Here is a 48,215-nt window from a genome sequence, read left to right as displayed (position 1 = left end):
CGAACTCAGTAGTGAAACGATGCATCGCCGATGGTAGTGTGGGGTTTCCCCATGTGAGAGTAGGTCATCGTCAAGATTCATTTCGCAAAACCCCTATCTGCGCGAGCAGGTAGGGGTTTTGTCTTTCAAGGCGAAAAACACCTTGCTTGTGGCCATTCCAGGCTGCCCTTTTCCTATGCAAGCTCACTACCCCTAGCTATCATGCCAGCCTTATTCCAAGTCGAGACTGGCATGCTGAAGTTGTTGAATCTCCTCAAGGATGGCCGGTTCCATTCCGGCGAAGCCTTGGGGGCAGCCCTTGGGGTGAGTCGCAGTGCCGTTTGGAAGCAGCTGCAGCACCTGGAAAGTGAACTGAACCTCACTATTCACAAGGTTCGCGGGCGCGGTTACCAGCTAGCGGCGCCGCTTGCCCTGCTCGAGGCACAGGCTATTGCCGAGTTTGCCGCGGGCGAGCAGTGGCCCGTATTCATCCATGAAGCGATTGATTCGACTAACGCTGAAGGGCTCCGCCTTGTGGCCGAGGGGCAGGTCGCTCCATTTCTGGTCCTGGCCGAGCGCCAGAGTGCTGGGCGCGGACGGCGCGGCCGCCAGTGGGTGAGCCCGTTCGCAGAAAATCTCTATTACAGCCTGGTATTGCGGGTCGACGGTGGCATGCGGCAGCTCGAAGGGCTGAGCCTTGTGGTCGGGTTGGCTGTAATGCGTGCACTGCAAAGTTTCGGTGTCAAGGATGTGGGTCTCAAGTGGCCAAACGATGTGCTTGTCCGCGGTCAGAAGATAACCGGCATTCTCCTCGAGCTTGTGGGTGATCCGGCGGACGTATGTCACGTCGTTCTGGGTATCGGCATTAACGTAAATATGCAGACCAACGATCAGGTAGACCAGCAATGGACCTCGATACGGCGTGAGCTTGGTTGCACAATTGACCGTAATCGCCTGGTCGCGGTGCTTAGCCAGCAGCTGCAGCATGAGTTGGCTCGTCATCGCCGCTATGGTTTTGCTGCTTTCCAGGAGGAGTGGGAGCAGGCGCACCTGTGGCAAGGGCAAAACGTTTCGCTCATCGCCGGCAGTACCCAGATCCAGGGCGTAGTGCTGGGTGTGGACGGGCAGGGTGGTTTGCGACTTGAGGTCGACGGTGTGGAAAAGAGCTTCAGCGGTGGTGAGCTCAGTTTGAGGTTGCGTGATGATTCTTGAGCTCGATTGCGGTAACAGCTTTATCAAATGGCGTGTAATTCATGCTGCCGACGCGACGATCGTGGGTGGCGGGATCGTGGATTCGGACCAGGCTCTGGTGGCCGAGGTGAGTGCTTTGGCTTCACTGCGCATTGGCGGTTGCCGTATTGTCAGTGTGCGCAGCGAGGAAGAGACGGCAGCGCTTTGCCAATTGATTGCCCAGGCGTTCTCCGTAGAAGCGCGCGTCGCGCAGCCTGCCCAGGAAATGGCCGGGGTTCGCAACGGTTACGAAGACTACCAACGACTGGGCATGGACCGTTGGCTCGCTGCGCTAGGTGCGTATCACCTGGCAAAGCGGGCGTGCCTGGTGATCGATCTGGGCACTGCCGCGAAGGCAGATTTCGTGTCGGCGAATGGCGAGCATCTTGGCGGGTATATTTGCCCGGGTATGCCGCTGATGCGCAGCCAGCTGCGCACGCATACGCGCCGTATCCGCTATGACGATGCCTCCGCCGAGCGAGCATTGACCAGCTTGGCCCCGGGGCGCTCCACCGTCGAGGCGGTCGAGCGGGGTTGTGTCCTGATGCTACAAGGTTTTGCTCGCACTCAACTCGAGCAGGCGCGCGCTTTGTGGGGCGAGGACTTCACGGTGTTCCTAACCGGCGGTGATGCTCCCCTGGTACGTGAAGCTGCGCCGCAAGCGCGTGTAGTTCCTGACCTGGTATTCGTTGGTTTGGCAATGGCTTGCCCATTGGGCTGAGGTGCTTATGCGTTGGTTGTTTCTGCTATTGCTGGTGCTTAACGTCTTCTACTACGTATGGCACCAACAGGAAGCCCCGCTGAAAGCCAAGGATGTCGCTCCACTGTCGCTATACAAAGGTAATCAACAGGAAATCCGCCTGTTGCGTGAGGCGGGCGTCTCGGCGCCGCCCCGGCGTCGTGATGAATGCCTTGTAGTAGGTGGCTTTGCTGGTCAAGAGCAGTTGGGCGCACTGCGCCAGCGCTTGCTGAGCCTGGATATCAACGCGCTACCGGTAGCCGGCCAACTGCCGGGTGCCGATGGTTTCTGGCTCAAGATAACCCCCGAAAGCGAGCGTTTGCTGGACGAAGCGGTACTCGCCAGTCTTTCCAACGATTTCAAAGACTTAAAACACAAAATTATTTTCTGCCAGGGTATTGCAACTGGTGAATAGCTTGATAGAATGGCGCCCGCTTCACAGGGAACACCACTCAGGTGGTGGCGCTGGAAGCGGTTGTCAAAGTAGCTAACTTCAAGATTTAATTGAAAAAAAGCTTGACAACAGGACGGCAAGAGTTGAGAATGCCGCCCACAAAGCAGGAGGGATTCCCGAGCGGCCAAAGGGGACGGACTGTAAATCCGTTGCGAGAGCTTCGAAGGTTCGAATCCTTCTCCCTCCACCAGTTTTAGCGAGAGCTGCAGGCTCCGCGGGTATAGTTTAGTGGTAGAACCTCAGCCTTCCAAGCTGATGATGCGGGTTCGATTCCCGCTACCCGCTCCAAGTTTGCTGGTTTTTGCAAAAAGTGTTTCGCTCTTGTAGCTCAGTTGGTAGAGCACACCCTTGGTAAGGGTGAGGTCAGCGGTTCAAGTCCGCTCAAGAGCTCCATATAAACAAGGCAGATATGAAAATATCTGCCTTTGTTTTATCAGTGCAAGACTATTTCTTCTGCGGAGGATTGTATCGATGGCTAAGGAAAAGTTTGATCGTTCCCTTCCCCACGTTAACGTCGGCACTATCGGCCACGTTGACCACGGTAAGACCACTCTGACCGCAGCTCTGACTCGCGTCTGCTCCGAAGTTTTCGGTTCGGCAGTCGTTGAGTTCGACAAGATCGACTCGGCTCCGGAAGAAAAAGCGCGCGGTATCACCATCAACACCGCTCACGTCGAGTACAACTCGAACATTCGTCACTACGCTCACGTCGACTGCCCAGGTCACGCTGACTACGTGAAGAACATGATCACCGGTGCTGCCCAGATGGACGGCGCGATCCTGGTTTGCTCGGCCGCCGATGGTCCGATGCCACAAACCCGTGAGCACATCCTGCTGTCCCGTCAGGTTGGCGTTCCGTACATCGTGGTCTTCCTGAACAAGGCTGACCTGGTAGACGACGCTGAGCTGCTGGAACTGGTCGAGATGGAAGTTCGCGACCTGCTGTCCACCTACGACTTCCCAGGCGACGACACCCCGATCATCATCGGTTCGGCTCGTATGGCGCTGGAAGGCAAAGACGACAACGAAATGGGCACTACCGCTGTTAAGAAGCTGGTAGAAACTCTGGATGCCTACATCCCTGAGCCAGTTCGTGCCGTTGACCAGCCGTTCCTGATGCCGATCGAAGACGTATTCTCGATCTCGGGTCGTGGTACCGTTGTTACCGGTCGTATCGAGCGTGGTATCGTCCGCGTTCAGGATCCGCTGGAAATCGTTGGTCTGCGTGACACCACCACCACCACCTGCACCGGTGTTGAGATGTTCCGCAAGCTGCTGGACGAAGGCCGTGCTGGCGAGAACTGCGGCGTTCTGCTGCGTGGTACCAAGCGTGACGACGTTGAGCGTGGCCAGGTTCTGGTCAAGCCAGGTTCGGTCAAGCCGCACACCAAGTTCACCGCAGAAGTCTACGTTCTGTCGAAAGAAGAAGGCGGTCGTCACACTCCGTTCTTCAAAGGCTACCGTCCTCAGTTCTACTTCCGTACCACTGACGTGACCGGTAACTGCGAACTGCCGGAAGGCGTTGAAATGGTAATGCCAGGTGACAACATTCAGATGACTGTTACCCTGATCAAGACCATCGCAATGGAAGACGGTCTGCGCTTCGCTATCCGTGAAGGCGGTCGTACCGTCGGCGCCGGTGTTGTCGCAAAAATTATTGAATAAGTAGTTGATTTACTTGATCAGGCCGGTATAATGGCCGGCCTGATACAGCGTTAAAGGTCAGTAGCTCAATTGGCAGAGCGACGGTCTCCAAAACCGTAGGTTGGGGGTTCGATTCCCTCCTGACCTGCCATTCACCTCGGTGTGATTGGCTTTCTTCTTACAGGATCCTCCCCGATGACTCCCAAAACTGAAGCCCAAGAATCGCGTTTTGATCTGTTCAAGTGGCTGGCTGTAGTGGCTTTGGTTGTTGTTGGTGTTGTGGGTAATCAGTATTACTCCGCCTCTCCAATCCTGTATCGCGTCCTTGCACTTCTCGCCCTGGCTGCAGTCGCAGGCTTTGTTGCCCTGCAGACCGCGAAGGGTAAGTCGTTCTTTGCGTTGGCGAAGGAAGCTCGTGCCGAGATTCGTAAAGTCGTGTGGCCGACCCGCCAGGAAACCACCCAGACCACTCTGATTGTCGTGGCTGTCGTGTTGGTTATGGCACTGCTGCTGTGGGGTCTTGATTCCCTGCTCGGCTGGGCGGTCTCCCTGATCGTTGGCTAAAGGTGTCCCGTGGCTAAGCGTTGGTATGTTGTGCATGCTTACTCGGGTTACGAGAAGCATGTAATGCGCTCCCTGATCGAGCGCGTCAAGCTGGCTGGCATGGAAGACGGTTTCGGCGAGATCTTGGTTCCGACCGAAGAAGTCGTCGAAATGCGCAACGGCCAGAAGCGCAAGAGTGAGCGTAAATTCTTCCCTGGCTATGTTCTGGTCCAGATGGAGATGAACGAAGGGACTTGGCACTTGGTCAAGGATACCCCTCGTGTGATGGGCTTTATTGGTGGTACCGCAGACAAGCCTGCGCCGATTACCGATAAAGAAGCTGAGGCTATCCTGCGTCGCGTTGCCGACGGTAGCGACAAGCCGAAGCCGAAGACGCTGTTCGAGCCGGGTGAAGTGGTTCGAGTCATTGATGGTCCGTTCGCTGACTTCAATGGTAGTGTCGAAGAGGTTAACTACGAAAAGAGTCGCCTCCAGGTGGCGGTACTCATTTTCGGTCGCTCTACTCCGGTGGAGCTCGAGTTCAGCCAGGTCGAAAAGGTCTAGGCGGACGAAGCATCCCATACCCCGCAGCCCTGTGTGCTGCGGGGTTTTGTCGTCACTGGGATAAAACGCAAGTCATCCGGGGAGCCATCTGGCGTTCGTACCCGATTTTGGAGTAGCTCATGGCTAAGAAGATTCAGGCTTACATCAAGCTGCAAGTTAAGGCCGGCCAGGCCAACCCAAGCCCACCCGTTGGTCCAGCACTGGGCCAACACGGTGTGAACATCATGGAGTTCTGCAAGGCCTTCAACGCCCGTACTCAGGGTCAAGAAGCCGGTCTGCCGACTCCAGTTATCATCACTGTTTACAGTGACCGTAGCTTCACCTTCGAAACCAAGAGCACCCCTGCCTCGGTTCTGCTGAAGAAAGCTGCTGGCCTGACCAGTGGTTCGGCCCGTCCGAACACCGTTAAAGTCGGTACCGTGACCCGCGCTCAGCTGGAAGATATCGCCAAGGCTAAACAGGCTGATCTGACCGCTGCTGACCTGGACGCTGCTGTACGCACCATCGCTGGCTCTGCCCGCAGCATGGGCCTGAACGTGGAGGGTGTGTAATGGCTAAGCTGACCAAGCGCCAAAAGGCCATTGCTTCGAAAATCGAAGCTGGCAAAGTTTACAACTTCGAAGAAGCAGCCGTGCTGCTGGCCGAACTGTCCACCGTGAAGTTCAGCGAATCCTTCGACGTTGCCGTCAACCTCGGCGTTGACCCACGTAAATCCGACCAGGTCGTCCGTAGCGCTACCGTGCTGCCACACGGCACTGGCAAAACCGTTCGCGTTGCCGTCTTCACCCAGGGCCCGGCTGCTGAAGCCGCTCTGGCCGCCGGCGCTGACCGCGTAGGTATGGACGATCTGGCTGCCGAAATGAAAGCCGGCGACCTGAACTATGACGTCGTCATCGCATCGCCTGATGCCATGCGCGTTGTGGGTCAGCTGGGTCAGGTTCTGGGTCCTCGCGGCCTGATGCCTAACCCGAAAGTTGGTACTGTGACTCCAGACGTCGCTGGCGCTGTCAAAAACGCCAAAGCGGGTCAGGTTCGCTATCGTACCGACAAAAACGGTATCATCCACACCTCCGTTGGCAAGGTCGGCTTCGAAGCTGGCAAGCTGAAGGAAAACGTTGAAGCCCTGATCGCTGATCTGAAGCGTATCAAGCCGGCTTCCTCGAAAGGTATCTACGTCAAGCGCGTTACCCTGAGCACCACCATGGGCCCAGGTCTGGTCATCGATCAGAGCTCGCTGAACGCGTAAGACCATGGCAGCGCGACTTGTCGCGTTGCCAGCAAAAATTGGGGTCCCTGCCTGGCGGGGGCTATCCAAGACCGTAGGCGGCGCAAGCCTTAAACCACAAGCCTACGCAGATGGTGCTCCCGATTCGTTACCGAATCAGACACCAAAACGACATCCGGCTTCGGCCAGATGAAACGGTAAAAACCAGGAGTAAACCCGTGGCAATTAAACTCGAAGACAAGAAGGCCATCGTCGCTGAAGTCAACGAGGCTGCCAAAGTCGCTCTGTCCGCTGTCGTGGCCGATGCCCGTGGTGTGACTGTAAGCGCAATGACCGGACTCCGTAAAGAGGCCCGCGAAGCTGGCGTTTACGTACGTGTCGTACGTAACACCCTGCTCAAGCGCGCAGTTGAAGGCACCGAGTATTCGATCCTCAACGACGCGTTCAAAGGCCCGACCCTGATCGCTTTCTCCAACGAACACCCGGGCGCTGCTGCTCGTCTGTTCAAAGAGTTCGCCAAGGGTCAGGACAAGTTCGAGATCAAGGCAGCTGCGTTTGACGGCAATTTCATTGCAGCGAACCAGATCGACGTGTTGGCTACCCTGCCGACCCGCGACGAAGCTATTGCGAAACTGATGAGCGTGATCCAAGGCGCTACCAGCAAGCTGGCTCGTACTCTGGCAGCCATTCGCGACCAGAAAGAAGCGACCGCTGCCTAAGGCACGCGGAACTCTTTCAAAATCATACGTTTAATTTGATGGCTGCGTAGGCTGTCACCCCAATACAGGATTTAAGTCATGTCTCTGACTAACGAACAAATCATCGAAGCAATCGGCCAGAAAACCGTTCTGGAAGTTGTTGAGCTGATCAAAGCAATGGAAGAAACCTTCGGCGTTACCGCTGCTGTTGCCGCTGCTGGCCCAGCTGCTGCTGCTGCCGTTGTTGAAGAGCAGACCGAGTTCAACGTTGTTCTGGTTGAAGCCGGCGACAAGAAAGTGAACGTGATCAAAGCCGTTCGCGAACTGACCGGTCTGGGCCTGAAAGAAGCCAAAGAGAAAGTCGATGGCGCTCCTCAGGTCGTAGCTGAAGGCGTTTCGAAAGAAGCCGCTGAAGACGCTAAGAAGAAGCTGGAAGAAGCTGGCGCTAAAGTCGAGCTGAAGTAATTTCGACTTTGCGACTCCAGCCGGAGCGTTGAGCGAAGGCTGATGGCTGGTGGCTTATGCCACCGGCCTTTTTCCGTTATTGGTGGTCGATCAGGTCGGCCCCGATAACAAGCTGCAAGACACCCATGTGGGTGGCGCAAACCAAGGGGTTTGCACGATTTTCTGGCTGCTCCCGCCGGGAGAAGCCAAACAAGCAGGTGACCAAGCTGGGGAACGCTGATGGCTTACTCATACACTGAGAAAAAACGTATCCGCAAGGACTTTAGCAAGTTGCCGGACGTCATGGATGTGCCTTACCTCCTGGCCATCCAGCTGGATTCGTATCGCGAATTCCTGCAAGCGGGAGCATCCAAGGATCAGTTCCGCGACGTCGGCCTGCACGCGGCCTTCAAATCGGTATTCCCGATCATCAGCTACTCCGGCAATGCTGCCCTGGAGTACGTAGGCTATCGCCTGGGCGAGCCCGCCTTCGATGTGAAGGAATGTGTCCTGCGTGGCGTGACCTTCGCGGTCCCACTGCGGGTCAAGGTGCGCCTGATCATCTTCGACAAGGAATCGTCGAACAAAGCGATCAAGGACATCAAAGAGCAAGAAGTCTACATGGGTGAAATCCCCCTGATGACTGAGAACGGTACCTTCGTTATCAACGGTACCGAGCGTGTGATCGTTTCCCAGCTGCACCGTTCGCCTGGTGTGTTCTTCGACCACGACCGTGGCAAGACGCACAGCTCCGGCAAGCTGCTGTACTCCGCTCGCATCATTCCTTACCGCGGCTCCTGGCTGGACTTCGAGTTCGACCCGAAGGACTGCGTGTTCGTGCGTATCGACCGTCGCCGCAAACTGCCGGCCTCGGTACTGCTGCGCGCGCTGGGTTACAGCACCGAAGAGGTCCTGAACACCTTCTACACCACCAACGTGTTCCACATTTCCGGCGAAAAACTGAGCCTGGAACTGGTGCCTCAGCGTCTGCGTGGTGAAGTTGCGGTCATGGACATCCATGACGGCAGCGGCAAGGTCATCGTCGAGCAAGGCCGCCGTATTACCGCGCGCCATGTCAACCAGCTCGAGAAGGCCGGTGTCAACCAGCTGGACGTTCCAATGGAATATGTCCTGGGTCGCACCACTGCCAAGGCCATCGTGCATCCAGCTACCGGCGAGATCCTGGCCGAGTGCAACACCGAGCTGACCACCGAGCTGCTGATCAAGATCGCCAAGGCTCAGGTCGTCCGCATCGAGACCCTGTACACCAACGATATCGACTGCGGTCCGTTCATCTCGGATACCCTGAAGATCGACACCACCAGCAACCAACTGGAAGCGCTGGTCGAGATCTACCGGATGATGCGTCCAGGCGAGCCACCAACCAAGGACGCCGCCGAGACCCTGTTCAACAACCTGTTCTTCAGCGCCGAGCGTTACGACCTGTCCGCCGTTGGCCGCATGAAGTTCAACCGTCGTATCGGTCGCACCGAGATCGAAGGTTCGGGCGTGCTGAGCAAGGAAGATATCGTCGAGGTCCTCAAGACCCTGGTCGACATCCGTAACGGCAAAGGCATCGTCGACGACATCGACCACCTCGGTAACCGTCGCGTACGTTGCGTCGGTGAGATGGCCGAGAACCAGTTCCGCGTTGGCCTGGTGCGTGTCGAGCGTGCGGTCAAAGAGCGTCTGTCGATGGCCGAAAGCGAAGGCTTGATGCCGCAGGACCTGATCAACGCCAAGCCGGTTGCGGCGGCGGTGAAAGAGTTCTTCGGTTCCAGCCAGCTCTCGCAGTTCATGGACCAGAACAACCCGCTCTCCGAGATTACCCACAAGCGCCGTGTCTCCGCGCTTGGCCCAGGTGGTCTGACCCGTGAGCGCGCAGGCTTCGAAGTCCGTGACGTACACCCGACCCACTACGGCCGTGTGTGCCCGATCGAGACCCCTGAAGGTCCGAACATCGGTCTGATCAACTCCCTGGCAGCCTATGCCCGCACCAACCAGTACGGTTTCCTGGAAAGCCCGTACCGTGTGGTGAAGGAAGGCGTGGTCAGCGACGACATCGTGTTCCTGTCGGCGATCGAAGAAGCCGATCACGTCATTGCTCAGGCTTCGGCCGCGATGAACGAGAAGAAGCAGCTGATCGATGAGCTGGTAGCGGTCCGTCACCTGAACGAATTCACCGTCAAGGCGCCGGAAGACGTCACCCTGATGGACGTTTCGCCGAAGCAGGTTGTTTCCGTTGCTGCCTCGCTGATTCCGTTCCTTGAGCACGACGACGCCAACCGTGCACTCATGGGTTCGAACATGCAGCGTCAGGCTGTACCTACCCTGCGCGCTGACAAGCCGCTGGTCGGTACCGGCATGGAGCGCAACGTCGCCCGTGACTCTGGTGTCTGCGTGGTTGCTCGCCGTGGTGGTGTGATCGATTCGGTCGACGCCAGCCGCATCGTCGTGCGCGTTGCCGACGACGAAGTCGAAACCGGTGAAGCAGGTGTAGATATCTACAACCTGACCAAGTACACCCGCTCGAACCAGAACACCTGCATCAACCAGCGTCCGCTGGTGAGCAAAGGTGACAAGGTGCAGCGTGGCGACATCATGGCCGACGGCCCGTCCACCGACATGGGTGAACTGGCGCTGGGTCAGAACATGCGCATCGCGTTCATGGCGTGGAACGGCTTCAACTTCGAAGACTCCATCTGCCTGTCCGAGCGTGTGGTCCAGGAAGACCGCTTCACCACCATCCACATTCAGGAACTGACCTGTGTGGCGCGTGACACCAAGCTTGGCCCAGAGGAAATCACTGCGGACATCCCGAACGTGGGTGAAGCCGCACTGAACAAGCTGGACGAAGCGGGTATCGTCTACGTAGGTGCCGAAGTGGGCGCTGGCGACATCCTGGTCGGCAAGGTAACGCCAAAAGGCGAAACCCAGCTGACGCCGGAAGAAAAACTGCTGCGCGCGATCTTCGGCGAGAAGGCCAGCGACGTTAAGGACACCTCCCTGCGCGTGCCGACCGGCACCAAGGGTACCGTCATCGACGTACAGGTCTTCACCCGTGATGGCGTTGAGCGCGACAGCCGCGCCCTGGCCATCGAGAAGATGCAGCTGGATGAGATCCGCAAGGACCTCAACGAAGAGTTCCGCATCGTCGAAGGTGCTACCTTCGAACGTCTGCGTGCAGCCCTGAACGGCCAGGTGGTCGACGGTGGTGCGGGCCTGAAGAAAGGCACCGTGGTCTCCGACGAAGTACTGGACGGTCTGGAGCACGGCCAGTGGTTCAAGCTGCGTATGGCTGAAGATGCACTGAACGAGCAGCTGGAAAAGGCTCAGCAGTACATCGTCGATCGCCGTCGCCTGCTGGACGACAAGTTCGAAGACAAGAAGCGCAAGCTGCAGCAGGGCGATGACCTGGCTCCGGGCGTACTGAAGATCGTCAAGGTCTACCTGGCAATCCGCCGTCGCATCCAGCCGGGTGACAAGATGGCCGGTCGTCACGGTAACAAGGGTGTCGTCTCGGTGATCATGCCGGTCGAAGACATGCCGCACGACGCCAACGGTACGCCGGTCGACGTCGTACTGAACCCGTTGGGCGTACCTTCGCGTATGAACGTCGGTCAGATCCTTGAAACCCACCTGGGCCTCGCGGCCAAGGGCCTGGGCGAGAAGATCGACCGGATGATCGAAGAGCAGCGCAAGGCAGCTGAGCTGCGTGGCTTCCTCACCGAAATCTACAACGAAATCGGTGGTCGTCAGGAGAACCTGGAAGAGTTCACCGACGAAGAGATCCTCGCCCTGGCGAACAACCTGAAGAAAGGTGTGCCTATGGCTACCCCGGTCTTCGACGGTGCCAAGGAGCGTGAGATCAAGGCCATGCTGAAGCTGGCGGACCTGCCAGAGAGCGGCCAGATGGTGCTGTTCGACGGTCGCACCGGCAACAAGTTCGAGCGTCCTGTGACCGTTGGTTACATGTACATGCTCAAGCTGAACCACTTGGTGGACGACAAGATGCACGCGCGTTCCACTGGTTCCTACAGCCTGGTTACCCAGCAGCCGCTGGGTGGTAAGGCGCAGTTCGGTGGTCAGCGTTTCGGGGAGATGGAAGTGTGGGCGCTGGAAGCATACGGCGCGGCATACACCCTGCAAGAAATGCTCACAGTGAAGTCGGACGACGTGAACGGCCGTACCAAGATGTACAAGAACATCGTGGATGGCGATCACCGTATGGAGCCGGGCATGCCCGAGTCCTTCAACGTGTTGATCAAAGAGATCCGTTCGCTCGGTATCGATATCGATCTGGAAACCGAATAACACGTGACGCGAAGGGGAGCGGGGCAGGTATTGCCCGCTTCCTGCTCCGCCAGGAGGAAAGGCCTTGAAAGACCTACTGAATCTGCTGAAAAACCAGGGTCAAGTCGAAGAGTTCGACGCCATCCGCATCGGTCTGGCGTCGCCTGAAATGATCCGTTCGTGGTCGTTCGGTGAAGTTAAGAAGCCGGAAACCATCAACTACCGTACGTTCAAACCTGAGCGTGACGGCCTGTTCTGCGCCAAGATCTTTGGCCCAGTCAAGGACTACGAGTGCCTGTGCGGCAAGTACAAGCGCCTCAAGCACCGCGGCGTAATCTGCGAGAAGTGCGGCGTTGAAGTTGCCCTGGCCAAGGTTCGTCGTGAGCGCATGGCGCACATCGAACTGGCCTCGCCGGTTGCTCACATCTGGTTCCTGAAGTCGCTGCCGTCCCGTATCGGCCTGCTGATGGACATGACCCTGCGTGACATCGAGCGCGTGCTCTACTTCGAGAGCTACGTCGTGATCGATCCGGGCATGACCACCCTCGAGAAGGGTCAGCTGCTCAACGACGAGCAGTACTTCGAAGCGCTGGAAGAGTTCGGTGACGACTTCGACGCCCGCATGGGTGCCGAGGCTGTCCGCGAGCTGCTGCACGCTATCGACCTGGAGCACGAGATCGGCCGCCTGCGTGAAGAAATTCCGCAGACCAACTCGGAAACCAAGATCAAGAAGCTGTCCAAGCGCCTGAAGCTGATGGAAGCTTTCCAGGGCTCGGGCAACCTGCCTGAGTGGATGGTTCTGACCGTCCTGCCAGTACTGCCGCCGGACCTGCGTCCGCTGGTGCCGCTGGATGGCGGCCGCTTCGCGACCTCTGACCTGAACGATCTGTATCGTCGGGTGATCAACCGTAACAACCGTCTGAAGCGCCTGCTCGATCTGTCGGCGCCGGACATCATCGTGCGCAACGAAAAGCGCATGCTGCAGGAAGCGGTCGACGCCCTGCTGGACAACGGCCGTCGCGGTCGCGCCATCACTGGCTCGAACAAGCGTCCGCTGAAGTCCCTGGCCGACATGATCAAAGGTAAGCAAGGTCGCTTCCGTCAGAACCTGCTCGGTAAGCGTGTGGACTACTCCGGCCGTTCGGTAATTACTGTAGGCCCGACCCTGCGTCTGCACCAGTGCGGTCTGCCGAAAAAGATGGCCCTGGAGCTGTTCAAGCCGTTCATTTTCGGCAAGCTGGAAATGCGTGGTCTGGCGACCACCATCAAGGCTGCCAAGAAGATGGTCGAGCGCGAGCTGCCAGAGGTGTGGGACGTTCTCGCTGAAGTGATTCGCGAACACCCCGTACTGCTCAACCGTGCACCGACCCTTCACCGTCTGGGTATCCAGGCGTTCGAGCCTGTGCTCATCGAAGGTAAGGCAATCCAGCTGCACCCGCTGGTCTGTGCCGCGTACAACGCCGACTTCGACGGTGACCAGATGGCCGTTCACGTGCCGCTGACGCTGGAAGCCCAGCTCGAAGCGCGTGCGCTGATGATGTCGACCAACAACATTCTGTCGCCAGCCAACGGTGAGCCAATCATCGTTCCGTCGCAGGACGTTGTACTGGGTCTGTACTACATGACCCGTGAAGCCATCAACGCCAAGGGCGAAGGTCGCGTATTCGCTGACCTGCAGGAAGTCGACCGCGTATTCCGCGCCGGCGAAGCTGCCCTGCACGCGAAAATCAAGGTCCGTATCAACGAGACCGTGAAGGATCGCGATGGCAGCGTCACCAAGAATACCCGCATCGTCGACACCACCGTTGGCCGTGCGCTGCTGTTCCAGGTAGTACCGGCAGGCCTGCCGTACGACGTGGTCAACCAGCCGATGAAGAAAAAGGCGATCTCCAAGCTGATCAACCAGTGCTACCGCGTGGTTGGTCTGAAAGAGACCGTCATCTTCGCCGACCAGTTGATGTACACCGGCTTTGCCTACTCGACCATTTCCGGCGTTTCCATCGGTGTGAACGACTTCGTCATTCCGGATGAAAAAGCCCGCATCATTGGCAATGCCACGGATGAAGTGAAGGAAATCGAGAGCCAGTACGCCTCCGGCCTGGTAACCCAGGGCGAGAAGTACAACAAAGTCATCGACTTGTGGTCGAAGGCGAACGACGAAGTGTCCAAGGCGATGATGGCCAACCTCTCGAAAGAGAAGGTCATCGACCGCGAGGGCAAGGAAGTCGAGCAAGAGTCCTTCAACTCGATGTACATGATGGCTGACTCGGGTGCGCGGGGTTCCGCAGCCCAGATCCGTCAGCTGGCCGGTATGCGTGGCCTGATGGCCAAGCCGGACGGCTCGATCATCGAGACGCCGATCACCGCGAACTTCCGTGAAGGTCTGAGCGTACTGCAGTACTTCATTTCGACTCACGGTGCGCGTAAAGGTCTGGCGGATACCGCACTGAAGACTGCGAACTCCGGTTACCTGACCCGTCGTCTGGTAGACGTTGCGCAGGATCTGGTCGTGACCGAGATCGACTGTGGTACCGACCACGGCCTGCTGATGACCCCGCATATCGAAGGCGGCGACGTTGTAGAGCCGCTGGGTGAGCGCGTACTGGGCCGTGTAATCGCCCGTGACGTGTTCAAGCCGGGCACCGAGGACGTCATTGTCCCGGCCGGTACCCTGGTCGACGAGCAGTGGGTCGAGTTCATCGAGCTGAACAGCATCGACGAAGTGATCGTGCGTTCGCCGATCAACTGCGAAACCCGTTACGGCATCTGCGCCAAGTGCTACGGTCGTGACCTGGCTCGCGGTCACCAGGTGAACATCGGTGAAGCTGTCGGCGTTATCGCTGCTCAGTCGATCGGTGAGCCGGGTACCCAGCTGACCATGCGTACGTTCCACATCGGTGGTGCTGCAAGCCGTACCTCGGCTGCCGACAGCGTCCAGGTGAAGAACGGCGGTATGGTACGCCTGCACAACCTGAAGCAGGTTGAGCGTGCCGATGGCAACCTGGTTGCGGTATCGCGTTCGGGTGAGCTGGCCATTGCCGATGAATTCGGCCGTGAGCGTGAGCGTTACAAGCTGCCTTACGGTGCGGTAATTTCGGTCAAGGAAGGTGAGAAGGTCGAAGCTGGCGCCATCGTCGCCAAGTGGGACCCGCACACCCACCCGATCGTTACCGAGCTCAAAGGTACCGTGACCTTCGTGGGCATGGAAGAAAACATCACCATCAAGCGCCAGACCGACGAACTGACCGGCCTGACCAACATCGAAGTGCTGGACGTCAAGGATCGCCCTGCCGCAGGCAAGGAAATCCGTCCGGCAATCAAGATGGTCGACGCCAATGGCAAGGACCTGTACCTGCCAGGTACCGACGTACCTGCCCAGTACTTCCTGCCGGCAAACGCCTTGGTGGGTGTTGCTGACGGTGCACAGATCGGCGTTGGTGACGTTATCGCGCGTATCCCGCAAGAAACGTCGAAGACCCGTGACATCACCGGTGGTCTGCCACGCGTTGCCGACCTGTTCGAAGCGCGCCGTCCGAAAGAAGCCTCGATTCTGGCTGAAGTCAGCGGCACCATCGCGTTCGGTAAAGAGACCAAGGGCAAGCGTCGTCTGGTCATTACTCCGACCGACGGTAGCGATCCGTACGAAGAGCTGATTCCGAAGTGGCGCCACCTGAACGTCTTCGAAGGCGAACAGGTAAACCGCGGCGAAGTTATCTCCGACGGCCCAAGCGATCCGCACGACATCCTGCGTTTGCTGGGTGTGAGCGCGCTGGCGAAATACATCGTCAACGAGATTCAGGACGTTTACCGTCTGCAAGGCGTTAAGATCAACGACAAGCACATCGAGACCATCCTGCGTCAGATGCTGCGCAAGGTCGAGATCTCCGAGTCGGGCGACTCCAGCTTCATCAAGGGCGACCAGATGGAACTGACTCAGGTATTGGTCGAGAACGAGCGTCTCGCCGCCGAGGACAAGTTCATTTCGAAGTTCACCCGCGTGCTGCTGGGTATCACCAAGGCCTCGCTGTCGACCGAGTCGTTCATCTCCGCGGCTTCCTTCCAGGAGACCACCCGCGTACTGACCGAAGCGGCGGTAACCGGCAAGCGCGATTACCTGCGCGGCCTGAAAGAGAACGTGGTCGTGGGTCGTCTGATCCCGGCCGGTACCGGTCTGGCCTATCACAGCGAGCGCAAGCGTCGCCGTGATGCAGACAAACCGCTGCGCGTAAGTGCCAGTGAGGTGGAAGCCGCACTGACCGAAGCGTTGAATTCCAGCGGTAACTAAGTACAGGGCAGGGCCCCGGCACGCCACGTGCGGTCATCGGCGACATGAAATGTTGCCGATGACCGGGCGGGGAGGGCCGGGGCCTTGTCTTGACTGGGTGCAAGATCCTCTTTAGACTTTTGTACCCTTAAATTTGGTGAGGCTCCGTCTCGCCAATTTTTGGCTTTCTTGCAAGACAATAGAGTCGCAAGACAATCAGTGGAGCTAGTAGATGGCAACTATCAACCAGCTGGTACGTCAGCCGCGTAAGCGTTCGGTCGAGAAGTCCGACGTTCCTGCGCTGCAGAACTGCCCGCAACGTCGTGGCGTGTGCACCCGTGTGTACACCACCACGCCGAAAAAACCTAACTCGGCACTGCGTAAAGTATGCCGTGTGCGTCTGACCAACGGTTTCGAGGTTTCCTCGTACATCGGCGGTGAAGGCCACAACCTGCAAGAGCACAGCGTCGTCCTGATCCGTGGCGGCCGTGTAAAAGACTTGCCAGGTGTTCGTTACCACACCGTTCGCGGCTCTCTGGATACTTCGGGCGTCAAAGGCCGTAACCAGGGTCGTTCGAAGTACGGTACCAAGCGTCCGAAGTAATCGGCCGTTTGCAGACATCCATTTTTTTTGAGTCGATAAGAGTAAGGTCGGGCAGGGGTCGAAGACCCACGTCCCGGGCTAACCTGAAGACCGTTTGAGGGCTTATCATGCCAAGACGTCGTGTAGCAGCAAAACGTGAGATCCTTGACGATCCGAAGTACGGATCCCAGATCCTCGCCAAGTTCATGAACCACGTGATGGAAAGCGGCAAGAAGGCCGTAGCCGAGCGCATCGTTTACGGTGCTCTGGATACCGTCAAAGCACGCAAGAACAGCGACCCCCTGGAAATCTTCGAGAAAGCTCTCGACGCCATCGCTCCGCTGGTCGAAGTGAAGTCCCGCCGTGTCGGCGGTGCTACTTACCAGGTTCCGGTTGAAGTTCGTCCATCCCGTCGTAACGCTCTGGCAATGCGCTGGCTCGTAGACTACGCCCGCAAGCGCGGCGAGAAGTCGATGGCTCTGCGCCTGGCCGGCGAGCTGCTGGATGCTGCTGAAGGCAAGGGTGCTGCAGTCAAGAAGCGTGAAGACGTGCACCGTATGGCCGAAGCCAACAAAGCGTTCTCGCACTACCGCTTCTAATTCAAGCATCAATCTTTTTGCGAGGGCTTTATGGCTCGTACTACAGCAATTAACCGCTACCGTAACATCGGTATCTGTGCCCACGTTGACGCGGGCAAGACTACCACTACCGAGCGGATCCTGTTCTACACAGGTCTGAGCCACAAGATGGGCGAGGTGCATGACGGCGCCGCGACCACCGACTGGATGGTGCAGGAGCAGGAGCGCGGTATCACCATTACCTCCGCTGCCGTTACCACCTTCTGGAAAGGTTCCCGTGGTCAGTACGACAACTACCGCGTAAACGTCATCGATACCCCTGGCCACGTTGACTTCACCATTGAAGTAGAGCGTTCGCTGCGTGTACTCGACGGCGCGGTCGTTGTGTTCTGCGGTACCTCCGGCGTTGAGCCGCAGTCCGAGACCGTATGGCGTCAGGCCAACAAGTACGGCGTTCCACGTGTTGTTTACGTGAACAAGATGGACCGTGCTGGTGCCAACTTCCTGCGCGTTGTCGGTCAGATCAAGAACCGTCTGGGTCACACCCCGGTTCCTGTTCAGCTGGCGATCGGTTCGGAAGATAACTTCCAGGGTCAGGTTGACCTGATCAAGATGAAGGCTATCTACTGGAACGACGACGACAAGGGCACTACCTACCGTGAGGAAGAAATTCCTGCCGATCTGGTAGACCTGGCCAATGAATGGCGCAGCAACATGGTTGAGGCTGCCGCCGAAGCCAACGAAGAGCTGATGAACAAGTACCTTGAAGAAGGTGACCTGTCCATCGAGGACATCAAGGCTGGTCTGCGCGCCCGTACCCTGGCGAGCGAGATCGTTCCTGCTGTCTGCGGTTCCTCGTTCAAGAACAAGGGCGTTCCCCTGGTTCTCGACGCCGTTATCGACTTCCTCCCGGCTCCGACCGAGATCCCTGCGATCAAGGGTATCCACCCTGATCTGATCGACGTGCCGAAGGACGAAGTCAAGCCAGAGCAGTTCGACGAGCGTCACGCTGACGACGACGAGCCGTTCTCGGCCCTGGCCTTCAAGATCGCCACCGACCCGTTCGTTGGTACGCTGACCTTCGTTCGCGTTTACTCGGGCTTCCTGACCTCCGGTGACTCCGTCATCAACTCGGTCAAGGGCAAGAAAGAGCGCGTTGGTCGTATGGTTCAGATGCACGCCAACCAGCGTGAAGAGATCAAGGAAGTACGCGCAGGCGACATCGCTGCTCTGATCGGCATGAAGGACGTCACCACCGGTGACACCCTGTGCAACGCCGACAAGCCGATCATCCTCGAGCGTATGGACTTCCCAGAGCCTGTGATTTCGCTCTCCGTAGAGCCGAAAACCAAGCAGGATCAGGAGAAGATGGGTATCGCACTGGGCAAACTGGCTCAGGAAGACCCGTCGTTCCGCGTCAAGACCGATGAAGAAACCGGTCAGACCATCATCTCCGGTATGGGTGAGCTGCACCTGGACATCCTCGTTGACCGCATGAAGCGCGAGTTCAACGTCGAAGCCAACATCGGCAAGCCGCAGGTTTCGTACCGCGAGAAGATCACCAAATCCAACGTCGAAATCGAAGGCAAGTTCGTTCGTCAGTCGGGTGGTCGTGGTCAGTTCGGTCACTGCTGGGTTCGCTTCTCCGAGCCGGACGTGGACGAAAAGGGCAACATCACCGAAGGTCTGGTGTTCTCCAACGAAGTCGTTGGTGGTGTGATTCCGAAGGAATACATCCCTGCGATCCAGAAGGGTATCGAAGAGCAGATGAAAAACGGCGTCGTTGCCGGTTATCCTCTGATCGGCCTGAAGGCCGCGGTATTCGACGGTTCGTACCACGACGTCGACTCCAACGAAATGGCGTTCAAAATCGCTGCTTCGATGGCTACCAAGCAACTGGCCCAGAAGGGCGGTGGCGTGGTCCTCGAGCCGATCATGAAGGTCGAAGTTGTAACCCCGGAAGACTACCTGGGTGACGTGATGGGTGACCTGAACCGTCGTCGTGGTCTGGTCCAGGGTATGGATGAGTCGGTCTCCGGCCGCGTCGTCCGTGCTGAAGTTCCGCTCGGAGAAATGTTCGGTTATGCGACCGACGTTCGTTCCATGTCTCAGGGTCGCGCAAGCTACTCCATGGAATTCTCCAAATACGCCGAAGCTCCGTCGAACATCGTCGAAGCACTCGTTAAAAAACAAGGCTAATCCCCTTTAGGCAAGAGGTTCACTGTCGTGGCTAAAGAAAAATTTGATCGTTCCCTTCCCCACGTTAACGTCGGCACCATCGGCCACGTTGACCACGGTAAGACCACTCTGACCGCAGCTCTGACTCGCGTCTGCTCCGAAGTTTTCGGTTCGGCAGTCGTTGAGTTCGACAAGATCGACTCGGCTCCGGAAGAAAAAGCGCGCGGTATCACCATCAACACCGCTCACGTCGAGTACAACTCGAACATTCGTCACTACGCTCACGTCGACTGCCCAGGTCACGCTGACTACGTGAAGAACATGATCACCGGTGCTGCCCAGATGGACGGCGCGATCCTGGTTTGCTCGGCCGCCGATGGTCCGATGCCACAAACCCGTGAGCACATCCTGCTGTCCCGTCAGGTTGGCGTTCCGTACATCGTGGTCTTCCTGAACAAGGCTGACCTGGTAGACGACGCTGAGCTGCTGGAACTGGTCGAGATGGAAGTTCGCGACCTGCTGTCCACCTACGACTTCCCAGGCGACGACACCCCGATCATCATCGGTTCGGCTCGTATGGCGCTGGAAGGCAAAGACGACAACGAAATGGGCACTACCGCTGTTAAGAAGCTGGTAGAAACTCTGGATGCCTACATCCCTGAGCCAGTTCGTGCCGTTGACCAGCCGTTCCTGATGCCGATCGAAGACGTATTCTCGATCTCGGGTCGTGGTACCGTTGTTACCGGTCGTATCGAGCGTGGTATCGTCCGCGTTCAGGATCCGCTGGAAATCGTTGGTCTGCGTGACACCACCACCACCACCTGCACCGGTGTTGAGATGTTCCGCAAGCTGCTGGACGAAGGCCGTGCTGGCGAGAACTGCGGCGTTCTGCTGCGTGGTACCAAGCGTGACGACGTTGAGCGTGGCCAGGTTCTGGTCAAGCCAGGTTCGGTCAAGCCGCACACCAAGTTCACCGCAGAAGTCTACGTTCTGTCGAAAGAAGAAGGCGGTCGTCACACTCCGTTCTTCAAAGGCTACCGTCCTCAGTTCTACTTCCGTACCACTGACGTGACCGGTAACTGCGAACTGCCGGAAGGCGTTGAAATGGTAATGCCAGGTGACAACATTCAGATGACTGTTACCCTGATCAAGACCATCGCAATGGAAGACGGTCTGCGCTTCGCTATCCGTGAAGGCGGTCGTACCGTCGGCGCCGGCGTCGTAGCCAAAATCATCGAGTAATCACTCGACCGATTGAAAAAACCCCCGCTCAGCGGGGGTTTTTTTTATTGGGTTGACACTAAATTGGGGCGTCTATAGAATCACGCCTCCTTTTAGCGGGCGTAGTGCGTCCGTTGGGAACAGCCTGGAGTCTGAAATCCAATGCAAAATCAGCAAATCCGTATCAGGTTGAAGGCTTTCGACCATCGCCTGATCGACCAATCCACCCAGGAAATCGTGGAAACCGCGAAACGTACTGGTGCACAAGTGCGTGGTCCTATTCCACTGCCTACCCGCAAAGAGCGTTTCACCGTTCTGGTCTCCCCGCACGTCAACAAAGACGCGCGTGACCAGTACGAGATTCGCACTCATAAGCGTGTTCTGGACATCGTCCAGCCAACGGATAAAACCGTTGACGCGCTGATGAAGCTTGATCTGGCGGCAGGTGTGGAAGTACAGATCAGCCTCGGCTAAGACTTCGGTCTAGTCGTGTAACGCTCTGAAATGGGCGGCCATAGCGGGTGAAAGCCCCGTACACTCATGAGGTTTACAACATGACTATTGGTGTAATCGGTCGCAAATGCGGTATGACCCGCATTTTCACCGAAGAAGGTGTCTCCATTCCGGTCACGGTCATTGAGATCGAGCCGAATCGCGTCACCCAGTTCAAAACTGAAGAAACCGATGGCTACCGTGCAGTGCAAGTCACTGTCGGCGAGCGTCGTGCTTCGCGTGTGACTGCCGCTCAGGCAGGCCACTTCGCCAAGGCCAACGTTGCCGCTGGTCGCGGTGTTTGGGAGTTCCGTCTTGAAGAAGGCGATTTCCAGGCTGGCGATCTGATCAAAGCTGAACTCTTCACTGCAGGCCAGCTGGTAGACGTTACTGGTCAGTCCAAAGGTAAAGGCTTCGCCGGTACCATCAAGCGCTGGAACTTCCGTGGCCAGGACAACACCCACGGTAACTCCGTGTCGCACCGTGTCCCAGGTTCCATCGGCCAGTGCCAGACTCCTGGTCGTGTGTTCAAGGGCAAGAAAATGTCCGGTCACATGGGCGCCGAGCGCGTGACTGTTCAGTCCCTGGAAGTAGTTCGCGTAGACGCTGAACGCAACCTGCTGCTGGTCAAGGGTGCCGTTCCTGGCGCTACTGGCGGCGACGTGGTTGTACGTCCAGCTGTCAAGGCTCGCGGTTAAGGGGAAACTGACATGCAACTTAATGTAAATGACGCTCAGGCGATCGAAGTTTCCGAACTGACCTTCGGTGGCGAATTCAACGAGACGCTGGTTCACCAAGCAGTCGTGGCCTACATGGCCGGCGGCCGCCAGGGCACCAAGCAGCAGAAGACCCGTTCCGACGTGGCCGGTGGCGGTAAGCGCCCATGGCGTCAGAAGGGTACTGGCCGTGCTCGTGCTGGTACCACTCGTGGTCCGATCTGGCGTGGCGGTGGTGTAACCTTCGCAGCTCGCCCTCAAGATCACTCGCAGAAGCTCAACAAGAAGATGTACCGCGCAGCCCTGCGCTCCATCCTCGCTGAGCTGGTGCGTAGCGACCGTCTGGTCGTGGTTCAGGACTTCGCTGTTGAAGCGCCGAAAACCAAAGATCTGCTGAACAAGCTGAACGGCATGGGTCTGAACGACGTTCTGATCGTTTCGGACGCTGTTGATCAGAACCTGTACCTGGCTGCTCGTAACCTGCCGCACGTTGATGTCCGTGACGTACAAGGTTCCGACCCGGTCAGTCTGATCGCATACGAGAAAGTGTTGATCACTGTCTCGGCCGTGAAGAAATTCGAGGAGCTGCTGGGATGAACCAGGAACGCGTATTCAAAGTCCTCCTTGGCCCGCACGTTTCCGAGAAGGCTACCGTTCTGGCTGAGAAAAAAGGCCAGTTCGTATTCAAGGTTGCTACCGATGCAACCAAGCTGGAAATCAAGAAAGCTGTCGAAGGCCTGTTCAACGTAAAAGTTGAAAACGTGTCGACTGTTAACGTTCTGGGTAAAACCAAGCGTACCGCACGTGGTCTGGGCAAGCGTAATGACTGGAAGAAGGCGATCGTCTCCCTTCAGCCAGGCCAAGATCTCGATTTCAGCAGCAGTGCTGAGTAAGGAAGGGGTGCATCATGGCAATCGTTAAATGCAAACCGACTTCCCCTGGCCGCCGTTTCGTGGTCAAGGTGGTCAACCAGGAGCTGCACAAAGGCGCTCCTCACGCACCGCTGATCGAGAAAAAATCGAAGTCTGGTGGTCGTAACAACAATGGCCGCATCACCACTCGTCACGTTGGTGGTGGTCATAAGCAGCATTACCGTCTGGTCGACTTCCGTCGCAACGACAAAGATGGCATCCCTGCCACTGTCGAGCGTATCGAATACGACCCGAACCGTACTGCTCACATCGCCCTGCTGTGCTACGCAGACGGTGAGCGTCGCTACATCATCGCCCCTAAAGGCGTGAGCGCTGGCGACCAGCTGATCGCAGGTGCCCTGGCCCCAATCAAGGCCGGTAACTCCCTGCAGCTGCGCAACATCCCAGTAGGTAGCACCATTCACGGCATCGAACTGAAGCCGGGTAAAGGTGCTCAGATCGCTCGTTCCGCTGGTGCTTCGGCTCAGCTGATCGCTCGTGAAGGCGTCTACGTGACTCTGCGTCTGCGTTCCGGTGAGATGCGTAAAGTACTGGCTGAGTGCCGTGCGACCCTGGGCGAAGTCTCGAACTCCGAGCACAGCCTGCGTTCGCTGGGTAAAGCGGGTGCCAAACGCTGGCGCGGCGTTCGCCCAACCGTTCGTGGTGTTGCCATGAACCCGGTTGACCACCCACATGGTGGTGGTGAAGGTCGTACCTCCGGTGGTCGTCATCCGGTATCGCCATGGGGCTTCCCAACCAAGGGTGCTAAAACCCGTGGTAATAAGCGTACCGACAACATGATCGTCCGTCGTCGCAAGTAACTAGAGGGATACGACAGTGCCACGTTCTCTGAAAAAAGGTCCTTTTATCGATCTTCACCTGCTGAAGAAGGTCGAAGTGGCGGTGGAGAAGAACGATCGCAAGCCAGTTAAAACCTGGTCGCGCCGTTCGATGATCCTGCCACAAATGGTCGGTCTGACCATCGCGGTTCACAACGGTCGCCAACACGTCCCAGTTCTCGTGAACGAAGACATGGTCGGCCACAAACTGGGCGAGTTCGCCGGTACCCGCACCTATCGCGGGCACGTGGCTGACAAGAAAGCCAAGCGTTAAGGGGTAAGGAAATGGAAGTAGCCGCTAAGTTGTCGGGCGCTCGCATCTCCGCCCAGAAAGCCCGCTTGGTCGCCGACCAGATCCGCGGGAAGAAGGTGGGCGAAGCGCTCAACCTGTTGGCCTTCAGCAGCAAAAAAGCCGCTGAAATCATGAAGAAAGTCCTCGAGTCGGCCGTTGCCAACGCCGAACACAACGAAGGCGCAGACGTTGATGACCTGAAGGTCTCCACCGTCTTCGTCAACGAAGGGCGTTCGCTGAAGCGCATCATGCCACGTGCCAAAGGCCGTGCTGATCGCATCGTCAAGCGGTCTTGCCATATCACTGTCAAGGTTGCGGACAAGTAACGGAGTCGATCAGATGGGTCAGAAAGTACATCCCACTGGCATTCGCCTGGGAATCGTCAAGGAGCACACCTCCGTCTGGTACGCAGACGGTGCTACTTACGCAGATTACCTGTTGAAGGATCTGAAAACGCGTGAGTACCTCCAAGACAAACTAAAAAGCGCGTCCGTAAGCCGTATCGATATTCATCGTCCGGCTCAAACTGCACGCATCACCATCCACACCGCTCGTCCCGGTATCGTTATCGGTAAGAAAGGTGAAGATGTCGAGAAGCTGCGTCAGGACCTGACCAAGCAGATGGGTGTGCCTGTGCACATCAACATCGAAGAGATCCGCAAGCCGGAACTCGACGCCATGCTGGTTGCGCAGAGCGTAGCTCAGCAGCTGGAACGCCGCGTAATGTTCCGTCGCGCCATGAAGCGCGCCGTACAGAACGCCATGCGTATTGGTGCCAAGGGCATCAAGATCCAGGTGAGCGGTCGTCTCGGCGGTGCTGAGATTGCTCGTACCGAGTGGTATCGCGAAGGTCGTGTGCCTCTGCACACCCTGCGTGCCGATATCGACTACAACACCTACGAAGCTCACACCACTTACGGTGTGATCGGTGTGAAGGTTTGGATCTTCAAAGGCGAAGTAATTGGTGGTCGCCAAGAAGAACTGAAACCACAAGCACCAGCGCCTCGTAAAAAAGCTGCTAAGTAAGGGGTACGCCAAATGTTGCAACCAAAGCGTACAAAATTCCGCAAGCAGATGACCGGCCACAACCGTGGTCTGGCGCTGCGCGGTAGCAAAGTCAGCTTCGGCGAATTCGCCCTGAAAGCTGTTGCTCGCGGTCGCCTCACCGCCCGCCAGATCGAGTCGGCACGTCGTGCTCTGACCCGTCACGTAAAACGTGGCGGCAAGATCTGGATCCGTGTGTTCCCGGACAAGCCGATCTCCAAGAAGCCTCTCGAGGTTCGTATGGGTAAAGGTAAGGGCTCCGTGGAATACTGGGTTGCCCAGATTCAGCCAGGCAAAGTCCTGTATGAAATCGAAGGTGTTTCTGAAGAGCTGGCGCGCGAAGCTTTCGCCCTGGCTGCTGCAAAGCTGCCTCTCGCCACCTCCTTTGTTAAGCGGACGGTGATGTGATGAAAGCGAATGAACTTCGTGAAAAATCTGCACAGCAACTGAATGAGCAACTGCTCGGCTTGCTGCGCGACCAGTTCAATCTGCGTATGCAGAAAGCAACTGGCCAGTTGGGGCAGTCGCACCTGCTCTCGCAAGTTAAGCGTGACATCGCTCGCGTGAAAACTGTGCTTAACCAGCAGGCAGGTAAGTGATCATGGCTGAAGCTGAAAAAACCGTCCGTACGCTGACTGGCCGTGTCGTCAGCGACAAAATGGACAAGACCATCACCGTTCTGATCGAGCGTCGCGTTAAGCACCCGATCTACGGTAAATACGTTAAGCGTTCGACTAAGCTGCACGCGCACGACGAATCCAACCAGTGCAAAATCGGCGACAAGGTTTCCATCCGTGAAACCCGTCCGCTGGCCAAGACCAAGTCCTGGGCACTGGTTGAAGTCCTCGAACGCGCTGTTGAAGTCTAAGGGCTAGGGGTCGGAGAAATTTTATGATTCAGACTCAATCCATGCTCGATGTGGCCGATAACAGCGGCGCTCGTCGCGTCATGTGCATCAAGGTACTCGGCGGTTCGCACCGTCGTTATGCTGGCATCGGTGACATCATCAAAGTAACCGTCAAGGAAGCAATTCCGCGCGGTAAGGTCAAAAAAGGCCAGGTGATGACCGCTGTTGTCGTCCGTACCCGTCACGGTGTACGTCGCGCTGACGGTTCCATCATTCGTTTCGACGGCAACGCTGCTGTTCTGCTGAACACCAAGCAAGAGCCGATCGGCACTCGCATCTTCGGGCCAGTGACCCGTGAACTTCGTACTGAGAAGTTCATGAAGATCGTCTCGCTCGCCCCTGAAGTGCTGTAAGGAGATCCGACATGCAAAAGATTCGTCGTGACGACGAGATCATCGTGATCGCCGGCAAAGACAAAGGTAAGCGCGGTAAGGTGCTGAAGGTTCTCGCTGACGACCGCCTGGTCATCGGTGGTGTGAACCTGGTCAAGCGTCATACCAAGCCTAACCCGATGGCGGGCGTTCAGGGCGGTATCGTCGAAAAAGAAGCGCCTCTGCACGCTTCCAACGTTGCCATCTTCAACGGCGAAACCAACAAGGCTGACCGCGTTGGTTTCAAAGTAGAAGACGGTAAGAAAATTCGTGTCTTCAAGTCGACCCAAAAAGCGGTTGATGCTTGAACACTGCTAGGTAGAAGACCATGGCACGACTGAAAGAGATTTACCGGAACGAAATCGCTCCTAAGCTTAAGGAAGAACTTAAGCTGTCGAACGTGATGGAAGTTCCGCGCGTTACCAAGATCACCCTGAACATGGGTCTGGGCGAAGCGATCGGTGACAAGAAAGTCATCGAGCACGCTGTTGCCGACCTGGAGAAGATCACCGGTCAAAAGCCGGTTGTGACCTTCGCTCGTAAATCCATCGCGGGCTTCAAAGTCCGTGAAGGATGGCCGATCGGCGTCAAGGTGACCCTGCGTCGCGAAAAAATGTACGAGTTCCTGGACCGCCTGCTGGCGATCTCCCTGCCTCGGGTCCGCGACTTCCGCGGCCTGAATGCCAAGTCCTTCGATGGTCGTGGCAACTACAGCATGGGCGTGAAAGAGCAGATCATCTTCCCGGAAATCGATTACGACAAGATCGATGCTCTGCGCGGTTTGGACATCACCCTGACCACCACTGCTCGTTCGGATGACGAAGGCCGCGCTCTGCTGCGTGCATTCAAATTCCCGTTCCGCAACTGATTGGAGTAGGAAAATGGCCAAGAAGAGCATGAAAAACCGCGAGCTGAAGCGTCAGCTCACGGTAGCCAAGTTCGCCAAAAAGCGTGCTGAGCTGAAAGCGACCATCGTCAACCTGAACGCCTCTCCTGAAGAGCGTTTCGCTGCCGTTGTCGCTCTGCAGAAGCAGCCACGTGATGCCAGCGCTGCGCGTCTGCGCAATCGTTGCCGCCTGACCGGTCGTCCTCACGGTGTATACCGTAAGTTCGGCCTGGGCCGTAACATGCTGCGTCAAGCTGCAATGCGCGGTGACGTACCAGGTCTGGTCAAGGCCTCCTGGTAATCGCTGCAGGTGTGATCCCGGCGCGAGGGGAGTAATCTTCCGACCGCCGGTGACCTCGCCGAGAAACAAGCCCCTATATGGGGCTTGTTTCGTTTCTGCCTTGTGTCTAGAATGACCGGCTCACCTGAGCCTGGGTTTTTTGACCCTGCCCGTTCAGGTGGTTGTGATAGCCGCAAGGCTAATAATTCTTGTATCAGGAGCATCTAGCCCATGAGTATGCAGGACCCGTTAGCGGACATGCTAACTCGCATCCGTAATGCCCAGATGGCTGAAAAGTCCGTCGTAAGCATGCCTTCCTCCACCCTGAAGGTCGCGGTTGCCAAAGTTCTGAAAGACGAAGGTTACATCGCTGGCTACCAGGTTACTGGTGAGGCCAAGCCGTCCCTGTCGATCGAACTGAAGTACTTCGAAGGCCGTCCGGTCATCGAGGAACTGAAGCGCTCCAGCCGTCCAGGCCTGCGCCAGTACAAGTCCGTCGCAGACCTGCCGAAAGTTCGTGGCGGCCTGGGCGTGTCTATCGTCTCCACCAACAAAGGTGTGATGACTGACCGCGCTGCGCGCGCTGCCGGTGTCGGCGGCGAAGTTCTGTGCACAGTGTTCTAAGGGGAGATAGGCATGTCTCGCGTCGCTAAGAACCCCGTTAAGCTGCCAGCTGGTGTCGAAGTCAAATTCGCCGGTCAGCAGCTTTCGGTGAAGGGTGCCAAAGGCACTCTCGAACTGAACGTTCACTCGTCTGTTGAAGTTACCGAAGAGTCCGGCGAACTGCGTTTCGTCGCTCGCAACGGTGATCAGCAAGCTCGCGCCATGGCCGGTACTACCCGTGCTCTGGTCAACAACATGGTCCAAGGCGTAAGCCAAGGCTTCGAGCGCAAGCTCCAGCTGGTCGGTGTTGGTTACAAGGCACAGGCTAAAGGCACCGTCCTGAACCTGGCTCTGGGCTTCTCGCATCCAGTGGACTACGAACTGCCAGCCGGTATCACTGCTGAAACTCCTAGCCAAACCGACATCCTGATCAAGGGTATCGACAAGCAGCTAGTAGGTCAGGTGGCCGCTGAAATCCGCGACTTCCGTCCGCCAGAGCCTTACAAAGGCAAGGGTGTGCGTTACGCGGACGAAGTAGTCCGTCGTAAAGAAGCCAAGAAGAAGTAGGGCCTAGCAAATGACCGACAAAAAAGTTACTCGACTGCGTCGCGCTCGCAAAGCACGCCTCAAGATGCACGAACTCGAAGTCGTGCGCCTGTGCGTGTTCCGCTCCTCGCAGCACATCTATGCCCAGGTCATTTCGGCCGACGGCAGCAAGGTTCTGGCAAGCGCCTCGACCTTGGACAAAGAACTGCGTGATGGCGCCACTGGCAACATCGACGCGGCCACTAAGGTTGGCAAGCTGGTAGCTGAGCGTGCGAAAGCCGCCGGTGTATCTCAAGTTGCCTTTGACCGTTCCGGCTTCAAGTACCATGGCCGCGTCAAAGCGCTGGCTGATGCTGCTCGTGAAGGCGGGCTGGAGTTCTAAGTTATGGCAAATAACGATCAAAAGCGCGACGAAGGCTACATCGAGAAGCTGGTTCAAGTTAACCGCGTAGCTAAAACCGTTAAAGGCGGCCGTATCTTCACCTTCACCGCGCTGACCGTGGTAGGTGATGGCAAGGGTCGCGTCGGCTTCGGCCGTGGCAAATCGCGCGAAGTACCTGCTGCGATCCAAAAAGCCATGGAAGCTGCTCGTCGCAACATGATCCAGGTTGACCTGAAAGGCACCACCCTGCAGTACGCCACCAAGGCCGCCCACGGCGCCTCGAAGGTTTACATGCAGCCTGCCTCGGAAGGTACCGGTATCATCGCCGGCGGCGCCATGCGTGCTGTCCTGGAAGTTGCTGGTGTTCAGAACGTCCTGGCCAAGTGCTACGGTTCGACCAACCCAGTGAACGTGGTTTACGCCACCTTCAAGGGTCTGAAAGCCATGCAATCTCCTGAGTCCATTGCTGCCAAGCGCGGCAAGAGCGTTGAGGAGATCTTCTGATCATGGCAACCGTAAAAGTAACGCTGATCAAGAGCGTCTCGGGCCGTATCCCTAACCACAAACTGTGCGTTAAAGGTCTGGGTCTGCGTCGCATCGGTCACACTGTAGAAGTCCAGGATACTCCCGAGAACCGCGGGATGATCAACAAGGCTTACTACATGCTGCGCGTCGAGGGTTAATCGATGAAACTCAATGATCTGAGTCCAGCGCCGGGTTCCCGTCGCGAAAAGCATCGTCCGGGTCGTGGTATCGGTAGCGGTCTGGGTAAGACCGGTGGCCGTGGTCACAAAGGTCAGACCTCCCGTTCGGGTGGTTCGATCGCTCCGGGCTTCGAAGGCGGTCAACAGCCGCTGCACCGTCGCCTGCCGAAGTTCGGCTTCGTTTCCCTGAAAGCCATGGACCGCGCAGAAGTGCGTCTGTCCGAGCTGGCCAAAGTGGAAGGCGACGTGATCTCCGTGCAATCCCTGAAGGATGCCAACGTGATCAACCAGAACGTTCAGCGTGTGAAAATCATGCTGTCTGGCGAAGTCACTCGCGCAGTCACCATCAAGGGTATCGCAGCCACCAAGGGTGCGCGTGCGGCTATCGAAGCAGCTGGCGGCAAGTTCGAGGAATAAATGGCTAAGCAAGGTGCTCTCTCTTCGCTCGGTAAGGGCGGGATGTCGGAACTCTGGGCTCGTCTGCGCTTTCTGTTCATGGCGATCATCGTCTATCGGATAGGTGCGCATATCCCGGTTCCAGGCATCAATCCGGACCGTCTGGCGGATCTGTTTCGGCAGAATGAGGGGACCATTCTTAGCTTGTTCAACATGTTTTCCGGTGGTGCGCTCGAACGCATGAGCATCTTTGCACTGGGGATCATGCCGTACATCTCGGCATCGATCATCATGCAGCTGATGACAGCGGTCAGCCCGCAACTGGAGCAGTTGAAGAAGGAAGGTGAAGCTGGCCGTCGCAAGATCAGCCAGTACACCCGCTACGGCACCGTTATCCTGGCGCTGGTCCAAGCCATTGGCATGTCCATTGGCCTGGCCAACCAGGGCGTGGCGTTTTCTGTCGGCCTGGGCTTCCATGTCGTCGCGGTATCCACATTTGTGGCCGGCGCGATGTTCATGATGTGGCTGGGCGAGCAGATCACCGAGCGCGGTGTGGGCAACGGTATCTCGATGTTGATCTTCGCAGGTATCGTTGCCGGTCTTCCGAGAGCAATCGGGCAGTCTTTCGAGTCTGCACGCACAGGCGATATCAACATTTTCGCCCTGGTCGCTATCGGTTTGCTGGCAGTAGCGATTATCGGTTTTGTGGTGTTCATTGAGCGTGGTCAGCGTCGTATCGCCGTTCACTACGCCAAGCGTCAGCAGGGCCGCAAGGTCTTCGCTGCGCAGACCAGCCACTTGCCGCTTAAGGTGAACATGGCAGGGGTAATCCCGGCCATTTTCGCGAGCAGCATTCTGCTGTTCCCGGCTTCGCTGGGTGCCTGGTTCGGTCAGTCCGAAGGTATGGGCTGGCTGCAGGACATCTCGCAGTCGATCGCTCCTGGTCAGCCGTTGAACATTCTGCTGTTTAGTGCAGGGATCATTTTCTTCTGCTTCTTCTACACGGCGCTGATGTTCAACCCGAAAGACGTAGCGGAAAACCTGAAGAAGTCCGGTGCCTTTATTCCGGGTATCCGTCCTGGTGAGCAGTCGGCACGCTACATTGATGGCGTTCTGACTCGTCTGACCATGTTCGGTGCTCTTTACATGATGGCCGTCTGCCTTCTGCCCCAGTTCCTGGTGGTGGCAGCAAATGTGCCGTTCTACCTTGGCGGGACCTCGTTGCTGATTGTGGTAGTGGTTGTGATGGACTTCATGTCCCAAGTACAATCGCACCTCGTTTCGCACCAGTACGAATCCCTGATGAAGAAAGCCAACCTGAAAGGCTACGGTGGCAGCGGTCTGCTGCGCTGATACGCCCCTAAGGTTCGAGGAGTCGGTAATGAAAGTTCGTGCATCGGTGAAAAAGCTGTGCCGCAACTGCAAGATCATCCGTCGCGAAGGCGTCGTACGAGTGATCTGCAGCGCGGAACCGCGTCACAAACAGCGCCAAGGCTGAGTGTGATCTGCGCTTCAAACCCAGCAGCTAGTGTGCTGCTGGGTTGATTATTCGTTTCTACAGCGATATTATCTCGCGCCCTATTTCTTGGCTTCCGGGGCGTAGGTAGCTGTCAATTGGAGTCCCACTGAATGGCCCGTATTGCAGGCGTCAACATTCCAGATAACAAGCATACTGTTATCTCGCTGACCTACATCTATGGTGTCGGTCGCACAACTGCACAGAAGATCTGTGCAGACGCTGGTGTAAACCCAGCCGCTAAGATCAAGGATCTGAGCGATGAGCAAATCGAAACCCTGCGTGGCGAAGTCGCGAAGTTCACCACCGAAGGTGACCTGCGTCGTGACGTCAACATGAAGATCAAGCGCTTGATGGACCTGGGTTGCTACCGCGGCCTGCGTCATCGTAAAGGTCTGCCGGTTCGCGGTCAGCGCACCAAGACCAACGCACGCACCCGTAAGGGCCCGCGTAAGCCGATCCGCAAGTAATCGCCCAGGAATATAGACATGGCAAAACCTGCTGCTCGTCCTCGTAAGAAAATCAAAAAGACAGTGGTTGATGGCATCGCCCACATCCATGCGTCTTTCAACAACACCATCGTGACCATCACCGACCGTCAGGGCAATGCTTTGTCCTGGGCGACCTCCGGTGGTTCGGGTTTCCGTGGTTCGCGCAAATCCACCCCGTTCGCAGCTCAGATCGCTGCAGAGCGTGCTGGTCAAGCTGCGCTGGAATACGGTCTGAAGAACCTCGACGTTAACGTCAAGGGTCCAGGTCCAGGTCGTGAGTCCGCCGTTCGTGCATTGAACAGCTGTGGCTACAAGATCGCCAGCATCACCGACGTGACGCCAATCCCGCACAACGGGTGCCGTCCGCCGAAGAAGCGCCGCGTGTAATCAGGAGACAGAAGAATGGCACGTTACATTGGTCCAAAATGCAAACTGTCTCGTCGTGAAGGCACTGACCTGTTCCTGAAGAGCGGCGTTCGCGCTCTGGAATCGAAGTGCAACATCGAAGCAGCCCCAGGTATCCACGGCCAGCGCCGTGGCCGTCAGTCCGACTACGGTACCCAGCTGCGCGAGAAACAAAAAGTCCGTCGTATCTACGGTGTTCTGGAGCGTCAGTTCCGCGGTTACTACCAAGCTGCTGCCTCGAAAAAAGGCGCAACTGGTGAGAACCTGCTGCAACTGCTCGAGTGCCGTCTGGATAACGTCGTCTACCGTATGGGCTTCGGCTCGACTCGTTCCGAGTCCCGTCAGCTGGTTTCGCACAAAGCGATCAGCGTCAACGGTAAGACTGTAAACATTCCATCCTACCAAGTTCGTCCGGGTGACGTGGTCGCGGTTCGCGAGAAGTCGTCGAACCAGCTGCGCATTGTTCAAGCCCTTGAACTGTGCGCCCAGCGTGGCCGCGTTGAGTGGGTAGACGTAGATGCTGCTAAAAAGTCGGGCGTTTTCAAGAACGTTCCTGCTCGCGGCGACCTGTCTGCCGACATCAACGAAAACCTGATTGTCGAGCTCTACTCCAAGTAAGGGCTAGAAAATAGGTGCATCCATGCAGATTTCGGTAAATGAGTTCCTGACTCCCCGCCACATTGATGTGCAGGTAGTCAGTCCGACCCGCGCCAAGATCACGCTCGAGCCTCTCGAGCGTGGCTTCGGCCATACCCTGGGCAACGCGCTGCGCCGCATCCTGTTGTCCTCCATGCCTGGCTGTGCAGTAGTCGAGGCCGAGATCGATGGCGTACTCCATGAGTACTCCGCGATCGAAGGTGTACAGGAAGACGTAATTGAAATCCTGTTGAACCTGAAAGGCCTGGCTATCAAACTGCACGGTCGTGACGAAGTTACGCTGACCTTGTCGAAAAAGGGTTCGGGGGTGGTTACCGCTGCCGATATTCAGCTGGATCACGATGTCGAGATCGTCAACCCCGATCACGTAATCGCGAACCTGGCGTCCAACGGCGCCCTGAACATGAAGCTCACTGTAGCTCGTGGTCGCGGTTACGAGCCGGCCGACTCCCGTCAAACTGACGAAGACGAAAGCCGTAGCATTGGCCGTCTGCAGCTGGACGCGTCGTTCAGCCCGGTGCGTCGTATCGCCTATGTGGTCGAGAACGCCCGTGTTGAACAGCGTACCAACCTGGACAAGCTGGTCATTGATCTGGAAACCAACGGCACCCTGGATCCTGAAGAGGCTATCCGCCGCGCTGCGACCATCCTGCAACAGCAGTTGGCCGCGTTCGTCGACCTCAAAGGTGACAGCGAGCCTGTCGTAGTCGAGCAGGAAGACGAGATCGATCCGATCCTGCTACGTCCGGTTGACGACCTGGAACTGACTGTACGTTCGGCCAACTGCCTGAAGGCGGAGAACATCTATTACATCGGCGACCTGATTCAGCGTACCGAAGTAGAGTTGTTGAAGACTCCTAACCTGGGCAAGAAGTCCCTGACTGAAATCAAGGACGTCCTGGCCTCTCGTGGTCTGTCTCTCGGCATGCGCCTCGACAACTGGCCGCCTGCAAGTCTTAAGAAAGACGACAAGGCGACCGCCTGATCGTCGTAATCACCGAACGTAGTGTTTGGTAAGGAATGAATCATGCGTCATCGTAAAAGTGGACGTCACCTGAGCCGTACCAGCTCTCACCGCAAGGCTATGTTCCAGAACATGGCAGTGTCGCTGATCGAGCACGAGCTGATCAAAACCACCCTGCCGAAAGCCAAGGAACTGCGCCGCGTTGCCGAGCCGCTGATCACCCTGGCCAAGGAAGACAGCGTTGCTAACCGTCGTCTGGCCTTCGACCGTACCCGTTCGAAGTCCGCTGTTGGCAAACTGTTCAACGACCTGGGCAAGCGTTACGCCACCCGTCAGGGCGGCTACCTGCGCATCCTGAAGTGCGGTTTCCGCGCTGGCGACAACGCGCCTATGGCGTACGTCGAGCTGGTTGATCGTCCGGTCGGTGGTGCTGTAGAAGCTGCCGAGTAAGACGTTCTGTCTGCTACAAAGAACCGGGCCTAGTGCCCGGTTTTTTGTTTCTACATGTATTGTTTATTTCTATTGATGCAAGTCATGTAATGTATTTGTTCTGTCATCGTTGCTCGTCGATACTCCTATCCAAGCCGATTAGCCGGCAAATCGAGACCGATAAGGAGAGCCCATGAGCAAGATTCTCACCACCGCCAGCGGTGCACCTGTAGCCGATAACCAGAACTCCCGTTCCGCCGGCCCCCGCGGCCCTTTGCTGCTCGATGATTTCCACCTGATCGAGAAGCTCGCCCATTTCAACCGTGAGAACATCCCGGAGCGCCGCGTACACGCCAAGGGCTCGGGCGCTTATGGCACCTTCACGGTTACTCGCGACATCACCCAATACACCAGCGCCAAACTGTTCGAGCAGGTCGGTAAGCAGACCGAGACATTCTTGCGCTTTTCCACGGTGGGTGGCGAGCGTGGCTCGGCCGACACCGAGCGTGACCCGCGCGGTTTCGCGGTCAAGTTCTACACCGAGGAAGGTAACTGGGACATCGTTGGCAACAACACGCCCGTGTTCTTCATCCGCGACCCGCTGAAGTTCCCAGACTTTATCCACACCCAGAAGCGTCATCCGCAGTCGAACCTGAAAAATGCCCAGATGATGTGGGACTTCTGGTCACATTCGCCTGAAGCACTGCACCAGGTCACCATTCTGTTCTCCGACCGGGGTATTCCGGACGGCTACCGCCATATGCACGGCTTCGGCAGCCATACCTACAGCCTGATCAGCGCCAATGGCGAACGCACCTGGGTCAAATGGCATTTCAAAACCCAGCAGGGCATCAAGAACCTGGCCCCTGCCGAGGCTGCGCGCCTTGCCGGTACTGACCCGGACTACGCCCAGCGCGACCTGTTCGAGGCCATTGAGCGTGGCGATTTCCCACGCTGGACTGTGTGCATCCAGGTAATGAGTGAAGCCGAGGCCGCCAGCCGTGTCGAAAACCCCTTCGACGTGACCAAAACCTGGTCGCAGAAGGACTACCCGTTGATTGAGGTTGGCGTGCTGGAGCTCAATCGCAACCCGCTCAACTACTTCGCTGAGGTCGAACAGGCTGCGTTCGGCCCGAGCAACATGGTCCCAGGCGTAGGGTTGTCACCTGACCGCATGCTGCAAGGGCGCGTGTTCGCCTACGCTGACGCTCACCGCTACCGGGTAGGTACCAACCACCAACATTTGCCGGTCAATGCGCCACGCTGCGCGGTCAACAGCTACCAGCGCGATGGTTCGATGGCGAGCGGCAGCTACGGCAGCGCACCGAACTATGAGCCTAACAGCTACGCCGATGCACCCAAGCAGTCGCCTCGCCATGCTGAGCCTGCGCTGGCCTTGAACGGCTCGGCGGACCGCTACGATCACCGTGAGGACAACGACTACTACAGCCACGCAGGCGCGCTGTTCCGTCTGATGAGCCCTGAACAGCAAGCCCTGTTGATCGACAATATTGCCGGCACCATGGCAGGGGTCAGCCAAGAGGTGGTTCAGCGCCAGTTGCAGTACTTCTTCAAAGCCGACCCGGCTTACGGTGAAGGTATTGCCAAGGCCCTGGGCGTGAATCTCGCCTAAGTCGAAGTGATAAGAAGAACCGCCCTCATTTGGGCGGTTTTTCAATGAAAATCACTACTGTTTAACCGATTTTTTGCTTCTAATTGCGCGTTTTTCAGTGACCGCGAGCAAAACCTGGTTCACACTATGTTCCATTAGATGTTTTCACAGGGAGAAGCAGGGCGATGCAAGGTCACCCGGACGTAATCAATTACCTCGTCACGTTGCTGAAGGGCGAACTGGCAGCACGCGACCAGTACTTCATCCACTCGCGGATGTACGAAGACTGGGGCCTGTCCAAGCTCTACGAGCGCATCAACCACGAGATGGAAGAAGAGACGCAGCACGCCGATGCGCTGATGCGCCGTATCCTCATGCTCGAGGGTACCCCCGACATGCGCGCGGATGACCTGGAAGTGGGCAGTACCGTGCCGGAAATGATCGAGGCCGACCTCAAGCTCGAATACAAGGTTCGCGCCGCGCTCTGCAAAGGCATCGAGCTGTGCGAGCTGCACAAGGATTACATCAGCCGCGACATCCTGCGGGCACAGCTGGCCGATACCGAAGAAGACCACACCTACTGGCTGGAAAAGCAGCAGGGTCTGATCAAGGCCATTGGCCTGGAGAACTACCTGCAGTCGCAGATGTAAGTTATCCACAGTCTATGAAAAAGCCCCTGGCACCGTTGGTACCAGGGGCTTTTTCATGCCCAGGGGGTTCAGGCCCGGTCACGCTCCAACAGCGGCTTGAGGTAATGCCCGGTATAGGACTGCTTCATCTTGCTCAGCTCTTCCGGGGTACCGCAGGCAATGATCTGACCACCTTTGGAGCCGCCTTCCGGCCCAAGGTCCACCAACCAGTCCGCAGTCTTGATCACGTCCAGGTTGTGCTCGATCACCACCACAGTGTTGCCGTGGTCACGCAGGCGGTGCAGCACGTCGAGCAACTGCTGGATATCGGCGAAGTGCAGGCCCGTGGTCGGTTCGTCAAGGATATACAGGGTTTTGCCGGTATCGCGCTTGGACAACTCACGCGACAGTTTGACCCGCTGCGCCTCACCGCCGGACAACGTAGTTGCCGACTGCCCCAGCTTGATATACGACAGGCCTACATCCATCAGCGTCTGAAGCTTGCGCGCCAGTGCCGGTACCGCGTCGAAGAACTCGCGGGCATCCTCGATGGTCATTTCCAGGACCTCGTGAATGTTCTTGCCCTTGTACTTGATCTCAAGGGTTTCGCGGTTGTAGCGCTTGCTCTTGCACACATCGCACGGCACATAGATATCCGGCAGGAAGTGCATCTCCACCTTGATCAGGCCGTCACCCTGGCAGGCCTCGCAGCGCCCGCCCTTGACGTTGAACGAGAAGCGCCCTGGGCCATAGCCACGCGAGCGGGATTCCGGCACGCCGGAGAACAGTTCGCGGATCGGCGTGAAAATACCTGTGTAGGTGGCCGGGTTCGAGCGCGGTGTGCGCCCGATCGGGCTCTGGTCGATGTCCACCACCTTGTCCAGGTGCTGCAGGCCGTCCATGCTGCTGTGCGCTGCGGCTTCCAGGCTGCTCGCACCGTTCAGGGCGGTGGCGGCCAGAGGGAACAGCGTGTTGTTGATCAGCGTCGACTTGCCCGAGCCGGATACACCGGTTACGCAGGTGAGCAGGCCGATCGGGATCTCCAGGTCGACGTTCTGCAGGTTGTTGCCACGAGCCCCCTTGAGCTTGAGCTGCAGTTTCTTGTTGCGTGGCGTGCGTTTGGCAGGCACGGCAATCTTCTTGCGCCCGGAGAGGTATTTGCCCGTCAGCGAATCCGGGTGGTCCATGACCTCCTGGGGTGAGCCCTCGGCAACGATCTGGCCACCATGCACACCGGCGCCCGGGCCGATGTCCACCACATAGTCGGCCAGGCGAATGGCGTCTTCGTCGTGCTCGACCACGATTACCGTGTTACCCAGGTCACGTAAGTGGTTGAGGGTGGCCAGGAGACGGTCGTTGTCACGTTGATGAAGACCGATCGACGGTTCGTCGAGGATGTACATCACCCCGACCAGGCCCGCACCAATCTGGCTGGCCAGGCGGATACGTTGTGCCTCGCCACCCGACAGGGTTTCAGCGCTGCGGTCCAGGGTCAGGTAATCGAGGCCGACGTTGACCAGGAACTGCAGGCGTTCGCAGATTTCCTTGAGAATCTTCGCCGCAATCTCGCCGCGGCGACCAGTCAGGGTCAGGTCAGCGAAATAGCCGCTGGCGTCGCCGATCGGCATGTTGGTAACCGCCGGCAAGGTCTTTTCGCCAACCCAGACGTGACGTGCTTCACGGCGCAGGCGGGTGCCGCGGCAGTCGGGGCAGGGCTGGGTCCCGAGGAACTTGGCCAATTCCTCGCGCACTGTGGCCGATTCGGTTTCACGGTAGCGGCGCTCAAGGTTCGGCACGATGCCTTCGAACGGGTGCGAGCGCTTGACGATGTCGCCACGGTCATTGAGGTACTTGAAATCGACGCTCTGCTTGCCGCTGCCCTGCAGGATCACCTTCTGGTGGTCGGCCGACAGCTCGCCGAACGGTTCCTCCAGGCTGAACCCATAATGCGCGGCCAGTGACCCGAGCATCTGGAAGTAATAGACGTTGCGCCGGTCCCAGCCGCGTATCGCACCTTCGGCCAGCGTCAGCTCACTGTTGACCAGGCGCTTGGTGTCGAAAAACTGCTTCACGCCCAAGCCGTCGCAGGTCGGGCAGGCCCCCGCCGGGTTGTTGAAGGAGAACAGCTTGGGTTCCAGCTCGCTGATCGCGTGGCCGCAGACTGGGCAGGCGAAGCGGGCAGAGAAGATCGTTTCTTCGCCTTCCTCGTCGTCCATCGGCGCCACCAAGGCAATACCGTCGGCCAGCTTGAGCGCGGTCTCGAACGATTCGGCCAGGCGCTGCTGCAGGTCGGCGCGGACCTTGAACCGGTCCACCACCACATCGATGCTGTGTTTTTTCTGCTTGTCCAGCTTGGGCAGTTCGTCGAGCTCGTACAGCTTGCCGTTGACCCGGGCCCGCACGAAGCCCTGGGCGCGCAGCTCGTCGAACACCGCCAGGTGCTCCCCCTTGCGCTCACGGATCACCGGGGCCAGCAGCATCAGCTTGCTGCCTTCCGGGCGCTCCAGCACCAGGTCGACCATCTGGCTGATGGTCTGCGCCTCCAGTGGAATGTCATGGTCGGGGCAGCGTGGCGTGCCTACACGGGCGTAGAGCAGGCGCAGGTAGTCGTAGATTTCGGTGATGGTGCCAACCGTCGAACGCGGGTTGTGCGAGGTCGACTTCTGCTCGATGGAAATCGCCGGCGACAGGCCCTCGATGGTGTCCACATCGGGCTTTTCCATCATCGACAGGAACTGCCGGGCGTACGCCGAAAGCGACTCTACATAGCGTCGCTGCCCTTCGGCGTACAAGGTATCGAACGCCAGGGACGACTTGCCGGAACCGGACAGGCCGGTGATCACGATCAGCTTGTCCCGCGGCAGGGTCAGGTCGATGTTCTTCAGGTTGTGGGTTCGTGCCCCACGAATCAGGATCTTGTCCACTGCGGCCTCGCTCGGCGGGCATAAACAAGGAAGTATACGGCGCGCTGCCAGTACGCGGCAAAGCGTCGCGTATATGCCGTCAAGCTGTCGGACTGATAGAATCGCCGCCGGTTCACACGAGATTAATCCATGCACGACACCCACAACGAGCGCATGAGTGGCAGCGAAACCCGCGCCGCAGGCGGCCTGGCCCTGGTCTTTGCCTTTCGTATGCTGGGCATGTTCATGGTCTTGCCGGTGCTGGCCACCTACGGCATGGACCTGGCCGGTGCCACGCCGGCGCTGATTGGCTTGGCCATTGGTGCCTATGGCCTGACCCAGGCTGTCCTGCAGATCCCATTCGGGGTCGTTTCCGACCGCATCGGGCGCCGCCCGGTGATTTACCTAGGGTTGGTCATTTTCGCCCTGGGCAGTGTATTGGCCGCGCAGGCCGATTCCATCTGGGGCGTGATCGCCGGGCGCATCCTGCAGGGCGCCGGGGCGATTTCTGCGGCGGTCATGGCGCTGCTGTCCGACCTCACCCGCGAGCAGCACCGCACCAAGGCCATGGCCATGATCGGCATGAGCATCGGCTTGTCGTTCGCGGTGGCGATGGTCGTCGGCCCGCTGCTGACCAGTGCCTTCGGCTTGTCAGGATTGTTCCTCGCCACGGCAGGACTTGCCCTTGTCGGCATTCTGCTGATTGCCTTTGTGGTGCCCAATACACACAGCACCTTGCAGCACCGCGAATCTGGCGTGGCGCGCCAGGCCCTCGGCCCGACCCTGCGTCATCCGGACCTTCTGCGCCTGGATGTCGGTATCTTCATCCTTCATGCCATCCTCATGGCCAGCTTCGTCGCGCTGCCTTTGGCCTTCGTCGAGCGCGGTGGTTTGCCCAAGGAAGAACACTGGTGGGTGTACCTGACCGCGCTGTTCATCTCATTTTTTGCAATGGTCCCGTTCATCATCTATGGCGAAAAGAAGCGCAAGATGAAACGCGTGTTGGCCGGAGCGGTCAGTGTGTTGCTGCTGGTGGAGGTGTTCTTCTGGCAGTGGGCTGACAACTTGCACGGACTGGTGATTGGCACCGTGGTATTCTTTACTGCATTCAACCTGCTGGAGGCTTCGTTGCCTTCGCTGGTGAGCAAGGTGTCGCCTGCGGGTGGCAAGGGAACGGCGATGGGGGTGTACTCTACCAGCCAGTTCCTGGGTGCCGCTCTGGGGGGAATCCTCGGTGGCTGGTTGTTCCAGCACGGTGGGCTGAACACGGTGTTCCTCGGTTGCGCGGTGCTGTGCGGCGTTTGGCTGGTCGTGGCGTTGCGCATGAACGAACCACCGTATGTGACCAGCCTGCGCATGCCGCTGACGCCTGAGGCGGTCCGGGAAGCCGGGTTGACCGAGCGCCTGCTGGCCGTGCCGGGTGTGACCGACGCCGTAGTGGTGGCTGAAGAAGCTGCCATCTATATCAAACTGGATACGAAAATTTTGGACCGTGCGACCCTCGAGCGTCTGGTGAACCCAGCCTCATCGGCGTGCGAAGCCTAGGAGAACGTTATGGCCCGTGGGGTTAACAAAGTCATTCTGGTCGGCACCTGTGGCCAGGATCCCGAAGTCCGCTACCTGCCCAACGGTAACGCCGTGACCAACCTGAGCCTGGCTACCAGCGAGCAGTGGACCGACAAGCAGTCGGGCCAGAAGGTCGAGCGTACCGAGTGGCACCGTGTGTCGCTGTTCGGCAAGGTTGCCGAAATCGCCGGCGAGTACCTGCGCAAGGGTTCGCAGGTGTACATCGAAGGCAAGCTGCAGACCCGTGAGTGGGAAAAAGACGGTATCAAGCGCTACACCACTGAAATCATCGTCGACATGCAGGGCACCATGCAGCTGCTTGGCAGCCGTCCGCAGAACCAGCAAGGTGGCGGCGACCAGTACAACCAGGGTGGTGGTAATAACTACAACCAGGGTGGCCAGCAGCAATACAACCAGGCCCCGCAACAACGCCAGCAGGCCCCGCGCCCGCAACAGTCCCAGCAGCGCCCAGCGCCGCAACAGCCTGCGCCGCAGCCGGCGGCTGACTTTGACAGCTTTGATGACGATATTCCGTTCTGATCAGAGCGGTAGCGAGTCGCTGCAGTAAAAAACCCAAGGCACCTGCCTTGGGTTTTTTTATGTGCCCCAAAACGATGCCTCCACCACTCAGGCATCTCCCTCCAGCGCTATCTGGGCAAATTGGGTGTCCAGTTCGGGCGTTGCGCCGCTGATGCCGATGCCGCCGATAGGTTGGCCGTTCGTATCCATGATCGGTAAACCACCCCTAAGCAGCGTAATACCCGGCAGTGACGAGTAGGGGTGTGCCGGATGTGCGGCATCTTGTTGTGCGTGCGATGTGGACGAGAGCGGGAAGCGGGCCGAGGTCGAGGCTTTGAGCTGAGCGACCTGTATGCTGCGGGTGCTGGCGCCATCCATGCGATGGAAGTGTTTGAGGTTGCCATGGCTGTCGACAATGCTGATGACAATGGCAAAGCCCTGGGCACGGGCAGCGCGCTCGGCGGCGGCAGCCATTGTGCGAGCCGCTTCGGCCGTGAGTGGCTCAGCCAGTGACGGTGCTGTCAGTAATAGCAAGCCGATGACGAGACCGATACGACGGTAATCCATGACCATGCGAGTACTACCCCCAGGTTTTTTCGCCAACCTAGCAGGGCGTTGGTGTTCATTGATGTAGTCCGTTTCCGAAATTGATGTCCGGCTGTCGGCAGCAGCAGATGCACAGGCCCTTTACAGGGGCGCTTTGAAGATCTTCTCCATGATCCCCATGAAATCCCACGCCAGCTTGGAGCGCTGTTGGTGCCCGGGAAACACCATCGACACCTCAAAAGGGATGGACTGCTCAAGCTTGCGAAAGGTAATCCCCGGGTACTTCGAATACGACGCGGTGAACGGATCACACACGGTCATGCCGAAGCCGCCCGAGACCATGTTGCAGGCGAAGTGCGCCGAGGTGGTGTCGACCGAGCTGGCACCCACCACTGCGCGTGACTCCAGTGCGGCATCGAGGCGGCGCTGCAGAGGGTTGTTGGGGTTCAGCGAGATCAGGCGCTGGCCACGCAGGTCCTCGAGGCTGAGCACCTGCTTTTCGGCCAGCGGATCATCGCTGCGTAGCACGCACACCGCATCCACCTTGGGCATCGGGACCAGTTGCAGGCCCGGGTAATCGCCCGCTGGCACCTGCACAAAGCCGATATCCAGCTGGTTCGCCGAAGTCAGTTCAAGCACGCTCATGGAGTTGCGCACATCCAGTGAGGTTCTCACCCCGGGGCGTTCATGCACGAACCGCCGCGTGCCCTCGGCCACCACGGTCAGGCCCAGCGCACTCATCGAGCCGATGCGTAGAGTGCCGGTACGCAGGGTCATGAGGTCCTCGGCGACCCGCTCGATGCGCTCGATACCCTGGTAGAACTTGTCCACCTCGGCATACAGGAACTGCGCTTCGGTGCTGGGTATCAGGCGATTGCCTTCACGGCGGAACAGGCGTAGCGAAAGGCCCACTTCCAGGTCGCGGATCAGCCGGCTGACCGCAGGCTGAGAGACCCGGAGGCTTTCTGCGGCGATGGTCATGCTGCCCGTGAGCATGACGGTGCGAAAGGCTTCTAGCTGGCGCGGATTGAGTTTCATCTTCGGTCTCGGCGAGGGCGATGCGGGGAGGTAGCGCCGCCAGCATAACATTTTGTTATGTGCGTCCAACCCCTTGCCGTATTGCGATGTTTTCATGACATGCGATGATTTGTTCAGGTGTTGGCAGATAACAATTTGCAACACTTGCAGATGAACGCCGTTAATTAAAACAATAGGGGCTGATCGTGCTTAATTATGCAATCCGCAGGATATTACTCCTGCTGCCCATGTTGTTGGGTGTCTCGATTGTGGTCTTTCTCGTCCTGCATTTTATTCCGGGCGACCCGGCCAGGTTGGCGGCGGGTCCGGATGCCACAGAAGCGGACGTTGCGCAGATACGGCAAAACTATGGGTTGGACAAGCCCTTGGTTTCCCAGTACCTGATTTACGTGAAGAAAGTGGCCACCGGCGACCTGGGCGAATCCTTCCAGACCTTCACCCCGGTCCTTGAGGGCATCGCCAGGACATTGCCGGCGACGCTTGAGCTGACGGCAGCCGGGATGCTGCTCGCGGTCCTCATTGGTGTGCCCCTGGGCATCATAGCGGCGCTGCGGCCACGGGGCGTGCTCGACAGCGCGTTGACCACCCTGGCGGTGCTGGGCATCTCGATGCCGGGCTTTTTGCTCGGGCTGATCCTGATGTCGGTGTTCTCCGCCAGCCTCGGATGGTTGCCACCCACCGGCCGCGGGGGCTTTCAGCACCTGATATTGCCGGCCGTGACCCTGGGCCTGCCCTATGTAGCGACGTTTTCCAGGCTCGCCCGTTCAACCATGATGGATGTATTGAAGGAAGACTATATAAGAACGGCCTACGCCAAAGGCGTGCCCAATTATAAAGTTGTCCTGAAACATGCACTTTCCAATGCCGCTATTCCGTTGGTAACGGTATTCGGGATGGACTTCGGACGTTTGCTCGGTGGCGCGGTAATTGTCGAAACCGTGTTTGCCTGGCCCGGCATGGGACGCTTCCTGATAGATGCGATCATGGCCCGTGATATCTATGTGGTTCAAGGAACTGTATTGGTATTCGCCGCGCTGGTCGTTGTCGTCAACCTCATTGTGGATCTTGCATATGGCATCCTCGACCCTCGCATCACCTACAACTGAGGCCCGGCCCATGCCTCGGAACGTGCGGCGCCTGAACTTCATCGGCTTTCTGATCGCCAGAAAGCGCTGGTTTGCACTCAGTGCGACGGTGGTGATCCTGCTGATGGTGGCCGCGGCGGTGTTCGCGCCGCTGTTTTTCGACTGGGACGCGGTTACCCGGATCAACCTGTCGCAGTCACTGGTCCCGCCAGGCTCCGAATTCTGGCTGGGTACTGACCAACTTGGCCGCGACCTGCTCGGGCGTGTGCTCTGGGGCGCACGGATTACCCTGATTGTTGCGGTGGCCAGTGTCGGCACCGCGATGCTGGTGGGGGTCGCGGTCGGGGCAGGGTGCGGTTACTACAATGGCCCGATCTCGGGGCTGGTCATGCGGGTCATGGATTCGATGATCGCATTCCCTCGCACCCTGGTGGCGATCCTGGTGATCACCGTGGCCGGCAACAGCATCCTCAGCCTGACGCTGGCCATCGCGATCTCCAGTATTCCGATCTACGTGCGGTTTTTCGCCGGGCCGGTCATGGCCCTGGCCAAGCGCGAGTTCGTGCTGGCGTCGAAATCCATCGGGGTGAGCGATTTGCGCCTGTTGCGGGTGCACATCCTGCCCAACATCGGTTCGCTGGTGATCATCCAGGCCACGGTATCGCTCGCCGAAGCCATCCTGATCGGCTCCGGCTTGAGCTTCCTCGGCCTTGGGCCACCCCCGCCGACGCCGGAGTGGGGCGCAATGATCGCCGAGTCGAGGCCCTTGCTGACTACCCACCCCTATGTGCTGATTGCTCCCGGATGCGCGCTGGTACTGACCATCCTGAGCTTCAACATCGTGGGTGATGCACTGCGCGATTTCATCGACCCGAAGTCACGCAAATCCTGACTGTCACCGGCGCGGCTTGGTCGCGCCGGGTGGTACGAAACCTTATGAAGCGAGAAAAGATCATGGAGCGTACAGGCTTCAAGGCACAGCTCGTCCGTGGTTTGCTGCTGGGTGTCCTCGGATGCTCGGCGCTCGGCCCGGTTGCAGCCAGCGCGCAGGACCTGCAAACCCTGACCTTCGTGCAGGGTTCGGACATCGACACCCTGGACCCGGCGGTTTCCCGCAGCGTCCCGTCCTACAACGTGCTCGACCATCTGTTCAACCGCCTGGTGAACTGGGAGGGCCAGGAACGTGACCACGTGGTCCCTGACCTGGCCCTGTCCTGGACCCGTTCCGACGACGGCCGTCAGTGGACCTTCACCCTGCGCCAAGGGGTGAAATTTCACGACGGTACCGATTTCGACGCACAAGCGGTGAAGTTCAACCTGGACCGCATTCGCGATGCCCGCCTGGGCTCGCCGCACAGGTCCTACTACACCGACATCGTCTCGGTCGAGGCGCTGGCGCCCGACCAAGTCCGCATCACCACCGCCAACCCGTCGCCGACCATGCTCGAGCTGCTGGCCAAGCCGTCGTCCTCGATCAGCAGCCCGGCGGCGGTAGCCCGCTATGGGCGGGCCTATGGGCACCATCCGGTCGGCACAGGGCCTTACCAGTTCGAGCGCTGGATCCCCAACGACCACACCGTGATCGTCAGAAACCCTGACTTCTTCGGCACCCCCGGTAAACCGGAAAAGCTCGTGTTCCGCCCTGTGCGTGAGGACTCCTCGCGGGTCATCGAACTGCGCACCCGCAATGCCGATGTGGCCGCCGACCTGTCGCCGGAAGCGGCGATCGAACTCAAGGCGCTGAACAAGTCGGACCTGCTGCGGGTGCCGAGCACCTTCCAGGTGTTTTTCGAGCTGAACCTGACCCGCCCGCCGTTCGATGACGTGCGCATGCGCCAGGCGGTGAACATGGCGATCGACCGCGATGCCCTGGTGAACAAGGTGTTGCTGGGCTACGGCAAGGTGCCGACCAGCCCGTTCCCGGAAGGGACCCAGGCGCGCCGTACCTTTGCGCCGGTGAAGTACGACCCAGCCGCAGCCCGGCAACTGATCGAGCAGGTCTACCCCGGTGGCTTCCCCGGCACCGTGGTGATGTGGACCCCGGCCGGGCGCTACACCAAGGACCGTCAAGTGGCCGAGGTGGTCCAGGGCTACCTCAACGCGGTAGGCCTCAAGACCGAGTTCAAGGTCTGGGAGTGGGCCACCTATCAGAAGAGCCTGTATCGCCCTGAGCCAGGCAAAGGCACGGGCAAGGGTTCCAACGATGCCGACATGTGGCTGCTGGGCACCGGCATTTCCGATGCGGACATCCGCCTGCGACGCAAGCTGGTGACCGGGGACCCACAGAACCTGACCGGCTACAGCAACCCCGAGGTGGACAGCCTGCTGCAACAGGCCGCCCGTGAGCTGGATGAGCACAAGCGCATGGGCTTCTACGGGCAGATCCAGCAAATCCTCTGGGAGAAAGATCCCAACAGCCTGCCGCTGTTCGACCAGGAACAGATCATCGGGCTACGCAAAGGTATGAAAGGTCTCGCCGTCGATTACGAAGGGACCATCGATTTCAAGAATGCACAACTGAATTGAGCGGTGATACGACCATGTCCAAAGCACAAGTACACGAAACCCTGCTGACCGATGCCCGCCTGAGCGCCCCGGCCGCCGAGCGGATGGTGAAATACCATGACATCCCGGCCCTGGATACCGAAATTCGCCAGTTTCACGAGTTCATCGAGGTCGACCTGGCGCACACGGTCATGCTCGTCGAGCAGCAGATTCTTGCCCGCCCGGTGGGCCAGTCGATCCTCGCCGAGCTGCGCAAGATCCGCGAGCTGTCTGCCTCCGACTTCCCCTTCGATGTCAGAAAGGGCAGCTTCCTGTTGCAGGTCGAATCCTACCTGTTCGCCCGCATCGGCGAAGACAACGCCGGCCAGATGCACACCGGGCGTAGCCGCATCGACCAGGGCGCCACGGTGCGCCGCCTGTACGATCGCAAACGCATCCTGGCAGTGCTGGGGCGCATCAATGGCTTCCAGGACGCGCTGATCCAGCAGGCCTCGCGCCACGCCGATACCATCATGCCGGGCTACACCCACATGCAGCATGCCCAGCCGTGGGTGTTCGGCCATTACCTGCTGAGCTTCAGCACCCGCCTGCATGACAGTTTCAGCCGCCTGGCCCAGGCCTACGCCCGGGTCAACCGCAACCCGCTGGGCGCGGTGGGGCTGGCCGGCACCTCGTGGCCGCTGGACCGCAACCGCACCACCGAGCTGCTGGGCTTCGACAGCCTGGTGGAAAACTCCAAGCTGGGCCGCGAAGCCTGGTACGCAGCCGAGGCCATTGGCGCGCTGTCGTTCATCATGGCCGACCTCAACGACCTGGCCACCGACCTGCACCTCTGGTCGAGTGTCGAGTTCGCCACGGTCGAGAGTGATGACAGTTACTGCGGCACCAGCAGCATCTTCCCGCAGAAGAAGAACCCGTCGGGCCTGGAGACCATCAAGAAGGCCGCCGGCGAATCCGTGACCTGGCTGAGCACCGCACTGGCAACCTTCCGCGCCGAAGGCACAGGCGACCAGGCCATGCGCGACCTGCCGTTGATCCAGCGCGCGCTGGAGGTGACCGAAGGTATGCTCGATTTGTTCACCGGCATCCTCGAAACCCTGAAGGTGCATGAGGCGCGCATGGGCGAGCTGCTGTCGGGCAGCTGGTGCACCGCGAGCAACCTGGCCGATATCATTGTGCGTGAGCGTGGCATCAGCTTCCGCCAGGTACACCATGTGGTCGCGCGGCTTGTGCGTAACTGCCTGGCCGCGGGGGTGACGCCGCAGCAGGTGACCGGTGCGGCGCTGGATCAGGCTTCGGAGGAGACCATCGGTTCTGCCCTGGGCTATACCGATGCGCAGGTGC

56 protein-coding genes, 4 tRNA genes and 1 rRNA gene (1 of these 61 only partly in view) are annotated in these 48,215 nt (G+C 58.4%); 58 read left to right on the top strand and 3 right to left on the bottom strand.

Annotation, left to right across the window (positions count from 1 at the left end; genetic code table 11):
* From rrf to bfr, 52 genes are all read left to right on the top strand, one after another.
* Nucleotides 1-76: ribosomal RNA gene (rrf, locus tag L6D80_RS30545) — 5S ribosomal RNA — on the top strand; the annotation flags it as partial.
* A 155-nt stretch (nt 77-231) separates the two neighbouring features.
* On the top strand, nt 232-1,191 hold the full coding sequence (birA, locus tag L6D80_RS15945) for a bifunctional biotin--[acetyl-CoA-carboxylase] ligase/biotin operon repressor BirA (protein WP_054903779.1): 960 nt from the start codon (nt 232-234) through the stop codon (nt 1,189-1,191).
* Nucleotides 1,181-1,930 carry a pantothenate kinase gene (locus L6D80_RS15940; RefSeq protein ID WP_176517031.1) on the top strand — a complete coding sequence of 250 codons (750 nt, stop codon included), beginning with the start codon at nt 1,181-1,183 and terminating at the stop codon, nt 1,928-1,930. Before birA ends, L6D80_RS15940 begins: the two co-directional genes overlap by 11 nt.
* 7 nt (nt 1,931-1,937) lie before the next feature.
* Nucleotides 1,938-2,363, top strand: a complete 426-nt coding sequence (locus L6D80_RS15935; protein ID WP_054903778.1) for a hypothetical protein — start codon at nt 1,938-1,940, stop codon at nt 2,361-2,363.
* A 145-nt stretch (nt 2,364-2,508) separates the two neighbouring features.
* Nucleotides 2,509-2,592 (top strand) — tRNA-Tyr (locus L6D80_RS15930).
* Between the two features lie 24 nt (nt 2,593-2,616).
* Nucleotides 2,617-2,690: transfer RNA gene (locus L6D80_RS15925), tRNA-Gly, on the top strand.
* A gap of 29 nt (nt 2,691-2,719) precedes the next feature.
* Nucleotides 2,720-2,795 (top strand) — tRNA-Thr (locus tag L6D80_RS15920).
* Nucleotides 2,796-2,873: 78 nt separating this feature from the next.
* Nucleotides 2,874-4,067: an elongation factor Tu gene (gene tuf / locus L6D80_RS15915; protein ID WP_013970626.1), complete on the top strand. Its 1,194-nt coding sequence runs from the start codon at nt 2,874-2,876 to the stop codon at nt 4,065-4,067.
* A gap of 54 nt (nt 4,068-4,121) precedes the next feature.
* Nucleotides 4,122-4,197: transfer RNA gene (locus L6D80_RS15910), tRNA-Trp, on the top strand.
* Between the two features lie 44 nt (nt 4,198-4,241).
* On the top strand, nt 4,242-4,610 hold the full coding sequence (secE, locus tag L6D80_RS15905) for a preprotein translocase subunit SecE (RefSeq protein ID WP_054903728.1): 369 nt from the start codon (nt 4,242-4,244) through the stop codon (nt 4,608-4,610).
* A gap of 9 nt (nt 4,611-4,619) precedes the next feature.
* Entirely contained in the window at nt 4,620-5,153 is a 534-nt protein-coding gene (nusG, locus tag L6D80_RS15900; protein ID WP_003255501.1) for a transcription termination/antitermination protein NusG, read from the top strand.
* 119 nt (nt 5,154-5,272) lie between these two features.
* Nucleotides 5,273-5,704, top strand: a complete 432-nt coding sequence (gene rplK / locus L6D80_RS15895) for a 50S ribosomal protein L11 (protein ID WP_003255500.1) — start codon at nt 5,273-5,275, stop codon at nt 5,702-5,704.
* On the top strand, nt 5,704-6,399 hold the full coding sequence (gene rplA, locus L6D80_RS15890; RefSeq protein ID WP_054903727.1) for a 50S ribosomal protein L1: 696 nt from the start codon (nt 5,704-5,706) through the stop codon (nt 6,397-6,399). Before rplK ends, rplA begins: the two co-directional genes overlap by 1 nt.
* Before the next feature lie 197 nt (nt 6,400-6,596).
* A complete protein-coding gene (rplJ, locus tag L6D80_RS15885; RefSeq protein ID WP_016392128.1) occupies nt 6,597-7,097 on the top strand; it encodes a 50S ribosomal protein L10 in 501 nt (166 codons plus the stop codon).
* Between the two features lie 78 nt (nt 7,098-7,175).
* Entirely contained in the window at nt 7,176-7,541 is a 366-nt protein-coding gene (rplL, locus tag L6D80_RS15880; RefSeq protein WP_003255496.1) for a 50S ribosomal protein L7/L12, read from the top strand.
* Nucleotides 7,542-7,590: 49 nt separating this feature from the next.
* Nucleotides 7,591-7,761, top strand: a complete 171-nt coding sequence (locus L6D80_RS15875; RefSeq protein WP_156042686.1) for a hypothetical protein — start codon at nt 7,591-7,593, stop codon at nt 7,759-7,761.
* Entirely contained in the window at nt 7,761-11,834 is a 4,074-nt protein-coding gene (gene rpoB / locus L6D80_RS15870; RefSeq protein WP_054903726.1) for a DNA-directed RNA polymerase subunit beta, read from the top strand. Before L6D80_RS15875 ends, rpoB begins: the two co-directional genes overlap by 1 nt.
* 64 nt (nt 11,835-11,898) lie before the next feature.
* A complete protein-coding gene (gene rpoC, locus L6D80_RS15865) occupies nt 11,899-16,098 on the top strand; it encodes a DNA-directed RNA polymerase subunit beta' (protein ID WP_054903725.1) in 4,200 nt (1,399 codons plus the stop codon).
* 211 nt (nt 16,099-16,309) lie between these two features.
* On the top strand, nt 16,310-16,681 hold the full coding sequence (gene rpsL / locus L6D80_RS15860; RefSeq protein ID WP_003255492.1) for a 30S ribosomal protein S12: 372 nt from the start codon (nt 16,310-16,312) through the stop codon (nt 16,679-16,681).
* 107 nt (nt 16,682-16,788) lie between these two features.
* Nucleotides 16,789-17,259, top strand: a complete 471-nt coding sequence (gene rpsG, locus L6D80_RS15855; RefSeq protein WP_003246741.1) for a 30S ribosomal protein S7 — start codon at nt 16,789-16,791, stop codon at nt 17,257-17,259.
* 30 nt (nt 17,260-17,289) lie between these two features.
* A complete protein-coding gene (gene fusA / locus L6D80_RS15850) occupies nt 17,290-19,437 on the top strand; it encodes an elongation factor G (RefSeq protein ID WP_054903724.1) in 2,148 nt (715 codons plus the stop codon).
* Nucleotides 19,438-19,464: 27 nt separating this feature from the next.
* A complete protein-coding gene (gene tuf / locus L6D80_RS15845) occupies nt 19,465-20,658 on the top strand; it encodes an elongation factor Tu (protein WP_013970626.1) in 1,194 nt (397 codons plus the stop codon).
* Between the two features lie 141 nt (nt 20,659-20,799).
* Nucleotides 20,800-21,111: a 30S ribosomal protein S10 gene (rpsJ, locus tag L6D80_RS15840; RefSeq protein WP_003186070.1), complete on the top strand. Its 312-nt coding sequence runs from the start codon at nt 20,800-20,802 to the stop codon at nt 21,109-21,111.
* Between the two features lie 80 nt (nt 21,112-21,191).
* Nucleotides 21,192-21,827: a 50S ribosomal protein L3 gene (rplC, locus tag L6D80_RS15835; protein ID WP_003257089.1), complete on the top strand. Its 636-nt coding sequence runs from the start codon at nt 21,192-21,194 to the stop codon at nt 21,825-21,827.
* A gap of 12 nt (nt 21,828-21,839) precedes the next feature.
* Complete coding sequence (gene rplD, locus L6D80_RS15830; protein WP_008089819.1) at nt 21,840-22,442, top strand: 50S ribosomal protein L4; 603 nt, start codon at nt 21,840-21,842, stop codon at nt 22,440-22,442.
* Entirely contained in the window at nt 22,439-22,738 is a 300-nt protein-coding gene (gene rplW / locus L6D80_RS15825; RefSeq protein WP_003255484.1) for a 50S ribosomal protein L23, read from the top strand. Before rplD ends, rplW begins: the two co-directional genes overlap by 4 nt.
* Nucleotides 22,739-22,752: 14 nt before the next feature.
* A complete protein-coding gene (rplB, locus tag L6D80_RS15820; protein WP_015268750.1) occupies nt 22,753-23,577 on the top strand; it encodes a 50S ribosomal protein L2 in 825 nt (274 codons plus the stop codon).
* A gap of 16 nt (nt 23,578-23,593) precedes the next feature.
* Nucleotides 23,594-23,869, top strand: a complete 276-nt coding sequence (gene rpsS, locus L6D80_RS15815; protein WP_003255482.1) for a 30S ribosomal protein S19 — start codon at nt 23,594-23,596, stop codon at nt 23,867-23,869.
* A gap of 11 nt (nt 23,870-23,880) precedes the next feature.
* On the top strand, nt 23,881-24,213 hold the full coding sequence (gene rplV, locus L6D80_RS15810; protein WP_003103908.1) for a 50S ribosomal protein L22: 333 nt from the start codon (nt 23,881-23,883) through the stop codon (nt 24,211-24,213).
* 13 nt (nt 24,214-24,226) lie between these two features.
* Nucleotides 24,227-24,913, top strand: a complete 687-nt coding sequence (gene rpsC / locus L6D80_RS15805) for a 30S ribosomal protein S3 (protein ID WP_003255481.1) — start codon at nt 24,227-24,229, stop codon at nt 24,911-24,913.
* 12 nt (nt 24,914-24,925) lie between these two features.
* Nucleotides 24,926-25,339 (top strand): 50S ribosomal protein L16, encoded by a 414-nt coding sequence (rplP, locus tag L6D80_RS15800; protein ID WP_003255479.1) that lies wholly within the window; start codon nt 24,926-24,928, stop codon nt 25,337-25,339.
* Nucleotides 25,339-25,530 carry a 50S ribosomal protein L29 gene (gene rpmC, locus L6D80_RS15795; RefSeq protein ID WP_002555481.1) on the top strand — a complete coding sequence of 64 codons (192 nt, stop codon included), beginning with the start codon at nt 25,339-25,341 and terminating at the stop codon, nt 25,528-25,530. The genes rplP and rpmC overlap by 1 nt, the downstream gene beginning before the upstream one ends.
* A 2-nt stretch (nt 25,531-25,532) precedes the next feature.
* Nucleotides 25,533-25,799, top strand: a complete 267-nt coding sequence (rpsQ, locus tag L6D80_RS15790) for a 30S ribosomal protein S17 (protein ID WP_008089812.1) — start codon at nt 25,533-25,535, stop codon at nt 25,797-25,799.
* A 23-nt stretch (nt 25,800-25,822) separates the two neighbouring features.
* Entirely contained in the window at nt 25,823-26,191 is a 369-nt protein-coding gene (rplN, locus tag L6D80_RS15785; protein WP_008089810.1) for a 50S ribosomal protein L14, read from the top strand.
* Nucleotides 26,192-26,202: 11 nt separating this feature from the next.
* The gene (gene rplX / locus L6D80_RS15780) at nt 26,203-26,517 is read left to right on the top strand and encodes a 50S ribosomal protein L24 (protein ID WP_003255476.1); all 315 of its coding nucleotides are present in this window, start codon (nt 26,203-26,205) and stop codon (nt 26,515-26,517) included.
* 20 nt (nt 26,518-26,537) lie between these two features.
* Complete coding sequence (gene rplE, locus L6D80_RS15775; RefSeq protein WP_012316517.1) at nt 26,538-27,077, top strand: 50S ribosomal protein L5; 540 nt, start codon at nt 26,538-26,540, stop codon at nt 27,075-27,077.
* A gap of 13 nt (nt 27,078-27,090) precedes the next feature.
* Complete coding sequence (rpsN, locus tag L6D80_RS15770) at nt 27,091-27,396, top strand: 30S ribosomal protein S14 (RefSeq protein WP_012316516.1); 306 nt, start codon at nt 27,091-27,093, stop codon at nt 27,394-27,396.
* A 210-nt stretch (nt 27,397-27,606) separates the two neighbouring features.
* On the top strand, nt 27,607-27,999 hold the full coding sequence (rpsH, locus tag L6D80_RS15765; RefSeq protein ID WP_043210304.1) for a 30S ribosomal protein S8: 393 nt from the start codon (nt 27,607-27,609) through the stop codon (nt 27,997-27,999).
* A gap of 12 nt (nt 28,000-28,011) precedes the next feature.
* Nucleotides 28,012-28,545, top strand: a complete 534-nt coding sequence (gene rplF, locus L6D80_RS15760) for a 50S ribosomal protein L6 (protein WP_009681972.1) — start codon at nt 28,012-28,014, stop codon at nt 28,543-28,545.
* Nucleotides 28,546-28,555: 10 nt separating this feature from the next.
* Nucleotides 28,556-28,906: a 50S ribosomal protein L18 gene (rplR, locus tag L6D80_RS15755; protein ID WP_009397496.1), complete on the top strand. Its 351-nt coding sequence runs from the start codon at nt 28,556-28,558 to the stop codon at nt 28,904-28,906.
* A gap of 3 nt (nt 28,907-28,909) precedes the next feature.
* Complete coding sequence (gene rpsE, locus L6D80_RS15750) at nt 28,910-29,410, top strand: 30S ribosomal protein S5 (protein WP_003255465.1); 501 nt, start codon at nt 28,910-28,912, stop codon at nt 29,408-29,410.
* A 2-nt stretch (nt 29,411-29,412) separates the two neighbouring features.
* Nucleotides 29,413-29,589 carry a 50S ribosomal protein L30 gene (rpmD, locus tag L6D80_RS15745; RefSeq protein WP_008089798.1) on the top strand — a complete coding sequence of 59 codons (177 nt, stop codon included), beginning with the start codon at nt 29,413-29,415 and terminating at the stop codon, nt 29,587-29,589.
* A gap of 3 nt (nt 29,590-29,592) precedes the next feature.
* On the top strand, nt 29,593-30,027 hold the full coding sequence (gene rplO / locus L6D80_RS15740; protein ID WP_008089796.1) for a 50S ribosomal protein L15: 435 nt from the start codon (nt 29,593-29,595) through the stop codon (nt 30,025-30,027).
* A complete protein-coding gene (gene secY / locus L6D80_RS15735) occupies nt 30,028-31,359 on the top strand; it encodes a preprotein translocase subunit SecY (protein ID WP_003257108.1) in 1,332 nt (443 codons plus the stop codon).
* A gap of 28 nt (nt 31,360-31,387) precedes the next feature.
* Nucleotides 31,388-31,504 carry a 50S ribosomal protein L36 gene (gene rpmJ / locus L6D80_RS15730; protein WP_002555468.1) on the top strand — a complete coding sequence of 39 codons (117 nt, stop codon included), beginning with the start codon at nt 31,388-31,390 and terminating at the stop codon, nt 31,502-31,504.
* 131 nt (nt 31,505-31,635) lie between these two features.
* Nucleotides 31,636-31,992, top strand: coding sequence for a 30S ribosomal protein S13 (rpsM, locus tag L6D80_RS15725; protein WP_012316515.1), 357 nt, complete (start codon nt 31,636-31,638; stop codon nt 31,990-31,992).
* 18 nt (nt 31,993-32,010) lie between these two features.
* Nucleotides 32,011-32,400: a 30S ribosomal protein S11 gene (gene rpsK / locus L6D80_RS15720; protein ID WP_012270237.1), complete on the top strand. Its 390-nt coding sequence runs from the start codon at nt 32,011-32,013 to the stop codon at nt 32,398-32,400.
* Between the two features lie 15 nt (nt 32,401-32,415).
* The gene (rpsD, locus tag L6D80_RS15715) at nt 32,416-33,036 is read left to right on the top strand and encodes a 30S ribosomal protein S4 (protein ID WP_008089778.1); all 621 of its coding nucleotides are present in this window, start codon (nt 32,416-32,418) and stop codon (nt 33,034-33,036) included.
* Between the two features lie 22 nt (nt 33,037-33,058).
* Nucleotides 33,059-34,060: a DNA-directed RNA polymerase subunit alpha gene (locus L6D80_RS15710; RefSeq protein WP_003255452.1), complete on the top strand. Its 1,002-nt coding sequence runs from the start codon at nt 33,059-33,061 to the stop codon at nt 34,058-34,060.
* Nucleotides 34,061-34,102: 42 nt separating this feature from the next.
* Nucleotides 34,103-34,489: a 50S ribosomal protein L17 gene (rplQ, locus tag L6D80_RS15705; protein ID WP_003255451.1), complete on the top strand. Its 387-nt coding sequence runs from the start codon at nt 34,103-34,105 to the stop codon at nt 34,487-34,489.
* A 172-nt stretch (nt 34,490-34,661) separates the two neighbouring features.
* Entirely contained in the window at nt 34,662-36,101 is a 1,440-nt protein-coding gene (locus L6D80_RS15700) for a catalase (protein ID WP_176516045.1), read from the top strand.
* A gap of 164 nt (nt 36,102-36,265) precedes the next feature.
* Entirely contained in the window at nt 36,266-36,730 is a 465-nt protein-coding gene (gene bfr / locus L6D80_RS15695; RefSeq protein WP_012316512.1) for a bacterioferritin, read from the top strand.
* Between the two features lie 68 nt (nt 36,731-36,798).
* On the opposite strand, the gene uvrA is transcribed toward bfr, so the two are convergent.
* Complete coding sequence (uvrA, locus tag L6D80_RS15690; RefSeq protein WP_054903435.1) at nt 36,799-39,633, bottom strand: excinuclease ABC subunit UvrA; 2,835 nt, start codon at nt 39,631-39,633, stop codon at nt 36,799-36,801.
* A gap of 129 nt (nt 39,634-39,762) precedes the next feature.
* Here uvrA and L6D80_RS15685 point away from each other — a divergent pair, with 129 nt between their 5' ends.
* Entirely contained in the window at nt 39,763-41,157 is a 1,395-nt protein-coding gene (locus tag L6D80_RS15685; RefSeq protein ID WP_054903436.1) for an MFS transporter, read from the top strand.
* A gap of 9 nt (nt 41,158-41,166) precedes the next feature.
* Nucleotides 41,167-41,718: a single-stranded DNA-binding protein gene (locus L6D80_RS15680; RefSeq protein ID WP_176516046.1), complete on the top strand. Its 552-nt coding sequence runs from the start codon at nt 41,167-41,169 to the stop codon at nt 41,716-41,718.
* A gap of 87 nt (nt 41,719-41,805) precedes the next feature.
* Here L6D80_RS15680 and L6D80_RS15675 read toward each other — a convergent pair whose 3' ends face one another.
* Together L6D80_RS15675 and L6D80_RS15670 are read right to left on the bottom strand one after the other, a co-directional pair.
* The gene (locus L6D80_RS15675) at nt 41,806-42,264 is read right to left on the bottom strand and encodes a GlcG/HbpS family heme-binding protein (protein WP_223849195.1); all 459 of its coding nucleotides are present in this window, start codon (nt 42,262-42,264) and stop codon (nt 41,806-41,808) included.
* Nucleotides 42,265-42,384: 120 nt separating this feature from the next.
* Nucleotides 42,385-43,281: a LysR substrate-binding domain-containing protein gene (locus L6D80_RS15670; RefSeq protein WP_176516050.1), complete on the bottom strand. Its 897-nt coding sequence runs from the start codon at nt 43,279-43,281 to the stop codon at nt 42,385-42,387.
* 185 nt (nt 43,282-43,466) lie between these two features.
* Here L6D80_RS15670 and L6D80_RS15665 point away from each other — a divergent pair, with 185 nt between their 5' ends.
* The 4 genes in view from L6D80_RS15665 to argH are tightly spaced (at most 44 nt apart) and all read left to right on the top strand, a layout consistent with a single transcriptional unit that may run on beyond the window.
* The gene (locus L6D80_RS15665) at nt 43,467-44,387 is read left to right on the top strand and encodes an ABC transporter permease (RefSeq protein ID WP_054903439.1); all 921 of its coding nucleotides are present in this window, start codon (nt 43,467-43,469) and stop codon (nt 44,385-44,387) included.
* Nucleotides 44,388-44,397: 10 nt separating this feature from the next.
* Nucleotides 44,398-45,258 (top strand): ABC transporter permease, encoded by an 861-nt coding sequence (locus tag L6D80_RS15660; protein ID WP_054903440.1) that lies wholly within the window; start codon nt 44,398-44,400, stop codon nt 45,256-45,258.
* A gap of 44 nt (nt 45,259-45,302) precedes the next feature.
* Nucleotides 45,303-46,892 carry an ABC transporter substrate-binding protein gene (locus tag L6D80_RS15655; RefSeq protein WP_223849194.1) on the top strand — a complete coding sequence of 530 codons (1,590 nt, stop codon included), beginning with the start codon at nt 45,303-45,305 and terminating at the stop codon, nt 46,890-46,892.
* 14 nt (nt 46,893-46,906) lie between these two features.
* Nucleotides 46,907-48,215: the 5' portion of an argininosuccinate lyase gene (gene argH, locus L6D80_RS15650; RefSeq protein ID WP_082422888.1), read on the top strand. It continues 197 nt past the right edge of the window; the window shows 1,309 of its 1,506 coding nt (coding positions 1-1,309); it begins with the start codon at nt 46,907-46,909; its stop codon lies off the right edge, out of view.

The organism is Pseudomonas ceruminis (assembly GCF_021602025.1).
Taxonomy (GTDB): Bacteria; Pseudomonadota; Gammaproteobacteria; order Pseudomonadales; family Pseudomonadaceae; genus Aquipseudomonas; species Aquipseudomonas ceruminis.
Note: the sequence above shows the minus strand (reverse complement) of the source record. Positions and strands in the feature narration are given on the sequence as shown.

Bases quoted from the DNA above. Each gene is read 5' to 3' on its own strand.
- rpsC (WP_003255481.1), top strand. From the start codon at position 24,227: ATGGGTCAGAAAGTACATCCCACTGGCATTCGCCTGGGAATCGTCAAG.
- L6D80_RS15680 (WP_176516046.1), top strand. From the start codon at position 41,167: ATGGCCCGTGGGGTTAACAAAGTCATTCTGGTCGGCACCTGTGGCCAG.
- rpsL (WP_003255492.1), top strand. From the start codon at position 16,310: ATGGCAACTATCAACCAGCTGGTACGTCAGCCGCGTAAGCGTTCGGTC.
- rpmC (WP_002555481.1), top strand. From the start codon at position 25,339: ATGAAAGCGAATGAACTTCGTGAAAAATCTGCACAGCAACTGAATGAG.
- rplL (WP_003255496.1), top strand. From the start codon at position 7,176: ATGTCTCTGACTAACGAACAAATCATCGAAGCAATCGGCCAGAAAACC.
- rplR (WP_009397496.1), top strand. From the start codon at position 28,556: ATGACCGACAAAAAAGTTACTCGACTGCGTCGCGCTCGCAAAGCACGC.
- rplN (WP_008089810.1), top strand. From the start codon at position 25,823: ATGATTCAGACTCAATCCATGCTCGATGTGGCCGATAACAGCGGCGCT.
- rplV (WP_003103908.1), top strand. From the start codon at position 23,881: ATGGAAGTAGCCGCTAAGTTGTCGGGCGCTCGCATCTCCGCCCAGAAA.
- secE (WP_054903728.1), top strand. From the start codon at position 4,242: ATGACTCCCAAAACTGAAGCCCAAGAATCGCGTTTTGATCTGTTCAAG.
- rplP (WP_003255479.1), top strand. From the start codon at position 24,926: ATGTTGCAACCAAAGCGTACAAAATTCCGCAAGCAGATGACCGGCCAC.
- L6D80_RS15710 (WP_003255452.1), top strand. From the start codon at position 33,059: ATGCAGATTTCGGTAAATGAGTTCCTGACTCCCCGCCACATTGATGTG.
- rplD (WP_008089819.1), top strand. From the start codon at position 21,840: ATGCAACTTAATGTAAATGACGCTCAGGCGATCGAAGTTTCCGAACTG.
- bfr (WP_012316512.1), top strand. From the start codon at position 36,266: ATGCAAGGTCACCCGGACGTAATCAATTACCTCGTCACGTTGCTGAAG.
- L6D80_RS15675 (WP_223849195.1), bottom strand. From the start codon at position 42,264: ATGGATTACCGTCGTATCGGTCTCGTCATCGGCTTGCTATTACTGACA.
- rpsH (WP_043210304.1), top strand. From the start codon at position 27,607: ATGAGTATGCAGGACCCGTTAGCGGACATGCTAACTCGCATCCGTAAT.
- rplW (WP_003255484.1), top strand. From the start codon at position 22,439: ATGAACCAGGAACGCGTATTCAAAGTCCTCCTTGGCCCGCACGTTTCC.
- birA (WP_054903779.1), top strand. From the start codon at position 232: ATGCTGAAGTTGTTGAATCTCCTCAAGGATGGCCGGTTCCATTCCGGC.
- rpsE (WP_003255465.1), top strand. From the start codon at position 28,910: ATGGCAAATAACGATCAAAAGCGCGACGAAGGCTACATCGAGAAGCTG.
- L6D80_RS15655 (WP_223849194.1), top strand. From the start codon at position 45,303: ATGAAGCGAGAAAAGATCATGGAGCGTACAGGCTTCAAGGCACAGCTC.
- L6D80_RS15660 (WP_054903440.1), top strand. From the start codon at position 44,398: ATGCCTCGGAACGTGCGGCGCCTGAACTTCATCGGCTTTCTGATCGCC.
- L6D80_RS15670 (WP_176516050.1), bottom strand. From the start codon at position 43,281: ATGAAACTCAATCCGCGCCAGCTAGAAGCCTTTCGCACCGTCATGCTC.
- L6D80_RS15940 (WP_176517031.1), top strand. From the start codon at position 1,181: ATGATTCTTGAGCTCGATTGCGGTAACAGCTTTATCAAATGGCGTGTA.
- rpsQ (WP_008089812.1), top strand. From the start codon at position 25,533: ATGGCTGAAGCTGAAAAAACCGTCCGTACGCTGACTGGCCGTGTCGTC.
- rplB (WP_015268750.1), top strand. From the start codon at position 22,753: ATGGCAATCGTTAAATGCAAACCGACTTCCCCTGGCCGCCGTTTCGTG.
- rpsD (WP_008089778.1), top strand. From the start codon at position 32,416: ATGGCACGTTACATTGGTCCAAAATGCAAACTGTCTCGTCGTGAAGGC.
- rplA (WP_054903727.1), top strand. From the start codon at position 5,704: ATGGCTAAGCTGACCAAGCGCCAAAAGGCCATTGCTTCGAAAATCGAA.
- L6D80_RS15685 (WP_054903436.1), top strand. From the start codon at position 39,763: ATGCACGACACCCACAACGAGCGCATGAGTGGCAGCGAAACCCGCGCC.
- rpmD (WP_008089798.1), top strand. From the start codon at position 29,413: ATGGCAACCGTAAAAGTAACGCTGATCAAGAGCGTCTCGGGCCGTATC.
- rpmJ (WP_002555468.1), top strand. From the start codon at position 31,388: ATGAAAGTTCGTGCATCGGTGAAAAAGCTGTGCCGCAACTGCAAGATC.
- secY (WP_003257108.1), top strand. From the start codon at position 30,028: ATGGCTAAGCAAGGTGCTCTCTCTTCGCTCGGTAAGGGCGGGATGTCG.
- rplE (WP_012316517.1), top strand. From the start codon at position 26,538: ATGGCACGACTGAAAGAGATTTACCGGAACGAAATCGCTCCTAAGCTT.
- rplQ (WP_003255451.1), top strand. From the start codon at position 34,103: ATGCGTCATCGTAAAAGTGGACGTCACCTGAGCCGTACCAGCTCTCAC.
- L6D80_RS15700 (WP_176516045.1), top strand. From the start codon at position 34,662: ATGAGCAAGATTCTCACCACCGCCAGCGGTGCACCTGTAGCCGATAAC.
- rplK (WP_003255500.1), top strand. From the start codon at position 5,273: ATGGCTAAGAAGATTCAGGCTTACATCAAGCTGCAAGTTAAGGCCGGC.
- rplF (WP_009681972.1), top strand. From the start codon at position 28,012: ATGTCTCGCGTCGCTAAGAACCCCGTTAAGCTGCCAGCTGGTGTCGAA.
- rpsN (WP_012316516.1), top strand. From the start codon at position 27,091: ATGGCCAAGAAGAGCATGAAAAACCGCGAGCTGAAGCGTCAGCTCACG.
- rplO (WP_008089796.1), top strand. From the start codon at position 29,593: ATGAAACTCAATGATCTGAGTCCAGCGCCGGGTTCCCGTCGCGAAAAG.
- rplX (WP_003255476.1), top strand. From the start codon at position 26,203: ATGCAAAAGATTCGTCGTGACGACGAGATCATCGTGATCGCCGGCAAA.
- tuf (WP_013970626.1), top strand. From the start codon at position 2,874: ATGGCTAAGGAAAAGTTTGATCGTTCCCTTCCCCACGTTAACGTCGGC.
- rpsM (WP_012316515.1), top strand. From the start codon at position 31,636: ATGGCCCGTATTGCAGGCGTCAACATTCCAGATAACAAGCATACTGTT.
- fusA (WP_054903724.1), top strand. From the start codon at position 17,290: ATGGCTCGTACTACAGCAATTAACCGCTACCGTAACATCGGTATCTGT.
- rpsJ (WP_003186070.1), top strand. From the start codon at position 20,800: ATGCAAAATCAGCAAATCCGTATCAGGTTGAAGGCTTTCGACCATCGC.
- rpsK (WP_012270237.1), top strand. From the start codon at position 32,011: ATGGCAAAACCTGCTGCTCGTCCTCGTAAGAAAATCAAAAAGACAGTG.
- L6D80_RS15935 (WP_054903778.1), top strand. From the start codon at position 1,938: ATGCGTTGGTTGTTTCTGCTATTGCTGGTGCTTAACGTCTTCTACTAC.
- rpsG (WP_003246741.1), top strand. From the start codon at position 16,789: ATGCCAAGACGTCGTGTAGCAGCAAAACGTGAGATCCTTGACGATCCG.
- rplC (WP_003257089.1), top strand. From the start codon at position 21,192: ATGACTATTGGTGTAATCGGTCGCAAATGCGGTATGACCCGCATTTTC.
- rpoB (WP_054903726.1), top strand. From the start codon at position 7,761: ATGGCTTACTCATACACTGAGAAAAAACGTATCCGCAAGGACTTTAGC.